At 67.8% G+C, this 56,365-nt stretch carries 54 protein-coding genes and 3 tRNA genes (1 of these 57 cut by a window edge); 26 read left to right on the top strand and 31 right to left on the bottom strand.

Going from position 1 to position 56,365, the window contains the following annotated elements; genetic code table 11:
• The 3 genes from ncot_RS00280 to ncot_RS00270 form a co-directional block, all read right to left on the bottom strand.
• Positions 1-333, bottom strand: the 5' end (the start) of a protein-coding gene (locus ncot_RS00280) for an ATP-binding cassette domain-containing protein (RefSeq protein ID WP_168615796.1). Its footprint begins 699 nt before the window's first position; only the first 333 of its 1,032 coding nucleotides appear in the window; it begins with the start codon at positions 331-333; its stop codon lies off the left edge, out of view.
• A 221-nt stretch (positions 334-554) separates the two neighbouring features.
• Positions 555-1,088: an N-acetyltransferase gene (locus tag ncot_RS00275; RefSeq protein ID WP_168615795.1), complete on the bottom strand. Its 534-nt coding sequence runs from the start codon at positions 1,086-1,088 to the stop codon at positions 555-557.
• A 2-nt stretch (positions 1,089-1,090) separates the two neighbouring features.
• Positions 1,091-1,834 (bottom strand): maleylpyruvate isomerase N-terminal domain-containing protein, encoded by a 744-nt coding sequence (locus ncot_RS00270; protein ID WP_168615794.1) that lies wholly within the window; start codon positions 1,832-1,834, stop codon positions 1,091-1,093.
• A 133-nt stretch (positions 1,835-1,967) separates the two neighbouring features.
• Here ncot_RS00270 and ncot_RS00265 point away from each other — a divergent pair, with 133 nt between their 5' ends.
• Complete coding sequence (locus ncot_RS00265; RefSeq protein WP_168615793.1) at positions 1,968-4,019, top strand: MMPL family transporter; 2,052 nt, start codon at positions 1,968-1,970, stop codon at positions 4,017-4,019.
• On the opposite strand, the gene ncot_RS00260 is transcribed toward ncot_RS00265, so the two are convergent.
• Both ncot_RS00260 and ncot_RS00255 read right to left on the bottom strand, forming a co-directional pair.
• Positions 4,005-4,649: a PadR family transcriptional regulator gene (locus tag ncot_RS00260; protein WP_240937995.1), complete on the bottom strand. Its 645-nt coding sequence runs from the start codon at positions 4,647-4,649 to the stop codon at positions 4,005-4,007. The two genes, ncot_RS00265 and ncot_RS00260, sit on opposite strands and share 15 nt — an antisense overlap.
• 20 nt (positions 4,650-4,669) lie before the next feature.
• Positions 4,670-6,052, bottom strand: a complete 1,383-nt coding sequence (locus ncot_RS00255; RefSeq protein ID WP_168615792.1) for an NAD-dependent malic enzyme — start codon at positions 6,050-6,052, stop codon at positions 4,670-4,672.
• 322 nt (positions 6,053-6,374) lie between these two features.
• On the opposite strand from ncot_RS00255, the gene ncot_RS00250 reads away from it, so the two are divergent.
• The 4 genes from ncot_RS00250 to ncot_RS00235 all read left to right on the top strand — a co-directional run bounded on the left by ncot_RS00250 (position 6,375) and on the right by ncot_RS00235 (position 11,396).
• Positions 6,375-6,971 carry a TetR family transcriptional regulator gene (locus ncot_RS00250; protein ID WP_168615791.1) on the top strand — a complete coding sequence of 199 codons (597 nt, stop codon included), beginning with the start codon at positions 6,375-6,377 and terminating at the stop codon, positions 6,969-6,971.
• 43 nt (positions 6,972-7,014) lie between these two features.
• On the top strand, positions 7,015-9,471 hold the full coding sequence (locus ncot_RS00245) for an MMPL family transporter (protein WP_168615790.1): 2,457 nt from the start codon (positions 7,015-7,017) through the stop codon (positions 9,469-9,471).
• Positions 9,472-9,681: 210 nt separating this feature from the next.
• Positions 9,682-11,271, top strand: a complete 1,590-nt coding sequence (locus tag ncot_RS00240; RefSeq protein WP_206065058.1) for a sodium-dependent transporter — start codon at positions 9,682-9,684, stop codon at positions 11,269-11,271.
• A complete protein-coding gene (locus ncot_RS00235; RefSeq protein ID WP_168615789.1) occupies positions 11,268-11,396 on the top strand; it encodes a methionine/alanine import family NSS transporter small subunit in 129 nt (42 codons plus the stop codon). The genes ncot_RS00240 and ncot_RS00235 overlap by 4 nt, the downstream gene beginning before the upstream one ends.
• Positions 11,397-11,434: 38 nt before the next feature.
• Here ncot_RS00235 and ncot_RS00230 read toward each other — a convergent pair whose 3' ends face one another.
• Positions 11,435-12,094, bottom strand: coding sequence for a hypothetical protein (locus ncot_RS00230; protein WP_168615788.1), 660 nt, complete (start codon positions 12,092-12,094; stop codon positions 11,435-11,437).
• Between the two features lie 79 nt (positions 12,095-12,173).
• On the opposite strand from ncot_RS00230, the gene ncot_RS00225 reads away from it, so the two are divergent.
• Together ncot_RS00225 and ncot_RS00220 are read left to right on the top strand one after the other, a co-directional pair.
• Positions 12,174-12,542 carry a hypothetical protein gene (locus ncot_RS00225; RefSeq protein ID WP_168615787.1) on the top strand — a complete coding sequence of 123 codons (369 nt, stop codon included), beginning with the start codon at positions 12,174-12,176 and terminating at the stop codon, positions 12,540-12,542.
• Complete coding sequence (locus ncot_RS00220) at positions 12,536-12,949, top strand: hypothetical protein (protein ID WP_168615786.1); 414 nt, start codon at positions 12,536-12,538, stop codon at positions 12,947-12,949. The genes ncot_RS00225 and ncot_RS00220 overlap by 7 nt, the downstream gene beginning before the upstream one ends.
• A 130-nt stretch (positions 12,950-13,079) precedes the next feature.
• Here ncot_RS00220 and ncot_RS00215 read toward each other — a convergent pair whose 3' ends face one another.
• Entirely contained in the window at positions 13,080-13,328 is a 249-nt protein-coding gene (locus tag ncot_RS00215; protein ID WP_168615785.1) for an SHOCT domain-containing protein, read from the bottom strand.
• A gap of 1,080 nt (positions 13,329-14,408) precedes the next feature.
• Here ncot_RS00215 and ncot_RS00210 point away from each other — a divergent pair.
• The 8 genes from ncot_RS00210 (at position 14,409) to ncot_RS00175 (ending at position 23,779) form a co-directional block, all read left to right on the top strand.
• Complete coding sequence (locus ncot_RS00210) at positions 14,409-15,302, top strand: Abi family protein (RefSeq protein WP_168615784.1); 894 nt, start codon at positions 14,409-14,411, stop codon at positions 15,300-15,302.
• A 115-nt stretch (positions 15,303-15,417) separates the two neighbouring features.
• Positions 15,418-16,515, top strand: coding sequence for an adenine-specific methyltransferase EcoRI family protein (locus ncot_RS00205; RefSeq protein WP_168615783.1), 1,098 nt, complete (start codon positions 15,418-15,420; stop codon positions 16,513-16,515).
• On the top strand, positions 16,512-17,681 hold the full coding sequence (locus tag ncot_RS00200) for a DUF262 domain-containing protein (RefSeq protein ID WP_206065057.1): 1,170 nt from the start codon (positions 16,512-16,514) through the stop codon (positions 17,679-17,681). Before ncot_RS00205 ends, ncot_RS00200 begins: the two co-directional genes overlap by 4 nt.
• A 45-nt stretch (positions 17,682-17,726) precedes the next feature.
• Complete coding sequence (locus ncot_RS00195) at positions 17,727-18,038, top strand: helix-turn-helix transcriptional regulator (RefSeq protein WP_168615782.1); 312 nt, start codon at positions 17,727-17,729, stop codon at positions 18,036-18,038.
• A 213-nt stretch (positions 18,039-18,251) separates the two neighbouring features.
• A complete protein-coding gene (mobF, locus tag ncot_RS00190) occupies positions 18,252-20,915 on the top strand; it encodes a MobF family relaxase (protein WP_168615781.1) in 2,664 nt (887 codons plus the stop codon).
• Between the two features lie 365 nt (positions 20,916-21,280).
• Positions 21,281-21,418 (top strand): hypothetical protein, encoded by a 138-nt coding sequence (locus tag ncot_RS00185; protein ID WP_206065056.1) that lies wholly within the window; start codon positions 21,281-21,283, stop codon positions 21,416-21,418.
• Positions 21,419-22,261: 843 nt separating this feature from the next.
• A complete protein-coding gene (locus tag ncot_RS00180) occupies positions 22,262-22,585 on the top strand; it encodes a hypothetical protein (RefSeq protein WP_168615779.1) in 324 nt (107 codons plus the stop codon).
• 201 nt (positions 22,586-22,786) lie between these two features.
• Positions 22,787-23,779, top strand: a complete 993-nt coding sequence (locus ncot_RS00175) for an Abi family protein (RefSeq protein WP_168615778.1) — start codon at positions 22,787-22,789, stop codon at positions 23,777-23,779.
• A gap of 22 nt (positions 23,780-23,801) precedes the next feature.
• Here the strand turns inward: ncot_RS00175 and ncot_RS00170 are convergent, their stop codons facing one another.
• The 3 genes from ncot_RS00170 to ncot_RS00160 all read right to left on the bottom strand — a co-directional run bounded on the left by ncot_RS00170 (position 23,802) and on the right by ncot_RS00160 (position 25,635).
• The gene (locus tag ncot_RS00170) at positions 23,802-24,767 is read right to left on the bottom strand and encodes a hypothetical protein (RefSeq protein ID WP_168615777.1); all 966 of its coding nucleotides are present in this window, start codon (positions 24,765-24,767) and stop codon (positions 23,802-23,804) included.
• Positions 24,764-25,360, bottom strand: coding sequence for a hypothetical protein (locus ncot_RS00165; protein WP_168615776.1), 597 nt, complete (start codon positions 25,358-25,360; stop codon positions 24,764-24,766). The genes ncot_RS00170 and ncot_RS00165 overlap by 4 nt, the downstream gene beginning before the upstream one ends.
• Before the next feature lie 113 nt (positions 25,361-25,473).
• Positions 25,474-25,635 (bottom strand): hypothetical protein, encoded by a 162-nt coding sequence (locus ncot_RS00160; protein WP_168615775.1) that lies wholly within the window; start codon positions 25,633-25,635, stop codon positions 25,474-25,476.
• Between the two features lie 336 nt (positions 25,636-25,971).
• On the opposite strand from ncot_RS00160, the gene ncot_RS00155 reads away from it, so the two are divergent.
• Both ncot_RS00155 and ncot_RS00150 read left to right on the top strand, forming a co-directional pair.
• Complete coding sequence (locus tag ncot_RS00155) at positions 25,972-26,187, top strand: helix-turn-helix domain-containing protein (protein WP_168615774.1); 216 nt, start codon at positions 25,972-25,974, stop codon at positions 26,185-26,187.
• The gene (locus ncot_RS00150) at positions 26,184-26,480 is read left to right on the top strand and encodes a helix-turn-helix domain-containing protein (RefSeq protein WP_168615773.1); all 297 of its coding nucleotides are present in this window, start codon (positions 26,184-26,186) and stop codon (positions 26,478-26,480) included. Before ncot_RS00155 ends, ncot_RS00150 begins: the two co-directional genes overlap by 4 nt.
• 25 nt (positions 26,481-26,505) lie before the next feature.
• Here ncot_RS00150 and ncot_RS00145 read toward each other — a convergent pair whose 3' ends face one another.
• From ncot_RS00145 to ncot_RS00130, 4 genes are all read right to left on the bottom strand, one after another.
• The gene (locus ncot_RS00145; RefSeq protein WP_168615772.1) at positions 26,506-26,817 is read right to left on the bottom strand and encodes a hypothetical protein; all 312 of its coding nucleotides are present in this window, start codon (positions 26,815-26,817) and stop codon (positions 26,506-26,508) included.
• A gap of 2 nt (positions 26,818-26,819) precedes the next feature.
• Entirely contained in the window at positions 26,820-27,050 is a 231-nt protein-coding gene (locus ncot_RS00140; protein WP_168615771.1) for a hypothetical protein, read from the bottom strand.
• Positions 27,051-27,095: 45 nt separating this feature from the next.
• Positions 27,096-28,427, bottom strand: coding sequence for a site-specific integrase (locus ncot_RS00135; protein WP_168615770.1), 1,332 nt, complete (start codon positions 28,425-28,427; stop codon positions 27,096-27,098).
• 106 nt (positions 28,428-28,533) lie between these two features.
• Positions 28,534-28,617, bottom strand: a tRNA-Leu gene (locus ncot_RS00130).
• A 166-nt stretch (positions 28,618-28,783) separates the two neighbouring features.
• Between ncot_RS00130 and ncot_RS00125 the strand changes: the two genes are divergently transcribed.
• From ncot_RS00125 to pknB, 6 genes are read left to right on the top strand one after another with little or no spacing between them, the layout of a single operon-like run.
• Positions 28,784-29,512: a DUF3662 and FHA domain-containing protein gene (locus ncot_RS00125; protein ID WP_168615769.1), complete on the top strand. Its 729-nt coding sequence runs from the start codon at positions 28,784-28,786 to the stop codon at positions 29,510-29,512.
• Complete coding sequence (locus tag ncot_RS00120) at positions 29,505-29,975, top strand: FHA domain-containing protein (RefSeq protein WP_168615768.1); 471 nt, start codon at positions 29,505-29,507, stop codon at positions 29,973-29,975. Before ncot_RS00125 ends, ncot_RS00120 begins: the two co-directional genes overlap by 8 nt.
• 4 nt (positions 29,976-29,979) lie before the next feature.
• The gene (locus tag ncot_RS00115) at positions 29,980-31,473 is read left to right on the top strand and encodes a protein phosphatase 2C domain-containing protein (protein WP_168615767.1); all 1,494 of its coding nucleotides are present in this window, start codon (positions 29,980-29,982) and stop codon (positions 31,471-31,473) included.
• A gap of 10 nt (positions 31,474-31,483) precedes the next feature.
• A complete protein-coding gene (locus ncot_RS00110; protein ID WP_168615766.1) occupies positions 31,484-32,881 on the top strand; it encodes an FtsW/RodA/SpoVE family cell cycle protein in 1,398 nt (465 codons plus the stop codon).
• Complete coding sequence (locus ncot_RS00105; RefSeq protein WP_168615765.1) at positions 32,878-34,344, top strand: penicillin-binding protein 2; 1,467 nt, start codon at positions 32,878-32,880, stop codon at positions 34,342-34,344. Before ncot_RS00110 ends, ncot_RS00105 begins: the two co-directional genes overlap by 4 nt.
• On the top strand, positions 34,337-36,133 hold the full coding sequence (gene pknB, locus ncot_RS00100; RefSeq protein ID WP_240937994.1) for a Stk1 family PASTA domain-containing Ser/Thr kinase: 1,797 nt from the start codon (positions 34,337-34,339) through the stop codon (positions 36,131-36,133). The genes ncot_RS00105 and pknB overlap by 8 nt, the downstream gene beginning before the upstream one ends.
• A 99-nt stretch (positions 36,134-36,232) precedes the next feature.
• On the opposite strand, the gene ncot_RS00095 is transcribed toward pknB, so the two are convergent.
• Positions 36,233-36,979, bottom strand: coding sequence for a DUF881 domain-containing protein (locus ncot_RS00095; protein WP_168615764.1), 747 nt, complete (start codon positions 36,977-36,979; stop codon positions 36,233-36,235).
• 63 nt (positions 36,980-37,042) lie between these two features.
• Between ncot_RS00095 and ncot_RS00090 the strand changes: the two genes are divergently transcribed.
• Complete coding sequence (locus ncot_RS00090) at positions 37,043-37,525, top strand: cell division protein CrgA (protein ID WP_240937993.1); 483 nt, start codon at positions 37,043-37,045, stop codon at positions 37,523-37,525.
• Between the two features lie 339 nt (positions 37,526-37,864).
• On the opposite strand, the gene ncot_RS00085 is transcribed toward ncot_RS00090, so the two are convergent.
• Both ncot_RS00085 and ncot_RS00080 read right to left on the bottom strand, forming a co-directional pair.
• The gene (locus tag ncot_RS00085; protein ID WP_240937992.1) at positions 37,865-38,662 is read right to left on the bottom strand and encodes a rhomboid family intramembrane serine protease; all 798 of its coding nucleotides are present in this window, start codon (positions 38,660-38,662) and stop codon (positions 37,865-37,867) included.
• Positions 38,663-38,802: 140 nt separating this feature from the next.
• A complete protein-coding gene (locus ncot_RS00080; protein WP_168615761.1) occupies positions 38,803-39,318 on the bottom strand; it encodes a peptidylprolyl isomerase in 516 nt (171 codons plus the stop codon).
• Positions 39,319-39,466: 148 nt separating this feature from the next.
• Between ncot_RS00080 and ncot_RS00075 the strand changes: the two genes are divergently transcribed.
• Positions 39,467-40,450 carry a hypothetical protein gene (locus ncot_RS00075; RefSeq protein ID WP_168615760.1) on the top strand — a complete coding sequence of 328 codons (984 nt, stop codon included), beginning with the start codon at positions 39,467-39,469 and terminating at the stop codon, positions 40,448-40,450.
• A gap of 32 nt (positions 40,451-40,482) precedes the next feature.
• Here the strand turns inward: ncot_RS00075 and ncot_RS00070 are convergent, their stop codons facing one another.
• From ncot_RS00070 to ncot_RS00060, 3 genes are read right to left on the bottom strand one after another with little or no spacing between them, the layout of a single operon-like run.
• Positions 40,483-40,845 carry a DUF3817 domain-containing protein gene (locus ncot_RS00070; protein ID WP_240937991.1) on the bottom strand — a complete coding sequence of 121 codons (363 nt, stop codon included), beginning with the start codon at positions 40,843-40,845 and terminating at the stop codon, positions 40,483-40,485.
• 19 nt (positions 40,846-40,864) lie between these two features.
• A complete protein-coding gene (locus tag ncot_RS00065) occupies positions 40,865-41,656 on the bottom strand; it encodes an SURF1 family protein (RefSeq protein WP_168615759.1) in 792 nt (263 codons plus the stop codon).
• A gap of 30 nt (positions 41,657-41,686) precedes the next feature.
• Positions 41,687-42,709: a hypothetical protein gene (locus ncot_RS00060; RefSeq protein WP_168615758.1), complete on the bottom strand. Its 1,023-nt coding sequence runs from the start codon at positions 42,707-42,709 to the stop codon at positions 41,687-41,689.
• Between the two features lie 110 nt (positions 42,710-42,819).
• Between ncot_RS00060 and ncot_RS00055 the strand changes: the two genes are divergently transcribed.
• Complete coding sequence (locus ncot_RS00055) at positions 42,820-43,584, top strand: SurA N-terminal domain-containing protein (protein ID WP_168615757.1); 765 nt, start codon at positions 42,820-42,822, stop codon at positions 43,582-43,584.
• A gap of 222 nt (positions 43,585-43,806) precedes the next feature.
• On the opposite strand, the gene ncot_RS00050 is transcribed toward ncot_RS00055, so the two are convergent.
• From ncot_RS00050 to dnaA, 11 genes are all read right to left on the bottom strand, one after another.
• Positions 43,807-43,879: transfer RNA gene (locus ncot_RS00050), tRNA-Ala, on the bottom strand.
• 101 nt (positions 43,880-43,980) lie between these two features.
• Entirely contained in the window at positions 43,981-44,106 is a 126-nt protein-coding gene (locus ncot_RS19550) for a DLW-39 family protein (RefSeq protein ID WP_240937990.1), read from the bottom strand.
• 34 nt (positions 44,107-44,140) lie between these two features.
• Positions 44,141-44,217 (bottom strand) — tRNA-Ile (locus ncot_RS00045).
• 255 nt (positions 44,218-44,472) lie between these two features.
• The gene (locus ncot_RS00040) at positions 44,473-44,988 is read right to left on the bottom strand and encodes a DUF3566 domain-containing protein (RefSeq protein ID WP_168615756.1); all 516 of its coding nucleotides are present in this window, start codon (positions 44,986-44,988) and stop codon (positions 44,473-44,475) included.
• The gene (gene gyrA / locus ncot_RS00035; protein WP_168615755.1) at positions 44,988-47,813 is read right to left on the bottom strand and encodes a DNA gyrase subunit A; all 2,826 of its coding nucleotides are present in this window, start codon (positions 47,811-47,813) and stop codon (positions 44,988-44,990) included. Before gyrA ends, ncot_RS00040 begins: the two co-directional genes overlap by 1 nt.
• A gap of 94 nt (positions 47,814-47,907) precedes the next feature.
• Positions 47,908-49,992: a DNA topoisomerase (ATP-hydrolyzing) subunit B gene (gyrB, locus tag ncot_RS00030; RefSeq protein ID WP_168619082.1), complete on the bottom strand. Its 2,085-nt coding sequence runs from the start codon at positions 49,990-49,992 to the stop codon at positions 47,908-47,910.
• A 333-nt stretch (positions 49,993-50,325) separates the two neighbouring features.
• A complete protein-coding gene (locus ncot_RS00025; RefSeq protein WP_240937989.1) occupies positions 50,326-51,015 on the bottom strand; it encodes a DciA family protein in 690 nt (229 codons plus the stop codon).
• Positions 51,012-52,175, bottom strand: coding sequence for a DNA replication/repair protein RecF (gene recF, locus ncot_RS00020; RefSeq protein WP_168615754.1), 1,164 nt, complete (start codon positions 52,173-52,175; stop codon positions 51,012-51,014). The genes ncot_RS00025 and recF overlap by 4 nt, the downstream gene beginning before the upstream one ends.
• A gap of 7 nt (positions 52,176-52,182) precedes the next feature.
• A complete protein-coding gene (gnd, locus tag ncot_RS00015; protein WP_168615753.1) occupies positions 52,183-53,157 on the bottom strand; it encodes a phosphogluconate dehydrogenase (NAD(+)-dependent, decarboxylating) in 975 nt (324 codons plus the stop codon).
• Between the two features lie 79 nt (positions 53,158-53,236).
• Complete coding sequence (gene dnaN, locus ncot_RS00010) at positions 53,237-54,382, bottom strand: DNA polymerase III subunit beta (RefSeq protein ID WP_168615752.1); 1,146 nt, start codon at positions 54,380-54,382, stop codon at positions 53,237-53,239.
• Positions 54,383-54,819: 437 nt separating this feature from the next.
• Positions 54,820-56,358: a chromosomal replication initiator protein DnaA gene (gene dnaA, locus ncot_RS00005; RefSeq protein ID WP_168619080.1), complete on the bottom strand. Its 1,539-nt coding sequence runs from the start codon at positions 56,356-56,358 to the stop codon at positions 54,820-54,822.
• Positions 56,359-56,365: the final 7 nt, after the last annotated feature.

Genomic DNA, 56,365 nt, shown 5'->3' with positions numbered 1-56,365 from the left:
GCCGTAGAGCATGCCGTGGTCCATCACCTCGTCACCGGCGATGGCGCTGGAGAACGTGGACCCGGCCTGGGAGACGTAGCCGATGCTGCGACGCACGTCCTGCGACTGGGTGGCCACGTCGAAGCCGGCCACCGTCGCGGTGCCGGCGGTGGGCTTGAGCAAGGTGGTCAGCATCCGCAACGTGGTGGTCTTCCCGGCGCCGTTGGGCCCGAGGAAGCCGACCACCTCGCCCTCGGCCACGTCGATGTCGACGCCGTCGACGGCATGGACGGGCGTCTTGTTCTTGCCCTGGCCTGTCATGAAGGTCTGCACGAGACCTCGTGCACGGATCATCGGTGAACCCCTCGTCGGTAGCGCATGGTCAAACGTGACTGGTCAAACGTGAATGGATGGAGTGTTCAACATTGAACACCCCGGCGACAAACGAATTCTCGCACTCGCGGCAGCAGCACTCATCGGTGCATCGTCGACGCCACGTCGTGAGCGCTCCGAAACGGCCCACTTTCTCGTTGAGAATGGTCCGTTTCGGAGCGCTCACGAGGGGATTCCCCGGCTCAGTCCGCGACCGCCGCCACCGCCGGCGGGTAGACCACGTCCCCGCGCAGGCTGGGATCCTCCGGGTCGTACGCCGACAGCAGCGCCACCTGGGCCGCCTCGGGCGGCGCCCACCCGGGCAGCGTGATGTGGATGCCGTGGGCCACCGACGAGGTGAACCCACGGGCGCCGTAGTAGGCCGGGCTCCCCTCGAGGACGACCAACGGTTCCCCTCGGTCGTCGGCCGCGCCGAGGGCCGCGGCGATGAGGAGCGTGCCGATCCCCTGGCGCTGCGTGTCGGGCCGCACGGCGAGCGGGGTGAGCATCGCGATCGTCCGCTCGCCCGCCTCGCCGCGCAGCGTCGTCCCGCTGACCATCACGTGCCCGACCACCTCACCATCAGCGACTGCGACCAGGTCCAGGTCGGGCCGGAAGAACTCCGAGGTCCTGATGCCCCTGACCATCGTCGAGACGGCCGTGTCCTCGAAGGCGGCGTCGACCACCCGGCGTACGGCGTCGTGGTCGGTGGGCACAGCAGGGCGGATCGTCGTCATGCTCAGCTCCAGGTGATGGCAGCGTCCTGCCACAGCTCGGGGGCACCGATCTCGTCGGAGCGGTTCCACAGCGTCAGGTAGAGCGCCACCGGCGAGCCAGCCAGCTCGACGTCGCCGCGCGGTTCCGGCGTACGACGGGCGACGGGCGGGGCCGGGCTGACCTCGACCTCCCACCCGGCCGCGGCACCGTCGGGGCGCACGGCGATCGTCATCGGTTCCTCGGACCGCAGCCGCGAGCGCTCGCGCGGGAGGAACCCGGTGACCAGCTCGTCGATGCCGTCCAGCGCCACGGCGTCGGTGATCCAGGTGTCCGCTGACTTGGGGTGGCGGCCCAGGGCCGCGGACAACGCGTCGACCGCATGGATGGTGGTCTCGTGGCACTGACGGCGCGCCCAGAACAGCTTGGCCGGCGGCGCGTCCGCGAGGAAGACCAGGGCCTCCAGGTCGTCGGGCGCGGCGTGGATCGCCTGGGCGAGGTCGATCGCGCCGTCGCGCAGCCACTCGAGCGGATCCGGTGCCACCTGCCCCTCCTGCTGGAAGCGGTCGGGCTCACCGCGCTCGCCACGCAGGATTGCCGTCGCCCAACGGTGCACCATGCCCTGGTGCGCGACGAGCCGACGGACGGTCCAGTCGGGGGTGGTCGGGACGGAGGCGCGCAGGCCGGCGCGGTCGGCGTACCTCGTGAAGGCGATGAGTGCCGAGCGGAGTCCCTCGAGGTGCTCGGCAAGGGGGAGGTCGGTGGCCATGTGCCCCAGCGTCTCAGGTCGCCAGCCCCCGGCGCGCGCGATTATTCGCGACGCGAGCAGTCAACCGGACCACGACTGGGGGCGTCAGGCACACTGACCGGACCCGACGACCGATCCACGAGAGGCATCCCGCATGGCCCGCACCCCTTGGCTCGCCAGCTCCCGACGTGCCTGGGCAGTCGTGCTGCTCGGCTTCATCGTGGCCGGCCTCCTGCTCGGCCTGGTCGGCGAGGGGGGACGCAGCCAGAGGCCCACCGACGACCTGCCCCGGGGCATGGACAGCACGCAGGCCACCGAGCTCCGCGACGCCCTCCCCGACGACGACTCGTCCGTGGCCATCGTGCTGTTCACCGCCGAGAGGGGTGAGCTGGACCGAGAGGCCCTGGACTCGCTGAACGACCTGGCCACCACGATCGGCAGCGGTGAGCGAGGGCCCGGCGTGCAGCCGTCCGAGGACGGCACCGCCGCGCTCCTGGTCGTGCCGGTCACCGGAGCCTCGGCGACCGACACCGAGGCCTTCGTCTCCGACCTGCGCGACGAGCTCGACCGGTCGGTGCCGGCCGGAGTGGCGGCACAGGTCACCGGGCCCGCGGCCGTGGAGGCCGACTTGGCCCAGGTCTTCCAGGGCGCCAACACCAAGCTGTTGCTGGTCACCGCCTCCGTGGTCGCGCTGCTCCTGGTGATCACCTACCGCAGCCCGGTGCTGTGGCTGGTGCCGTTGCTCGTGGTCGGCCTCGCGGACCGCCTTGCCGCCGTGCTCGCCACCCGGGTGATGGCAGCCTTCGACGTCGCCTGGAACGAGTCGACGGTGGGCATCCTGTCGGTGCTGGTCTTCGGCGCCGGCACCAACTACGCCCTCCTGCTGATCTCCCGCTACCGCGACGAGCTCAAGGTGCACGACGACCGGTCCGAGGCGATGTCGCTCGCCCTGCGACGGACGGCCGAGGCCGTGCTCACCAGTGCCGGGACCGTCGTGGCCGGGCTGCTGACCCTGCTGCTGTCGCTGACGCCCACGACCCGCGGACTCGGCCTGGCCTGTGCCGTCGGCATCGTCGTGGCCGCCGCCTACGTGCTGGTCGTCCTGCCCGCGCTCCTCATGCTGTTCGGCCGCTGGATCTTCTGGCCGTTGGTGCCCCACCGGGGCGACGAGGTCCTGGTCGAGACGCACTCCTGGTGGCGCCGGGTCGGTGACACCGTCGCAGCGCGGCCGGGCACCTTCATCGTCGGCACGCTGCTGCTGCTCGCGGTCCTCGCCGCCGGCCTGTTCCGCATCGACACCGGCCTCAAGCAGTCGGACCAGTTCCTCGACAAGCCCGAGGCGATCTCCGCCTCCGAGCGCCTGGCCGAGTCCTTCCCGGCGGGCACGTCCGACCCCACGCAGGTGTTGACCCGGGCCGACGCGGACCAGGTGCTGCGCACCGTCGAGGAGACCACGGGAGTCTCCTCCGCCCGGGTGAGCATCTCGGCGGCCGGGATCAGCCAGATCGACGTGGTTCTCGACGCAGCTCCCTCCAGCCCGGCGGCTGCCGCTGCGATCGAGGCGCTGCGCGACCGGTTGACGACGTACGACGACACCCACGTCGCCGGCAGTGCGGCCACCGCGATCGACTCCGAAGCCGGCGCGCAACGCGACCAGCGCCTGCTCCTGCCGTTGATCCTGCTGCTCGTGCTCGGCGTCCTGCTGGTGCTGCTGCGATCGGTCGTCGCCCCGCTCCTGCTGGTGACCACCGTCCTGGCCACGTTCGCCGCGGCACTGGGCAGCTCGTGGTGGTTGTTCACCGGGCTGCTCGGCTTCGACGCCCTCGACGTGGACGTGGTGCTGTTCGGCTTCCTGTTCCTGGTCGCCCTCGGCGTCGACTACAACATCTTCCTGGTCACCCGGGCCCGCGAGGAGTCCCGCGCCCACGGCACCCGCGAGGGGATGCTCCGTGCGCTGGCCGCCACCGGTGGCGTGATCACCAGCGCCGGCATCCTGCTGGCCGCGGTGTTCGCGGTGCTCGGTGTGCTGCCCCTGGTGGTGCTCGCCCAGCTCGGCGTGGTGATCTGCGTCGGAGTCCTGCTCGACACGCTGCTGGTGCGCACGGTGCTGGTGCCGGCGCTCGGCGTACGCCTCGGCGACCGGTTCTGGTGGCCGCGCCGGTTCACGGAGGCGGCTGCGGCACCCTCGCCCTCAGCGGCCGAGTAGCGCGCGGTACTTCTCCCGGTCCGCGTTCATCTGCCAGCCCGGGTCGTCGTCAGGAGGCGTCCAGCCCCAGTCCTCGCCCTGGGCGAACTTCAGGTCACCGGAGCGCACGTCGCGCAGCGTCTGGTTCAACCAGGCCAGCTCGGTGGCCACCGAGTCGCGCCACAGCATCAGGCCGCGTACGGCGTGCGGGGGCCCGTACGACGGATCCGCGTCGCGCGGCGACGGGAAGGAGTCGAGGGTCCTCTCGAGTGCCCGCTTGCGCGCCTCCAGGCTGGTCTGCACCTGGTGCTGGTCGAGCAACGGCAGCATGCCGAAGGCGACGTGGAAGGCGACCCGGTCGTAGGGGTCGACCTCCTCCAGGGCGCGGATCATCAGCTGGGTCAGCTCGGCACGCCCGCGCGCGGTGGCCTCGTAGACCGCGACCTCACGCGCGCCGTCGACCAGGTCGTGGCGCTTGAGGAAGCCCTGCTCGGTCAGCCGGGCCAGCCCGTTGTAGATCGATCCGGGATTCACGTGGGCCCACTTGTCGATCTCCCACGACACCAGCTCGCGGCGGATCTGGTAGCCGTTGATGGGCTCGAGCATCGCGACAGCGCCGAGCAGCAGCATGCGTGTCTCCGAGCCGGCCATGGCCCGAGTCTAGGCCCGGGTCAGTCGCGCGGCTTGCCCGAGATGGCGGCGGCGACGGCCTTGGGCACGTCGGGGTGGAAGACGCTCGGGATGATGAAGCTCGGGTGCAGCTCGTCGTCGGTCACCACGTGCGCGATCGCCTCGGCAGCACGCAGCAGCATCTCGGTGGTCACCTCGTCGGCCCGTGCGTCGAGCAGGCCCCGGAAGACGCCGGGGAAGGCCAGCACGTTGTTGATCTGGTTGGGGTAGTCGGAGCGACCGGACGCCACGATGGTGGCGTGCTTGGCGGCCTCGGCCGGGTCGACCTCCGGGTCGGGGTTGGCCAGCGCGAACACGATCGAGCCCTCGGCCATGCTCTTGATCCACTCGGGGTCGAGCACGCCGGGCCCGGAGACGCCGATGAACACGTCGGCCCCGTCGAGGCCCTCCTTCAGGCCGCCGCGCCGGCTGTTGGGGTTGGTGCGTCGCGCGAGGTCCAGCTTGGCCGGCGAGAGGTCCTCGCTGTCGCCGCAGAGCAGGCCCTCGCGGTCCCAGACCACGACGTCCTCGGCGCCGCCGGCGAGCAGCAGCGAGACGATCGCGGAACCGGCCGCGCCGCCGCCGGCGACGACGATCCGGATGTCGGCGATGTTCTTCTCGACGACGCGCAGGGCGTTGGTGAGGGCGGCCAGCACCACGATCGCGGTGCCGTGCTGGTCGTCGTGGAAGACCGGGATGTCGAGGGAGTCGCGCAGGCGGGCCTCGATCTCGAAGCAGCGCGGAGCGGCGATGTCCTCGAGGTTGATGCCACCGAAGCCGGGGGCGATCATCTCGACCGCCTTGACGATCTCGTCGGTGTCCTGGGTGGCCAGGCAGATCGGCCAGGCGTCGATGTTGGCGAACTTCTTGAACAGGGCCGCCTTGCCCTCCATCACCGGCAGCGCCGCGCCGGGGCCGATGTTGCCCAGGCCGAGCACCGCGGAACCGTCGGTCACCACGGCCACGGAGTTCCCCTTGACGGTCAGCCGGGTGACGTCCTCGGGGTTCTCGTGGATCGCCATCGAGACCCGACCGACGCCGGGCGTGTAGGCCATCGAGAGGTCGTCACGGGTCTTGAGCGGGACCTTGGAGGTGACCTCGATCTTGCCGCCGAGGTGGAGCAGGAAGGTGCGGTCGGAGACCTTGTGCACCTCGACGCCGGCGATGCCACGCACCACGTCGGCGAGCTGCTTGGAGTGCTCCTCGTCCCCCGCCGAGCAGGTGACGTCGACCACGAGGCGGTCGTGGCTCGACTCCGCGACGTCGATGGCGGTGACGATGCCGCCTGCCTCGGCCAGCTCGGTGGCGACGGTTCCCACCACCCCGTGGTCGGGCGCGGTGTAGAGGCGCATGGTGATCGAGTACGACGAAGCGGTGGCTGCCATGCGACCACAATCCTCCCCGTCGTCGGTTACCGGCAAGTCGGCCGTGGTTTCGAGACGGTTGCTGCGCAACCTCCTCAACCACCGACAGGACCGTGCTGCGCAACCTCCTCAACCACCGACGGGACCGCGCTGCGCAACCTCCTCAACCACCGACGGGACCGCGCTGCGCAACCTCCTCAACCACCGACAGGACCGTGCTGCGCAACCTCCTCAACCACCGACAGGACCGTGCTGCGCAACCTCCTCAACCACCGACGGGGTGGGCAGCATCACAGCAGCTTCGAATTGCACTCGGCTGGTGCAAAGTGCAAAACTGCACTTCATGACCGAAAGTGCAAACTCGTTGACCGTGCGCAAGGTGACCACCGCGCACCGGATCACCGTCTGCGCGCAGCAGCTCACCGACCAGCACGGCTTCGACGGATTCACGATGGACGAGCTCGCCGAGGCCGCCGGGGTGTCCCGCCGGACCGTCTTCAACTACTTCCCCGGCAAGCTCGACGCCGTCCTGGGCAACAAGCCCGAGGTCCGCGACGACCTCCTCACCGAGTTCACCCGGGGCGGGCCCGAGGGCAATCTCATCGACGACCTCTGCTCGATCCTCGTGCACATGGTGAGCACCAAGGAGTTCACCCGCGCCGAGGCGGAGGTGGCCCGACGCATCGTCAAGGCCGATCCCCGCCTGATGGCCGCCGCCCACGAGCGCTTCGAGGGCCTGGCCGAGGAGTTCGCAGCCCTCATCGTGCGGCGCGAGGGCGAGGCGTTCGGAAACCGTCGTGCCCGCCTCCTGATCTCGATGGTGGCGTGTCTCTACGGCGTCGCGCTCAACGACGTCCTCGACGCCGACAACCCCGGCCTCGAGCTCGACGTCGCGTTCGTCGAAGCACTCTCCACCCTGCGCGACCTGCTCTCCCGCTGACCCCCAGACGTCCCGAAGCACCACTCCCGAAGGAGCCACCACCATGGCAACCCTGCTCTACCGACTCGGCAAGACCGCCTACCGGCGGTGGCCGTTCTTCCTCGTCGGCTGGCTGATCGCGATGATCGCGGTCGGCACCGTCGCCGGCACCCTCTCCAAGCCGATGACCGACTCGATGTCCATCCCCGGCATCCCGTCGGAGAAGGCCTCCGACATGCAGAAGGAGCTCTTCCCCAACGCCCAGGACCCGTTCGACGACGCCAGCGTCAACGTCGTGGTCCAGGCACCGAAGGGTCACACCCTCGACGAGCCGACGTACTCCCGCGCTGTCGACGCCCTGGTCACCGACCTCGCCGACGGACCGCAGATCTCCGACGAGACCGTGCCCGTGGTCGTGCAGGACGGCGCCGACCTCAGCGACCAGCAGTACGCCGCCGCACGCGAGGCCACCATCGAGGAGCTCGAGAAGGCCCAGCCCGAGGGCGAGCAGCCCCCGACGATCGGCAACCCGACGATCCTCGGCCCGATCCAGGACCAGCAGCTGGTCGCGGGGGCCAAGGCCGGCGGCGCGGACCCGAAGACCGCCCGGGCCAACGCCGCCGCCATGTCGATCGTCTCCGAGGACGGTCGCACCGGGCTGATCAAGCTCGAGTTCGACGTGGACACCCCGATGGACATCGAGCCGGCCAGCCAGGACGCCGTCAAGGACGCGATGGCCACGGCAGGCGACAACGGCCTGGTCGCCGAGGCCAACGGCTCCGGCATGTCCAGCATGGCACCGCCCGGTGGCGCCTCCGAGCTGATCGGCATCGGCCTGGCGCTGCTCGTCCTGATCCTCACCTTCGGCTCGCTCGTCGGTGCCGGGCTCCCGATCGTCACCGCGCTGATCGGCGTCGGCCTGGGCATCACCGGGATCACCGCCGCCACCGCGTTCATGGACATCGGCTCGACCACGCCCATGCTCGCCACGATGATCGGGCTCGCCGTCGGCATCGACTACGCGCTGTTCATCCTGGCCCGCTACCGCAACGAGCTGCACCACACCGACGACCGCGAGGAGGCGGTCGGCATCTCGGTCGGCACCGCCGGCTCGGCCGTGGTCTTCGCCGGCCTGACCGTGCTGATCGCGCTCGCCGCGCTCTCGGTGGTCGGGATCCCGTTCCTCACCTCGATGGGTATGGCGGCCGCCGGCACCGTGCTCATCGCGGTGCTCGTCGCCCTGACCCTGCTGCCGGCGCTGCTCGGCATGCTGAAGTCGAAGGCGTTCGGTGGCCGGGTCCGCAAGCACGACCCGAAGCGCGACGACGAGGGCATGATCCTCAACAACGGTGTGCGCTGGGCCCGCCTGGTCGGGCGCGCGCCCGTTGCCGTCGTCCTCATCGTGGTGGTGGCGCTCGGCGCCCTCGCCATCCCGCTGAAGAACCTGCACCTCGCCTTCCCGACCGACAGCACCTCCTCGACGGACACCACCCAGCGCCAGGCCTCCGACCTGGTCAGCGACGCCTTCGGCCCCGGCCGGGAAGCGCCGATGCAGGTCGTCGTCGACGTCCGCGACGTCACCGAGGGCGACCGCAACGCGGCCATCGGTGAGGTCGTCGGCTGGGCGGCGTCGCACGACGGCGTGGCGAACGCCCAGGTCGTCGGCACCAACGCCGACCCGAGCGACCCGGAGGCGGTGCCCACCGGTGCCGTCGTCATGCTCACCCCCGAGACCGGGCCCGACGAGGCGGCCACCGAGGACCTGCTGGCCGACCTGCGCGACACCCAGTCCGACATCGAGGCCGAGACCGGCGCCGACACCGGCGTCACCGGCCTGACCCCGATCACGGTCGACATCTCCGAGCGTCTGGCCGACGCCCTGCCGATCTATCTCGCGGTCGTCATCGGGCTCGCGTTCATCCTGCTGATGCTGGTCTTCCGCTCCATCCTGGTCCCGCTGACCGCCACCCTGGGCTTCCTGCTCTCGGTGCTGGCCACGCTGGGCGCCACGGTCGCGGTCTTCCAGGAGGGCGCCTTCGGGATCATGGAGGGCCAGCCGATCGTCAGCTTCATGCCGATCTTCCTGATCGGTGTCGTCTTCGGGCTGGCGATGGACTACCAGGTGTTCCTGGTGACCCGGATCCGCGAGGCCCACGTGCACGGCGCCAGCCCGCGGGAGGCCGTCATCGACGGGTTCCGCAACAGCGCCCGCGTGGTCGCCGCAGCCGCGGTGATCATGACCGCGGTCTTCGCCGCCTTCATGCTGCAGGACGAGCCGATCATCAAGTCGATGGGCTTCGCGCTCGCCGTCGCGGTCATCTTCGACGCGTTCATCGTCCGCATGACGTTGATCCCGGCCGTGATGTATCTGCTCGGCGACAAGGCCTGGTACCTGCCGAAGTGGCTCGACCGGGTCCTGCCGAACGTCGACGTCGAGGGTGAGAACCTGCACCGCCCGCACCTCGCGCAGTCGGTCTCCGACGACGATGACGACAAGGACCGCGAGCTGGTCGACGCCTGATCGTCGTACGACGAACCGGCCTGCACCGGCCCCGCGGCACCGAGCAGTCCGCAGCTTCTGGCGCCTGGAAGCCTGCGGACTGCTCGGGGCTGCGGGTTGAGGCGCCCTCCTACACGAACCCGCGGGTACGGCGCAAAGTGGCGCCGATCACAGTGGCGGGCCAGACTGGATCCGATCTCGAGCCACCCATTCGAGTCCGGAAGGATCACAGTGAGCACCCAGTCGCCAGCCAGCCCGCCCCCGTCAGGCGCCACCCAGGCTGACATCGAGAAGAAGCGCGGAGGCTTCTCCTCCCGCAACGTCTTCATCTTCGCCGCGATCGGCTCCGCCGTGGGCCTCGGCAACATCTGGCGCTTCCCCAAGGAAGCCTTCGACAACGGCGGCGGGGCCTTCATGGTCCCCTACATCATCGCCCTGCTCACCGCGGGCATCCCGTTCCTGCTGCTCGACTACGTGATGGGCCACCGCACCCGCGGCTCGGCGCCCCTCGCCTTCGCCCGCACCCACCGCAGGACCGAGTGGCTCGGCTGGTGGCAGGTCGGCATCTGCTTCGTCATCGCGGTCTACTACGCCGCGATCCTGGCCTGGTCCCTGCGCTACACGATCTTCTCGTTCGGCAAGGATTGGGGCGACGACCCGGGCACCTTCTTCGGCGGCGACTTCCTCAAGGCCAGCGACCCCGCCAACGGTGTCACCACCGACTTCGTGGCCGGGCTGCTGATCCCGCTCCTCATCGTGTGGATCGCCGTGCTGGTGATCATGGCCCTCGGCGTGCAGAAGGGCGTCGGCGCCACCTCGGTCATCTTCATCCCGATCCTGGTGCTGGCCTTCCTGGTCCTCGTGGTGCGGGCGCTGTTCCTGCCCGGTGCCGCCGAGGGCCTCGAGGCCCTGTTCACCCCCGACTGGAGCGCGCTGGGCGACACCAGCGTCTGGGCCGCCGCCTATGCGCAGATCTTCTTCTCGCTCTCCATCGGCTTCGGCATCATGATCACCTACTCGTCGTACGTCGGTCGCAAGGTCGACCTGACCGGCTCCGGCCTGGTGGTCGGCTTCGCCAACTCCAGCTTCGAGCTGCTCTGCGGCATCGGCGTCTTCTCGGCCCTGGGCTTCATGGCCCAGGCCCAGGGGCTCCAGGTCGCGGACGTCGCCGCGGGTGGGCCGGGCCTGGCGTTCGTGGCGTTCCCGACGATCATCAACGAGGCGCCGGCCGGGGTGCTGATCGGCATCCTGTTCTTCGCCTCCTTGATCCTGGCCGGCATCACGTCGCTGGTGAGCATCCTCGAGGTGGTCATCTCCGCGATCCGCGACAAGTTCGAGATGTCGCGCATCGGCGCCACGCTGGCCGTGCTCGTGCCCGCGACCGTGATCAGCGTCTTCTTCTTCTCCACCACCAGCGCCCTGCACGTGCTCGACATCGTTGACAACTTCATCAACAAGTTCGGCATCCTCTTCGTCGCGGTGGTGAGCATGGTGGTCCTGGTGTGGATCGTGCGCGCCCTCCCCGACTTCGTCGGTCACCTGGAGAACAGCGGCTCCATCCCGATCCGCGGTTGGTGGCCCGCCCTGGTGGCCGTGCTCACCCCGCTGGCACTGGCTTTCGTCCTGATCAGTGACTTCCGCGAGACCCTCGACACCAAGTACGGCCTGCCCGACACCGACTATCCCGACTGGATGGTCAACACCTTCGGCTGGGGTGTGGTCGCGGCCGTCATCCTGCTGGGCGTCCTCGCCTCGTTGGTCAAGTGGCGTCCTGACACCAATCTCGCCGTCCCCGCGATCCCCGAGGAGGAGAACCTGTGAGTTCGACAGCGATCATCATGATGCTCGTGGCCATGCTCGTCATCTGGGGAGGCCTCGGCCTCGCCGTGATGAACCTGATGCGCTCGACGCCACCGACCCCCGACGAGATCCGGCGCGACCTCTGACGCACTCGGCCGGCGGTCTCACCGCCCCGGCCGGGCACTCAGCGGCGCGGGACGCGGCGCCCTTGGGCCTGGGCGGGTTGCTGGTGCCCGACCGGGTTGTCGAAGCCGGCGAGGACGACCCGCACCTTCCTGCCACCGCTGAGCATCAGCAGGTGGTCGTCCTCGATCTCCTGGACGTCGCCGCGGACCAGCACCTGACCATCGGGAAGGTCCTCGATCGTGTCGTCGGGCTTGCAGCGCTCGACGTCCTTGGTCGCGACGATCTCGAGGACGTCGTGGCGCCGGGCCCAGAACATCAGGAACAGCATGCCCAGGATGGCGAGGTCGGCGAGCAGGGTCAGGAGGAGCCCGACCCGGCCGGGCGGCCGGTACCCCACGGCCCGGTTCGTCGCCGGCTTCCCGGGCAGGTAGGTGACCTCGATCGTGTCCGTCCGGGTCGCGCGGTCGTACGCCGCCTCGGTGACCTCGGCCGAGTACGTGGTGCGGTCCGGGTCCACCTCGGCCGGCAGCTGGAAGTCGACGTAGTGGCGCGTCCCCAGGGCCTTGGCGTGGCGGACGGTCGCCGTGGCCACCTCTCCGTCCGCGTCCAGCCGGTGGTTGGTCCACCAGAAGTGCCCCATCGGCAGGTTCACCAGGAAGAGCAGCACGACGACCGCGACGAGCGGCCAGAACCGCGAGGGCTTCGACCGTCTGGACACCGGGCCATTCAACTACAGGTCCTGGCGCGCCCCCGGGTCGGCGCGACTCGCCTTCCCGGCCGGCAGATACAGTCAGGCCGTGTACTGGCTGCTCACCTCCGTCGTGCTGACCCTGCTCCTGGTCATCGCCGTCCTCGCCATCGCGGCTGCCGCATCGCCCCAGATGGCGTCGCTCGAGCCGATCGCCCGCCACGGCATGACGGTCGCGCAGGTCGCCACCGGGATCGTCGTCCTCGGTGCCGTCATCGGGCTGCTCAAGGGACATGACCCCGACGCGCTCTGGATCACGGTCGGCTACGCGGTCGCCGCCGTCGGTGTGCCCGTGCTGCTGCTGAACCAGCAGCCCGACGAGTCCGGCCGGGCGGTCGAGCCTCCCAGCCTGTACGTCGTGGCCGTGGCCGCGGTGACCGTGCTGGTGCTGCTCCTGCGCCTGCAGCAGACATGGTGACCTCGACCAGCCGGGGCAGGTCGCACGGGCGGCAGGTGCTGGTCGCGGTGTACGCCGTGTTCGCGATCGCCGCCGGTGCCCGCTCCGCCGTACAGCTCGCCACGAAGTTCGACGAGGCCCCGGTCGCCTACCTGCTCTCGGCGCTGGCGGCGGTGATCTACGTCGTGGCCACGGTGGCCCTGCGGTATCGCGGGGAGCGGGCCTCCCACGTCGCCCTGGGCGCCATCTCCATCGAGCTGGTCGGCGTGCTCGGCGTCGGCTTCCTGAGCGTCCTCGACCCGGAACTGTTCCCCGATGCCACGGTGTGGTCCGACTTCGGCGTCGGCTACGGCTTCGTGCCGCTGGTCCTGCCGGTCATCGGTCTGCTGTGGCTCTGGAAGTACGGCGACCGCACCCGCCGTCGTTGATCGGGTGGCGGCGCGGTCCGTCGTTGATCGAGTGGCGGCGCGGTCCGTCGTTGATCGAGTGGCGAGCGCCAGCGAGCGTATCGAGATCCCCCGCCCACCCGCTGCCGCGACAGGGCGACCCCGACCCGACTCACTTCTCGTTCAACACGGCCAGTCGGGCGCGGTACTCCTCCTCCTCGATCTCGCCGGCGGCGAAGCGCTCGGCGAGCCGGGCCTGCCCGGAGCGGATCCCGCACTCGGCGCGACTGCGGCGACCCCAGCGGATCACCAGGTAGGCGAAGGTGACGATCATCAGGAACCAGACGAGCGGGAAGATCGGCCAGAAGGCCGGGCCGTCGCCGTCCCAGCGGTCGGCGGACAGGACGAGTGCGTTCAACATGGGTGGTGCCTCCTCGGATCGGTGTCCTCCAAGGCTCGTCCGATGCCGGCCGCACGACGTCCGCTGCACCGCGCAACCGGCGTACGCAATCCGGCGTAGCCCGGCAAGCCGCAGGCGCCGAATCAGCTCGGCTTCTCCCGAGCTGGCAGCCGCAGCGGTCCGTTCGACATGCAGTTGTGCGTACGACGACCTCGGGCCACGGTCAGCAGGTCCGGGCGAACGGCACAACTGCATGTCCATCGGACCGACGGCGCCTGGAAAACCGAGGCCCGGAAATGCGAGAAGGCCCCGGGTCATGGACCCGGGGCCTTCTGCTCAACGTGCGCGAGGGGGGAGTTGAACCAGAGGATTTCAACGCTCGATCAGGCCAAAACGCCGTTCTGAGCGTGAAATCGGAGGTCTGTTGCCTCCAGTTGACTCCCGATTTGCCGGGGGTGTGCACCCTGGGGGGCACCAGCCGCTATTTTCGAGTGAGGCCAGCGTTTCTGGCCCGATTGCGCGATTCTAGACCAGATTTCGGACCATCTCGAGTGGCTTGAGACCCGATGCCGGGCGAGGGCGGACTTCATCCGCCTCGAGCCGCATAGACGTGCATCGTCGGAGCCGCATCCTTCGGACCCCTCTTCTTCGACACGACGAGACCCGCACTCCGGCCAAGGCGCTTTGGCTGGCCGTGATCGCCGCCGGCGTCGTCTCCGACGCGTGCAAGCCGTCCAACCAGCATGCTGTAGCAAACTCACATCGGCGTTGTGCGGTGTCCCCGCAGTCCGTTTGCAAGCAGGTGGTTAGGGGTTCGAGTCCCCTAGGCTCCGCCACGAGAAACCGCAGGTCAGCGTGTGGCTTCTTTGGATTTCGGAACTGAACGAGAGTCGGCTTACTGGGCGCTGTGGGGGGCTGGTGGGGGAAGAGGCGTCAGCCTGCCTCAGGTTCCTACCGGGGTCGGCCCACGTGATTTGATCCGAATCTGCCGAACGATGTGCGCGTTCCGGTCCCATCGTCTATGTTGGAGCCAATCGACCCCCTCCCAAGCCTCTCCACGATGCTCAAATGGGAGGGGCCTCTTTCTTTCTGGAGCGCTCCGTGAAGCCGAGCCTGTCCTGGGATCAGCAGGTCGCTCTCCTGGTCGAACGTGGACTCTCCATTAGCGACGAAGCCATGTGCGCCGCCTTCCTCGCGGCCAACAACTACTACCGGTTTTCCGGGTACACGCGGTACTTCCAGATCGCCCCTCACGAGGGCGACGACCGCTACCGTCCGGGCACGACGTTCGACGAGATCCGGGCGGTCTACGAGGCCGACGAGGCCATGCGAGCGGAGCTCGTCAGGCCGTTGGCCTGCGTGGAGTTGCTGCTGCGGACACACACCGCGCACGTGATCGCCCAGACGTATGGACCGAGCGGCCGATACCTCGAGGAAGACTTCTACACCGACGTGTCGGAGAGGGATCCGACGATCGAGGTTTGCCTACGTGACCTGAAGCGCAGCAAAGAGCGTCACATCCTTCGTTACCGGACTGACGTCGACAACTCGTCGAGCTTTGCCGAACTGCCGGTTTGGTCCGCTGTCGAGGCGTGGTCTTTCGGCACCCTGTCGAAGTGTATTGAGCGCGGCGCTCAGGGCGCTTTGGCTGATGCGGTCGCGACCAGTATCGGCGTTGCCAAGGGTGGATTCCCCTATCGCGTGCGAGCTCTCGTCTACCTCCGCAATCGCTGTGCCCACCACAGTCGGATCTGGCACCACTCCGTTATCGACGCCGGTCCGACGCCGAACAACGTCCGAGTAAGGGCGAAGAAGAAGGCCGGACAGTTCGGCCCCCGCTCCATCCTCGACGTCGTGGCCTCGCTCGACGACATGCTTGTCCGCAGCAAGACCGCCGATCCTTTACTCCCTGGTTTGGTGCAGAGACACGATGGCGGGTCCGCCTTCTGGCAGGGTCTATCGCATCCGCAAAACCCAGTCGATCGCAGGCTCTGACTGTCGACTCACGGACGTGTTTGTCAGACGTGATGTCGCACCCCATCGATAGGATGACCGCGAAGACGCACACCGCTCCCGGCGCTGCAGCGGGAGCCGTTGAGGAAGGGTGAGGATGGCGGGCACATCAAGCAAGCAGCGGAGCCTCGGAGACGCCAAGGCTGCCAAGGACGACGAGTTCTATACCCAACTGTCCGATATCGAGAAGGAGCTTCGTCACTACCGGAAGCACTTCAAGGGCAAGGTCGTCTACCTCAACTGCGACGACCCCCGCGAGTCGGAGTTCTTCCACTACTTCAGCTACAACTTCGAGAAGCTCGGACTGAAGAAGCTCATCGCCGCCTGCTACAAGAGCCAGAACATGGACCTGTTCTCAACCGAGGACAGTGAACAGGCGGTCTATCTCGAGTACGACGGGGACAAGGACGGCGATCGGATCCCGGGCCGCGACGAGATCGAGGTGCAGACCTTCGAGGGCGACGGCGACTTCCGCTCCGAGGAGAGCATCGCGCTGCTCAAGCAGGCCGACGTCGTCGTGACCAACCCGCCGTTCAGCCTGTTCCGAGAGTACGTCGCCCAGCTCATCGAGCACGACAAGAAGTTTCTGATCATCGGGAACATGAACGCCGTCGCCTACAAGGAGATCTGGTCACACATCAAGGCGAACAGACTCTGGCTCGGCGTCACCCGCACCGGCACCGGGCAGATGTGGTTCCGTGTCAACGAAGACTTCCCCGTGAAATCAGGACAGAAGGTCGGCAACGATGGACATCGGTACCAGACCATTGGCAACACCGCATGGTTCACGAACCTCGACCACGCGAAACGACACGAAGAGCTCACACTGTTCAAGACGTACAGCCCGGAGGAGTTTCCGCGATTCGACAACTTCGACGCGATCGAGGTCGCGAAGACCGTCAACATCCCCGTAGATTACGACGGCGTCATGGGTGTCCCGGTCACCTTCTTGGGCAAGTACAACCCAGATCAGTTCGAGATCCTCGGCACGGACGAATCCGACTACCCACCAACGAAGACCTACAAGGGCAAGAGCAAGGTTGTCGATGGTGTGCCAGTGCGATCGAACACAGGGTCCGGCGGCGCTTACATCCGTGCTGACTCGTTCGGACCGGGCACTTTCTTCGACGTGGGCTATCCCCTCAGACGAACGTACAAGCGAATCTTCATCCGGCGAAAGGGAGTGGCTTCATGACGATGAAGATCGAGCTCTTGCATGTCCGGGTCCGAGACCTGGTCGAGGACTACGAGGACAACGACGAGCTCGGCGTGCGCGCATACGGCGGCCGCCTGGACGTGCGCCCGCCCTACCAGCGCGAGTTCGTCTATAAGGACAAACAGCGCGATGCCGTCATCGAAACCTTGCGCCGCGACTTCCCCTTGAACGTCATTTACTGGGCTGTGCTCGGCGAGGTGGACGAGGACGGGGTGGAGTTTGAGATCATCGACGGCCAGCAGCGCACCATCTCCATCTGCCAGTACGTCGAGGGCGACTTCTCCATCGAGGTCGACGGCCACCAGTTGGCCTTCCACAACCTGCAGAACGACCAACAGGAGCAGATCCTGGACTACGAGCTGATGGTCTATTTGTGCCAGGGCACCGACTCGGAGAAGCTCGACTGGTTCAAGACCATCAACATCGCCGGTGAGGAGCTCACCGACCAGGAGTTACGCAATGCCGTTTACCACGGTCCGTGGGTGTCCTCGGCTAAGAAGTACTTCTCCAAGAACGGCTGCCCGGCCTACGCGATCGCCTCCGACTACATGACCGGCTCGCCCATCCGCCAGGACTACCTCGAGACTGTCATTGAGTGGATCAACTCTGGCAAGGTCGACGAGTACATGCGGGACCACCAGCACGACGCAGACGCCAAGAATCTGTGGACTTACTTCCAGGGCGTCATCACCTGGGTCGAGACCACCTTCCCGAAGAAGCGCTCCCAGATGAAGACCGTCAAGTGGGGGCAGCTGCACGCCAAGTACAAAGATTCCGACCACGACCCTACGAAGCTCGAGGCGCGTGTGGCGAGCTTGATGGGTGACATCGACGTGAAGAACAAGCGAGGTATCTATGAGTACCTGCTTGCCGGGGAGCAGGACATCAAACTGCTCGACGTCCGGGTCTTTGATGAGAGGACGAAGCTCGCATCGTACGAGCAGCAGACAGCGCAGGCGGAGGAGGACGAGACCTCGAACTGCCCGATGTGCTCCAGCGGTAGCAACGCCAACTCATCTCGCATTTACGAACTCGGTGAGATGGACGCCGACCACGTGACCGCTTGGAGTAAGGGTGGTGCGTCGGACATCGCCAACTGCGAGATGCTCTGTGTGCCCCACAATCGATCCAAGGGCAACAGGTAGCGCCGACGGTGCTCTGAGCGAACCGTCGTCGTCACGATCGCCCGAATGGCCGGCACTCCGAGCGCAGCGCAGGTCGCGGCGTGGCGATCGAATGTCCCGGCTGAAGGTGACCCACAACTGACCGAGGTCATCGTCCATGTCGTCGCGGTTGTGCCCAGTCCAGGGCTTGGCATCGAGATTGCGAACGCCTGGCAACGGGAGGGCTGGAGCACCGACTGGCTCGCGGAGGAATCCGGCATCGGTCGGCGCACGATCATCAACCTCGAGGGCGCTCTCAAGACGCCCCAGATCCACACGCTTTACGCGGCCGCGGTAGCCCTCGACGTACCGCTAGCTGACCTCGTCGCCCTTCTCTGATCCATCAGGCTCCAAGCTCCCCTTCGGCACCAAGATGACGAGGATTAACGGACTCTGACGAGTCCGAAAACCCGCTCCCCACAAGGCGAATCGAAGGCTTCAAACCAAGCGGCACGCATGCTACGAAGGTCCGTAGATCGGTCCGCCCACCTGGGCGGGCCCTGCGTCATTTCAGGGGTCTTTGACGATCAGTGACGGGCGGTGACGAGGCGCATGCACGGTGGCATCAAGTTCTATCGCGGCAACCCAGCCGGCGCACGCTCCTACCTCGAGGCCGACCACTCGCGAGCCGACGACTACTACCTTGCCGAGGGATCCGGCATCGCCGCCCGCTACACAGCAACCGTTGATCGCCGCGGGGTCAGCGTCGAGCAGCGTGCCGACCTCGACGCCCCGACGTACGAGCGATGGGTCAACGGCTACGACGTCGACACCAGTCATGCCAAAGGCAGGATCAGCAACCACGAGAACGCATTGCGATTCGTTGAGGTCGTCGTTAACGGGCCGAAGACCTGGTCCATCGCCGCGTCACTGCACCCCGAGATCAGCGCGGCCTACGACGCTGCGCAAGACCGAGCCGCCGACGAGATCATCGGCTGGCTTGCCGAGCACTCCACAACGCGGGTCGGTCCCAAGGGGCGACAAGTCCAGGTGCCAGTCGAGCGCGGACTCGAGGCCGCAGTCGTGCGGCACTACACGTCGCGGACAGGCGACCCGCACCGTCACCTCCACCTGCAGATCAACGCCAAGGTGTTCGCCGTCGGACAGTGGCGCGCTCTTCACTCCGTGGGCGCCCGCGACAGCATCGAGGCGATCAACGGCATCGGCCATGCCGCAGTCATGTGCGACCCCGGGTTCCGCGCGGCTCTCGCCGCGCACGGTTACACGCTGGACGACGCCGGTGAGGTGCACCAGCTGAAGCCGTACGTCGGTCGCTTCAGCCAGCGCTCCGCACAGATCAGCCGCAACGTCGGCCAGTACGAAGCAGAGTGGAGAAGCGAGCACCCCGGCCAGGATCCGGGACCACAGCTTCGACGCACCTGGGATCGACGAGCCTGGGCGGATGCGCGACCCGATAAAATCGTGCCAACGGACGGCGCCGAGCTCGTGGACCGGTGGCACGAAGAGCTGCACGAGCTCGGCTTCCGAAACCCGACCGCCCCCGAGGCCCTCAGCCGCACGACGATCGGCTCAATCCGCCGTGACGTTGCCGTCGATCTGATCCTCAGTCGGCTCGGCTCCATGCGCTCGGCATGGAACGCGGCCGATATCCGAGGTGAGGCGGAGAAGATCATCACCACCGTCGGAATTGTCGCCGAGCGGGCGGTGCGAGTCGAACTGGCAGAAGACCTGACCGATCGAGCAGTTGCGGCATGCCGGCCGATTCTCAAACGCGTCGACGCACCGGAGCACGTTCGCACCCTCACTTCAGACCGGGTTCTCGCGGTCGAGTCGGATCTCAACGATGGACTCGCCCACCGAGCCGAGCTGCCGGTCGGACCTGACAATCGGGTCCGAGGCCTCGAGCAGCTCGACACCGCGCAACAGGAGGTCGTGCGAGCGCTCGCCGGCCAGGCGGGCCTGCTCGTCATCGAGGGTGCAGCGGGCGCGGGCAAGACCACGACACTCGGCGCCGCACAAGAAGCCCTCGAGGCACGCGACCGACGACTGGTAGTCGTGACCCCGACCCTCAAGGCGGCCCAAGCCGCTCAGCAGCAAGTCGGCACGGACGCCTTCTCGGCCGCATGGCTCATCCACCAGCACGGGTACCGCTGGGACGAGGACGGCCACTGGTCCCAACTCGAGATCGCCCGGCACGAGATCAACCCATCGGCGCGACTGCTGCCCGGCGACGTCCTGCTGATCGACGAAGCCGGGATGCTCGACCAGGACACAGCCCGCGCCCTCTTCGCCGTCGCCGACCGCGCCGGCGCGACCATCGCCCTGCTCGGTGACCGCCATCAGCTCCCTGCGGTCGGGCGCGGCGGCGTGCTCGACCTTGCAGCTCGCTGGGTGCGGCCTGAAGCACACCTCGAGCTCGAGTCGGTGCACCGCTTCACTGATCCGGCGTACGCCGACCTCAGCCTGCTCATGCGCATTGGTGAGCGACCAGGTGACGTCTTTGATGCACTCGTCGACTCCGGCAGGGTCGTCATCCACGCGTCCGAGGTCGAGCGCACCGCGGCTTTGGCGTCCATCGGTGCGGCGGGCGATCAACTTGTCATCGCAGACACACGCGAACAGGTCGCCTCGCTCAACGCCGTCATCCGCGACCGGCGTACCGGCCCTGGTGAGCGAACTGGTGAGCCCGTCACCCGTCGTGGTGAGCGGATCGGCCTCGGAGACCGCATCGCCACTCGCCGCAACGACCGCGACCTCGGGGTCGCCAACCGCGACACCTGGGTTGTCGCTGGGACCGGAGACGACGGGTCGTTGCTGGTCGTCGGCCGCGCCGGTCAGCGCGAGTTGCCCGCTGCCTATGTCGACGAGAGTGTCGAGCTTGCTTTCGCCACGACTGCCTACGGCGCCCAAGGGGACACTGTCGATGAAGCGCACCTGGTCATCGGCGAGACCACCGGTGCCGCGACGGCGTACGTCGGCATGACACGCGGCCGTGACGGCAACACCGCGCACCTCGTCGCCGAGTCCGTCGACGACGCCCGACGTCAGTGGGTCGACGTGTTCAGCCGAGACCGTGCGGACCTCGGCCCGTCACACGCGGCCAAGGTCGCCGAGCAGGACATCGATCGCTACGGCCCACAAGCATCGAGGCTCCCCGCCAGCCGCCAGGCCGCGATGCTCCAGACCGGCGTACGCCGACCGCCCGAACGCTTGCCGGGAACGCCCGCTCCGGCCAACCGAGGGATCGGCCGCTGAAGTTCTCGGGTTCAGGTGATCGCACAGCCGACGGGATCGCCCATAGGTGACCAAGAGGCATCCATGACCCGATCTGGCTCGACCTGTCCGGTCCTGGTGACGGCCCGTTGCTTCTCAGAACATTGGCCGTCGTCCCGACGGTCGAGCTGCCGGAAGGAGCGGGGCCATGACCATCGCCCCATCTACGTCGCCGATGAGTGGGACGACAACGGCATCATCCTGTTCGAGGAGTTCTGCGCGTTCATCCGCACTCCCCAGCGCACTGTGAGGGAGTGGCTTCGAACTTCGCCGTTTCCTGAGGGGAGGCCAGTGAGATGGCCACCGCGACCCGCACCGGGCTGGCGTCGCCTGACGAGAAGCGGCGGATGACTCTCCAGGTAGCAGCGGTCTACATCTCGTCCTCGGTCAACACCGTCCGTCAACGCATCGCGTCCAGAGACTGCCGGCGTACGTGTGCGGCAAGCGTGGGCTTCGAGTCCTTCGTGCCGATCTCGACGGGCTGATGAATGCGAGCTGAACGGTCGGTCGAGATACCGCCCAGCTCCGCACCAACTACCCGCCGGCTAGGCCGACCGTGAAGTGAACCCGATGCCACTCAGAAGTGGCCGAAGTGCCTGGACAAGGGCACGGAGTTCGTCGCCAGCCTGTTCCGCTGACACTCCGAACTCGACCGCGGTCGCTGCGCGGGTGAACGCTACCCGGGCGTCGCTTTCAAGGCGGACCACCTCGTCCGGGGTGAGGACGCCTTCCTCCGCCTTCCGGCCATACGAGGCAACCTCGTGCTGAGCACGCCGAAGAACCTCGCCGTAGGTCGACACGTGTGTCCGTGCGCGCTTGTACTCGCGATCGGCCCCGCGTCGGCAGGTGTCGGAACAGAACTCCTTACGTCGCCCAGGTCCAACCTCTTGAATGACCGGCTGCCTGCACGAGAGGCGACCGCATGGGACCGCGATCTGGTCGATACTGGGCTGGTTGTCGCTCACTGTGTCCGCCTATCCGCGCGTTTCTAAGGGCCCGCTTGGTCTAAGTGTCTGGCAATCAGCCACTTAGATGGCGCAGAAACGCGGAACTACACCGTTGTTTATCCGCGCGATTTGGAGGCGGAAATGGATGCGTGGTGTCGGCGTGGCGGAACGTGCGCGGAACCCAGGTCTGATGAACTACCAGGACGTCGCTCAAATCGGGCGGCGCACAAAACGCGCGAAAACCAAAGCGCCCGGCAAGCAGGCCGGGCGCAGAGGTGCACGGGACATGAGATGTCGTCGTACGGGTGGAACCGCCATGACATCACTCGGTCTCGGCCTCGCGCAACATTGCGCACGAAGTGCGAGATGGGAGGGATCGCCATGTGGCGGTTCATCGTTACAGAAACCCAGTCTGGTAGTCCGAGCTGGTGGCTCTACTCCGGCAACAACGAGGCGGTCGCGTGGGCGGGCGAGACGTTCGCGTCGTCCTACAACGCCAAGCGGGCGGCGGCGGCCTTCAAGGTGGGAGCGAAGAGCGCGAGGTTCGACGTCTACCTGGACTCTGGTGGCTCTTGGCGCTGGCGGGCGTGGCGCTCCTCCGACAAGGTTGCGTCGTCGGGTGAGTCGTTCTCCAGCCGGAACGCCGCCGAGCAGGCAGCGAATCGGGTGCGCGACAACGCAGGCGGTGCCTTCGGCCCTGCCTGAGGATCGAGCGGAGCAACGGCAGCACTGGCTCGGGCCAGTTGCCGCCCCGATCGTGGACCCGGCGTGTGCCGGCTTGCCCACATGTAAGGATTCCTGAATGTTTCGTCACGCCGTGTTAACGTGGCACCACTACATCCCCCTCGCCTCTCACAGAAGCGCACTAGGGGGATTTTTTCTTTCGGCTGTCTTGGAGATCACCCCATGGTGAAGCCTTCCCGTGCCCGCGGCTCCGGCACGTACGGCAAGCCTGCTCTGACGCTGGTCGACCTGGTTGATCGGCTGGCTGATCGCGGTCTCGACATCCCCGATCGCGAACGGGCGACCCGGTACCTGAGGCACCTCGGCTACTTCCGTTTGTCGCCGTACACGATTCCCTTCCAGCTGGCAGGCACCGATCACCAGTTCCGTGCCGACGTGGCATTCGACGACGTGCTCGACCTCTATGTCTTCGACCGCGCTCTTCGGCTGCTGGTTCTCGACGCGCTTGAGCGGATCGAGGTCGCGATCCGCAGCGCGCTGACCGATCACATGTCGCTCACGTATGGCGACACACACTGGTATGTCGATCCCCAGCACTTCCGCGACCAGTGGAAGCGCCGCCGATTCCTCGATGACATCGCGAAGGCATGTGATGACCAGTTGGCCCGGGCGGCAGAGGACCAGGGCGACAATCTGGTCTTCCGCTCCGCCCTCGAGCACTATCTGACCACCTACGGTTCGCCGAGGTTGCCGCCGTCTTGGTTGATGGTGGAGATGTTGACAGTCGGTTCGTTGGATCATCTCGTCCGCAACTTGGGTCTGCGAGCCGACAAGACCGCGATAGCGCGGACCGTCGGCCTCAACGCGGTGCTCTTGGAGTCTTGGCTTCGCACCTACGTTCGGGTGCGAAACATCTGCGCTCACCACGGTCGCTTGTGGAACGTGGGTCTCGGTGTGTATCCGGCACTTCCCACGTCGCGGGCGATTTCCTGGCTCGACGACCCTTCAGTCATCACCGGACGTCGCGCAAAGCAGCTCTACCCCGTGCTCGTGTCGCTGCAGTCGGTGCTCAATACGATCTCGCCCAACAGTTCGTGGGCGCAGCGGCTCAGTGACCTCTTGGCAGCGCACCCTCACCTGCCACTGCGCGGGATCGGGGCGCCCGAGGACTGGCGACAGGATCCGTTCTGGGCTGCCCACATAGAGGCGATCTGACCCAGCCGCAGAACTCGTTTGCTTAAGGACCCGGTCGACTGTCGTCATCTTCGTCTATAGGGAGAGACGAGTCTGTCGCTGAGAATCCAGTCGCGTTCGATACGAAGTAGACATCAGTGGATTGCGCCTGCCCAAGGTGATCGATGCCTTGCTCGACGCGCACAGTGAAGTGCACGCTCTCTCCGATCTCGAGGTGCATCGCCAGCAGATCTTCGGACTCCATCTTGACCTCGTACGACGGCGATTTCCGTCGCGCTCCGGTTTTGACTTTGACGACTCCGGACTCGCGAAGTTCGGTCACGCGACCAAAGATGGTGAGAATCTCGGGCCGCGGGGTTGTCTCCAGCATTCGCTCTACGTACGCCCGTCCGGTTCTGCCGAACCATGCGGACCGGACCTCGCCACTAACACCCCACCAGGCAACGTCGGCTTCAGCTTCGAGCCTCTCGAGTGCGCGGCTGAAGCGACCGAGGGCATCGACGGCTCGCACCCACTCGCCGAGATCGCTCTCGGACTCGGCGGCACGAAGCAACTCAACGAATGCGCGTAGGGCATCTTCGGTAGATGTTGCGTCGATGGGAACACCGCCGACGTCGACGGGCCCGCTTTCAGCCGACCCGTCCCTCGGGCGCACGTGCAGCACGGTGCTGCCCGCCGAGACGCCCACGAGTTCCAAATCCACGCCGTCACCTGCCAGGCTTGCGACCGAGTCTTGAAGGGGACGCAACAGGAGCGCTCCGGCATCGAAGCTCAACGCTCCCTCCTGCATGACCGGCGAGACGAGACGGACGCGCAACTCTTCGCCGAGGCTCGCCTGAGGATCCAGAGCGCGGAGTGCCTCGAGTCGAGCGCGATTCGCCGCGCTGTCGAACTCGTCCCCGTCCAGCGCAGATGCGCCGTCTGAAGCGCGCCACTCAGCAACTGACTCGGCATGGCGCTGGAGGATCTCCGAACGGATGGAGACCTCAGGAGTGTGCGACTCGGTCATATCGTCACCTCCAAGTATCCACGCATCGCTTCAACAGTAGCGAGCGTCGGCCCACCGCTCTGCGCTCCACTATCGCGACAGCGTTGCCACCACTCATCCCATCCGCCGCGGTCCTGCAAGTATTGCTGGTCTTCGGTATCGGTCACCCTAGATCTGAACACCGACACGACTGGTCGGTACCGAAGCTCCAGCGGAGAGACGCCAAACTCCTTTCTACGCTCTTCCCGACTGAAGGCCTGAGAAAGCCACTTCGACCCCGGCTGCCCTTTGAGAGCCAGCCGTGTGGCGTCATTGACGCAAACCGTTACGTCGATATTGCTTGGATCGACTCGGCTACTGACGTAACTCCCCCCGAGCCACAGACACCGCACGAGTTGCTTCCCATCGAGCAAGGCGTTGTACCGGTGCTCCAGGTCGAAGAACCTTGCGAGGTATCTCTCAAGCCCGTCCCAGAGATCTGCACGAGTGTTGGACGTGGTGAAGGCCACCTCGGCGACGAGCAAGTTCCGAGCTTCGGCGAAGGTGACCCTCGTGCGCCCGGGAGTGGGGAACTCGCCTCCAACGGCCGTCAACCACTGGTACGTCACGGGCATGGCGCGAGAACCTTCTGTCCCGTCGGGAGGCCACAGAGGCGATCGCGTTGGTGCACAAACTGACCGTAGGCGAAAGTGCCCGTCGGCGGCTGCGTTTTGGTGAAGAGCCCACGTCAGGCGCTGCCTCGGTGCCAGGCGTCGTACGTCTCGCCGATCTTCTCAGCGAAGGCCCGGACCGTGTTGGTCGCTGCCTCCCGCGCACGACGCTCCTCGGCGACCTTGCGCGGCGCCGCATCGGTGTACGTCGCGATGACCCGGGGCCGGCAGTCCAACACCGCGCACCTCGTCGCTGACGACATCGACGAGGCCCGCGCACGCCCGCAGCCGTGCCCTCGATGACATCGACCGCTACCGCCCCCGCGCCGAGCGGCTGACCACCCGGCGACCCATTTCGGACCGGTTCGACCGCCCTCGGTCGAGCGTGACAGCGCTCTCCGGAGGTGAGGCGTTCAAGCGAGTCCGCAGCCGGGGTGCCGCCGAATCGGACGGTTGGAAGGTGCTGCACACCTACCTGATGCCAACCGTGCCCGACGGGCGCTCGTGGTCGGGAACTGATCGCTCCGACGGCCTCGAGGCCCCTAGGTGAACGTAACCGCACCCCAGGAGAAGTCATGCAGCCACTGCACCCCATCGAGGTCCCGACCGACTGGAACGACCATGCACTCCTCACCTTCGAGGAGTTCTGCATCCTCATCCGCACGCCGCAGCGCACCGTCCGGGACTGGCGCCGCCGTGGCGTCGGCCCCCGCTTTTCCCGACTCAACGGCGCCGGGCGGCTCTATATAACCGTGGCGGAGGTCCGCTGCTGGCTGAGGCTCTCGCGATGAACATGTCACCGGACCCGCAGTCGCCGGGACGCGCCGTCGCCAAGCCTCCGCGGGAGCGATCGCTCCTCACGACCGCCGAAGCAGCCGCCTATCTGAACGTCCCGGACCGGTGGGTCGCGGACGCCGTACGGCAGCGGAAGGTCCGGTGCACCCGGATCGGCAAGCACGTCCGCTTCCGGCCCGAGCACCTCGAGGAACTCATCGAGGCCGGCGAGCAGCCCGTGACCGCCCCCGCACAACCCCTCGTGGTCGCGCCGCAGCCGCGCCGAAACGGCAGCCGATCGAAGCTGTGAACCCCGTGGCGGCCCACCGGGCAGCTCAGGCTCCCCGCGTCAAGATCTGCGAGACCCGATGGGCCTGTTTCTCCAGCCCTCGCGCGAGCGCCCCCAGCTCATCGCGGTCGACGGGTCGCGAGGCGTCGAGAGCGGCGTCGCGGATGTAGGAGGTCACCTTGATCCCTGCCGCGTCCGCCCGGGCCCGCAACTCGGCGATCTCCTCATCGGAGAAGCGCACCGAGATCGTGACCGACCGCTTGACCGTGACGGGCACCGGGTTGCCCTCATCGAAGCCGGACAGGTCTTCGGTCTCGTTGTAGAACTTGGCGAGCTCCACGTCATCCCTCTTGCTCATCCTCATGCCTCCCACCCAGTGATCGGTCGGACTCCGTCGGTCACGAGCTGGACGATGACCACGACCGCCTTCCCCCCGTCGGTCGTGGACCGGATCAGTGCCCGGTCCACTTGCTCCCGGTGGGGGAGCATGTGGTCTGCGTTCCAGATCGCCTGCTCGATCTCTTCGGCAGTGAGCCTCTGGGTCGCGTGGTCCAGGTTGTGCTCGTCCCACTCGATCCAGTCGAAGATCATCGCCGCATCTCCAGTGTGTTGCACTGGTCGCAAGAATGCAACACGTCAGCGCTCGTCGTCCGTTGTGCGCCTCTTGTTCTTGCCGGGCGCCTTCTTGGACTTCTTCTGCTTCTTCTTGCTGCCGCTGCCACCGGGCCGGATGGTGTCGCCGCTCAGCGCGGTGTCGATGATCCCGGAGATCAGTTCGTCGCCGGCCGGGAGCAGATGGCCGTAGGTGTCGATCGTGGTGGTGATCGACTCGTGGCCGAGGCGGGCCTGGATGTGGGGCAGGGGTGCACCTCCGGCGACCAGCCAGGCGACGTGGGTGTGCCGCAGGTCGTGGAAGCGGAACCTGCCGATCCCCTCCGCCTCGAGCGCCTGCATCAGCTTGCGCCACACGTGGGTGCTGAAGTCGCCGTTGTGCAGCGGGTAGCCCGCGTTCGACACGAAGAGGAAGTCGTCGGCCGCCCGGCCCTTGATCCGCTTGCGCAGGACCGCGACCACTGCAGGAGAGATCGTGATCGTCCGGCGCGACTTCGCCGTCTTCGGTACGCCGAGGTGGTGGTCGCGCATCGTGTGCTTCGGCTTCAGCAGTTTGGCCAGCCAGCCGGGGATGTCGGTGCTGTCGTCCTCGCCGTTGCGCTTCCACGCCTTGTTGACCCGGATCGTTCGACGTTCCAGGTCCACGTCCGAGACCCACAGCGCGCCGAGCTCACCGAAGCGCATGCCGGTGCCCACAGTCACGGTCAACAGGTCGCCGTACGCTCCGGCCAGCTCGACGGCCCGCTGCAGCTCCTTCTCGGTGAGGAAGCGCAGCTCCGGGCGGGACTGCCTCACGCGCGACATCCGCGGTGCCGTCCCGATCGCAGGGTTCGCGGCGAGGTAGCCGCGCTTGACGGCGTAGCCGAAGACCCCGTGGATCAGGCCGTGGTAGTTCGCCTTGGTCTTCAGTGACCGGTCCCAGTCGATCAACCACTCCTTCAGATCCGCCTCGGTGATGGCGGTGACCGGCTTGGCGAAGATCAGCGCGCCTCGAATGCGGGTCTCCCCCAACACCCGGATGTGGCCGAGGTACCGCTTCCGCTGGCCGGGCGAGAGATCGACGATCTGGCGGACGTACTCCTCGCCGATGTCGACGAACCGCGGCGGCGCCTTCAGCGGGTCGGCCTCTCCGGGCGGGCGGACGAAGCCCTCGCCCTTCACCCAGCCCCCGGGCCATCGCTGGCCACAAGCATCCACCATCTTCTTGAAGCCGTCAGCCCGCGCCAAGTTCTGGGCATCGGTGCCCGCCGCGAAAGTCTCGACCTGACGGGCGCCGTCCCGAGTGCCCCCGAGGCGCCACAGCACCCTCGCGGACACTCCGCCGTCGCCACGCTTCCGCTTCTCTATCCAAGCCATACCAGTGCCTTCCGAATAAGGCTGGTGCCCCCATGGTGCCCCCTCGGGCCCGTGAGTGGTGCTTGAAATGAGCAAAGCCCCGGGTAAAAACCCGGGGCTACTCACGTGCGCGAGGGGGGAGTTGAACCCCCACGTCCTTTCGGACACACGGACCTGAACCGTGCGCGTCTGCCTATTCCGCCACTCGCGCGTGAAGCGGGCCAAGGTTATCCCAGCAATGAGGAATCGCCCAAACCGCGGTGCCAGACGTGACGGTTGTGACCGCGACACCGATACGATCGCGGCAGCCGTCCGAGTGCGACGGCTGCGACGTGCGTCGAACACGGCGTCGCCCAGGACACGGGAAGGAGGCACCGATGAGCGGGCTGCAACGCTTCGAGAACAAGCTCGAGCAGATGGTCTCCGGTGTCTTCGCGCGTGCCTTCCGCAGCGCCGTACAACCGGTCGAGATCTCCGCTGCCCTGCAGCGCGAGGTCGACAACAACGCGCAGATCCTCAGCCGCGAGCGACGCCTGGTGCCCAACAGCTTCCACGTCGAGCTGAGCGCGAGCGACCTGGAGCGGCTGGCGCCCTACGACTCCACGCTGGCCAGCGAGCTGACCAACTCCCTGCGAGACCACGCCGACGAGCAGAGCTACGTCTTCCCGGGCCCGGTGAAGATCCAGTTCGAGAAGGCCGAGGACCTCACCACCGGTCGCTTCCGGGTGCGCAGCAGCGCCCAGGCCAAGGTCACCACCAACGCCACCGACACCCAGGTCGGTCGCGCCAAGGTGCTGGTCGAGGTCAACGGCGTGCGCCACCCGCTCAACCCCCCGGGCCTCATCGTCGGCCGCGGCACCGAGGCCGGGCTGCGCATCAACGACCCGGGCATCAGCCGGCAGCACATCGAGTTCCGCATCCAGCACGGGCGGTTCCCCCGGGGCCAGGCCCCCGAGCTCACGGTCCGCGACCTCGGCTCGACCAACGGCATGCAGGTCGACGGGCACCGGGTCGAGCAGGCGACGCTCTACGACGGATCGACGGTCCGCATCGGCAACACCACCATGACTCTGCTGGTCGTCGACGAGGAGCAGGGCATTGAGTGAGCTGACCCTGTTCCTGATCCGCTTCGCCTACCTCGCGATCCTGTGGATCTTCGTGCTCTCCGCGATCAGCGTGATCCGCACCGACATGTTCGGTGCCCGGCTGCCCTCGCAGGGGGCCCGCGCGAACGGACGCGCCGGCAAGCAACCCAAGGCTCCCACGAAGCGCCGCGGCTCGCCGACCCACGTCCTGGTCGTCGAGGGCTCCAGCTCCGGTGAACGAGCCGATCTCGCCGAGGCTCCGATCCTGATCGGTCGCGGCTCCGACGCCGCGATCCGGCTCGACGACGACTACGTCTCGACCCGCCACGCACGCATAGCTGCGTCGGGCGACCAGTGGTTCGTCGAGGACCTCGGCTCGACCAACGGCACCTACGTCGGCTCGGCCCGCATCACGCAGCCGACCACCCTGGCCCTCGGCACCCAGGTCCGGATCGGCAAGACCGTCCTCGAGCTGAGGAAGTAGACCCATGGCCGACGACACGACGACCGAGCCGGGCACCGCGGAGATGCGGTTGCAGTACGCCGCCCTCTCCGACGTCGGCCGGGTGCGCAAGGACAACCAGGACTCCGGCTATGCCGGGCCGTGGCTGATCACGGTCTGCGACGGCGTGGGTGGTGCCGCCCGCGGTGACATCGCCTCGTCCACGGCCGTGCAGCAGCTGCGCCGGCTCGACGAACGTCCCGGCGACGACCTGCTCGGCCTGGTCGCGGGGGCCATCCACCGGGCCCACGACCGCATCGGTGAGCTGGTCGAGGAGGATCCCGGCCTCAACGGCACGAGCACCACGGCCACGATCGCGCTCTTCGACGGCCATCGGGTCGCGATCGGGCACGTCGGCGACAGCCGGGCCTACCTCTACCGCGACGGCTCCCTGAGCCAGCTGACCAAGGACCACACGTTCGTCCAGTCCCTCATCGACGAGGGTCGCATCACCGAGGAGGAGTCGCGGGTCCACCCCCACCGCAACCTCATCCTCAAGGCCGTCGACGGCATCCACGAGGTCGAGCCCGACCTCTTCGTGGTCGACCTGGCCGTGGGCGACCGGCTGTTCCTGTGCAGCGACGGTGCCTGCGGCGTGCTCGACGACAGCCACCTCGCCGACATCCTCTCGACCGGCACACCCGACTTCGCCACCGTCGAGCTGGTCCGCGCCAGCCTCGAGGCGGGCAGCAGCGACAACGTGACCTGCCTGGTCGCCGACGTCGTCGAGGCCGACGGTGCGACGCCCGACGACCTGGATCCGCTGCTCGTCGGAGCCGCCGCCGACCTGCCCCGCCGCGGCACCCGCGGTGCCGCCGGGAGCCTGTTCCGCGGCCACCGCTCCGGAGACACCGGCGAGATGGAGCCGATCCGCGCCGAGCTCCCGGCCGAGGCCCCCCACGCGTTCCCCAACGACCCCCTCGATCCCGAGGTGTATCGCTACGCCCCCCAGCCGCCACGCAGGTTCGTCTGGGTCAAGAGGCTGGCGGTGGCCGCCGTCCTGATCGGCCTCGTCTGGGCCGGCCTCGGCGCCGCCTACGCCTGGACCCAGCGCCAGTACTACGTCGCCGAGCACGACGGCCACGTGACGATCTTCCGTGGCATCGACGCGACCCTGCCGGGCATCGAGCTCAACCGTCCCTACGAGGAGTCCGACGTCCAGCTCGACCGGCTGCGCGACATCGACGCCCGTGCGGTGCGCGAGGGCATCGACTCCGACAGCCTCGAAGACGCCCGACGCACCCTCGAGAACCTCTCCGAGGCACAGGTCGAGGAGTCCCCGGTGGCCGAGGACCAGGAGCCCAGGCCGGAGAAGAAGCAAGGGAGGTCCGAGCCCGACGACAGCGAGGACGGTGGTGTCGGTGGAGCCGACGCCACTGAGGGGAGCGGCCTCGACGACGCGATCGGTGCCAGTGTCCGCCTGACCAGCCTGGCCCTCGAGTCCGGGGCTCCGGAGTCCAGCCCCCGGACCAACGGCTGAGGCGGTGCCGATGTCGCAACAGAACAGCTTCCTGGGGTTCGTGCACCGGCGACGCCGGGGTGCCGAGCTCTTCCTGGTGGTCCTCGCGCTGGTCGTCGGCATCGGCGCCTACGCCGCGGTCGGGCTGGGCATCGACGGCGAGGTCCCGGCCGACATCATCGGCTACGGCGGCTGGCTGGCCGCGCTGACCATCGCCTGCCACATCGTGGTCCGCCTGACCGCGCCGTACGCCGACCCCGTGCTGCTGCCGGTCGTGGCCGCGCTCAACGGACTGGGCCTGGCCGTGATCCACCGGCTCGACCTGGCCTACGAGACCCAGGGCAAGGCCCACCAGTACGCACAGCAGCAGTTGGTCTGGATGACCATCGGCGTCGGTCTCTTCATCGCGACCCTGGTCGTCCTGCGCGACCACCGGGTCCTGCAACGCTTCACCTACACCAGCGGCCTCGCTGCGATCGTGCTGCTGCTGATGCCGATGCTGCCGTTCATCGGGCGTGAGGTGAACGGCGCACGGATCTGGATCAACCTCGGCCCGATCGGGCTCCAGCCCGGTGAGATCGCCAAGGTGCTGCTGGTCATCGCGTTCGCCGGCTACCTCGTGCTGCACCGCGACGCGCTGGCCCTGGCCGGCCGTCGCCTGCTGTTCGTCGACCTCCCGCGTGGGCGCGACCTGGGCCCGATCCTGATGATGTGGCTGGTCTCGCTCGGCGTCCTGGTCTTCCAGCGCGACCTCGGCTCGTCGCTGCTGTTCTTCGGCCTCTTCCTGACCATGCTCTACGTCGCCACCGAGCGCCCCGGCTGGTTGGTCGTGGGGGTCGCCCTCTTCTCGGCGGGCGCCTTCTTCGGCTACCAGGCCTTCGGCCACGTCCAGGCCCGGGTGAACGCCTGGAGCGACCCGTTCGCCGCCTGGGAGACCGGTTCCCAGCAGGTCGGGCAGTCGATGTTCGGGATGGCCTGGGGCGGGTTGCTCGGCCGGGGCCTGGGCCAGGGCCGGCCCGACCTGATCTCCTACGCCCAGTCCGACTTCATCATGGGGGCGATCGGTGAGGAGCTCGGGCTCACCGGTGTGATCGCGGTGATCCTGCTCTACGGCCTGATCGTCGAGCGGGGCCTGCGGGCCGCGCTCGTGTGCCGCGACGGGTTCGGCAAGCTGGTGGCCACCGGTCTCGCCTGCGTCCTCGCGCTGCAGGTCTTCGTGGTCATCGGCGGCGTCACCAACCTCATCCCGCTGACCGGCCTCACCACCCCGTTCCTCTCCTACGGAGGCTCCTCCCTCATCGCCAACTGGGTGATCATCGCCCTGCTCCTGCGCATCTCCGACCAGGCCCGGCGCCCGGTCCCGGACCTCTCCCAGGACTCCGACGAGGCCAGTGACGCCGAGACCACCCAGGTGGTGAACCTGCGATGAACAAGCCGATCCGCACGATGTCCCTGTTCTGCCTGGTCCTCTTCCTGGCCCTGATGGGCAATGCGACCTACCTGCAGTACTTCAAGGCCTCCGACCTCAACGAGAGCTCGCTCAACAAGCGGGTGATCGAGAGCGCCTTCTCGCGTGAGCGCGGCGCGATCCTGGTCGGCCGCGACGCGATCGCGGAGTCCAAGCCCTCCGACGACAAGTACAAGTTCCAGCGGGTCTACAACAACCCGTGGATGTATGCCCACGTCACCGGCACCTTCTCCTACTACTCGCAGACCGGCATCGAGCGCACCCAGAACTCCGTGCTCTCCGGTGACGACTCGCGCCTGTTCGTCTCGCGGCTGGTCGACCTGGTCAACAACTCCTCCCCCAAGGGCGGCACGGTCGAGCTCACCCTCGACCCGGACGCCCAGAAGGCGGCCTTCGAGGGACTGGACAAGAACCCGGGGCTGGGTTCCGACGTGCAGGGTGCCGTGGTCGCGATCGAGCCGTCCACCGGCAAGATCCTGGCGATGACGTCGTCTCCGTCGTTCGATCCCAACAAGCTGGCCTCCCACGACCTGGGCCAGGTGGCCGAGCTGAGCCAGGAGCTCAACGCCCGCGACGACCAGCCCCTGCTCAACCGGGCGATCAGCACCACGCTCCCGCCCGGTTCGACGTTCAAGCTGGTCACCGCGGCCGCCGCCCTCGAGACGGGTGACTACGATGCCGACTCCATGGTGCCCGGCGGGCCGTCCTACACGCTGCCGCACACGACCACGTCGATCGGCAACGGCGGCCGGGCCTGTGGCACCGACAAGATCCCGATGACGCAGGCGCTCGAGCAGTCGTGCAACACCACGTTCCTCGCGCTGGCCGACGAGCTGGGCCAGGAGAAGATGCTCGCCCAGGCCGAGGCGTTCGGCTTCAACGACACGTCCCTGGAGGACCTGCCCGGCCAGGCCGAGAGCGTCTACCCGACCGAGGAGCTCGAGGACTCCTACCTCGCCCAGACCGGCATCGGGCAGTACGACGTACGCGCCACGCCGCTGCAGATGGCGATGGTGGTGGGCGGCATCGTCAACGACGGCGTGGTGATGAGGCCCTACCTCGTCGACGAGGTCCGCTCCCCCGACCTCGACGTCCTCGACAAGACCTCCACCGAGGAGCTCTCCCAGGCCGTCGGCTCCGACTCCGCCCACGAGCTGCGCAAGATGATGGTCTCCGTCGTCGAGAACGGCACCGCGGGTGTCGCGCTGATCCCGGGCGCCGAGGTCGGTGCCAAGACCGGGACCGCCGAGAGCTGCGACGAGTGCAACAACTTCGCGTGGTTCGTCTCCTATGCCAAGAAGGGCGACAAGGAGGTGGCCGTGGCGGTGATGCTCCAGAAGGTCGACCTGAGCAACTCCGAGATTGCCGGCGGCGCGCTGGCCGGCCCGATCGCCAAGTCCGTCATGGAAGCGGTGATTGACTGATGAACCCCTCGACAAGGAAGAAGGGCACATGACCAACGAGGAGCCGACGTTGATCGGCGGTCGCTACGAGCTCGGCGAGCTGCTGGGTCGTGGGGGCATGGCAGAGGTGCGCAAGGGCACCGACTCCCGCCTCGGACGGGTGGTGGCGGTCAAGCGACTGCGCACCGACCTGGCCAGTGATGCAACCTTCCAGGCCCGGTTCCGGCGCGAGGCCCAGTCCTCGGCGTCCCTCAACCACCCGGCCATCGTCGCCGTCTACGACACCGGCGAGGAGATGGCGCCCGACGGCGTCGCCCAGCCCTACATCGTGATGGAGTACGTCGCCGGACGGACCCTGCGCGACATCCTCCGCGAAGGGCGCAAGATCCTGCCCGAGCGGGCCCTCGAGATCACCTCCGGCGTCCTCTCCGCCCTCGACTACAGCCACCGTGCCGGGATCATCCACCGCGACATCAAGCCGGCCAACGTCATGCTGACCCCCGGTGGCGACGTCAAGGTGATGGACTTCGGCATCGCCCGGGCCGTCTCCGACGCGTCCTCCACGATGACCCAGACCGCTGCGGTGGTCGGCACCGCCCAGTACCTCTCCCCCGAGCAGGCGCGCGGCGAGACCGTCGACTCGCGTTCCGACGTCTACTCCACCGGCTGCCTGCTCTACGAGCTGCTCACCGGGCGACCGCCCTTCGTCGGTGAGTCCCCCGTGGCCGTGGCCTACCAGCACGTGCGTGAGCCGGCCCAGCCGCCGTCGACCTTCGACACCGAGCTGGACGCCGAGGTCGACGCGATCGTGATGAAGGCCCTGGCCAAGCGGCTCGACGAGCGCTACCAGTCGTCCGCGGCGATGCGCTCCGACATCGAGCGCTACCTGGCCGGGCGTCCCGTGCAGGCGCCGTCCGTCCCCCTGGCTGCAGGTGAGGCCGCGGGGGGCACCACCGTGCTGCCCGCCGCTGCTCCCCGCCCGGCGGCCACCACGACCACCACCCCGCCCGTCCGCGACGACGAGGAGCGCCCCAAGCGCACCGGCCTGTGGATCCTCCTCGCAGCGCTCCTGATCGCCCTGGTCGCGGGGGTGATCTACCTGACCCAGACGGGCGAGGACCCCGCCGAGCAGGTGACCGTCCCGAGCGTCGACGGGATGAACCAGGCCAGGGCGATCGACAAGATCGAGTCCGAGGGGCTGACCACCGACGTCATCGAGGAGGCCCACGACCAGGTCGCCAAGGGCAAGGTGATCCGCACCGATCCCGAGGGTGGCACCGACGTCGACCCCGACACGCAGGTGACGGTGGTCGTCTCCACCGGCAAGCCCGACCTCGAGGTGCCCAGCGTGATCACCTTGAGCAGGGCCGATGCCGAGCAGCGTCTGACGGACCTCGGCTTCAAGGTCGACTTCCAGGAACGTGACACCGATGACCCGAAGGACCAGGTCATCGACCAGAACCCCAGCCCGGACACCTCCGTCTCCTACGGCAGCACCGTCACGGTCTTCGTCTCCGACGGTCCCGAGCTGGTTCCCGACGTGGTCGGCAAGAGCGAGAACCAGGCGACCCAGCTGATCGAGGACGCCGGGTTCCAGGTGAAGGTCGTGCGCTCGACCGCCACGACCGAGAAGAAGGGCACGGTCATCGACCAGAGTCCCGGGGCGGACCAGACCGCCGACCAGGACGACGTGATCACGATCGTGGTCTCCGACTTCGAGGAACCGACCGAGACACCCACGGAGACCGAGTCCCCGACCGAGGAGCCGACCGAGAGCGAGTCCCCCACCGACATCGTGCCGACACCCTGACCGGGCGGCTGGGCGACACCCTGGCCGGGCGGCTGGGCGACACCCTGGCCGGGCGGCTGGGCGGGCGGCTGGGAGGGCCGTTCCGGCGTCGTACAACGATCAGGTGAGCGGCTCGGCGTACTCCAGGCCGCGCAGGCCGTCGTAGGCCGGGATCGTGACACTCGACTCGACGTCGATGTCCCAGCCGATCTGGATGGCCGGGTTCGCGGCGTCGGAGCGATAGAGGCCGATGCCGTAGTCGGAGTCGATCCGCGCCTGCATCGCCGAGGTGTCGCCGACCGCGGTGATCACGTAGGGCTGGGGGTAGGGAATGCCCTGGAGCTCCACGGAGTTCCCCGCGCACTTGATGCCGGTGGTGCTGATCACCCGTTGGCCCTGGATCATCACGCCCTCGGCGCCGGCGTCCCACATCGCGTTGACCACGGCCTGGATGTCCTGCTGGTGCACCACGAGGCGCCTGATGTCATCGGTGCCCTCGCGCAGCTCCTCGGGGGAGTCGGAGAGCGTGACGGTCAGCGCGTTGCCGTGGACCTCGGTGAACCCGGCCGGACCCTGCAGCCGGGTGGCCCGGCCACGCACCTTGCGCACCTGGTCGTCGTCGATCCGCGCAGACAGGGCCTCGACGTCACCGTTCAGGTCGCTGGCCTTCTCCCTGAGGTCTTCGTACTGGCTCTTCTCGCTGCGCACCAGCGAGGGCATGTCATTGACCCGTCCGGGACGCAGGTCGGTGCCTTCGCTGTTGGTGGCGCTCACCACGAAGAGAGCTCCCGCCACGGCGAACGCGGCAGGCGTCGCGAAGCGCCACCTGACGCGTTTGGCACGGTGGCCGTGGGAATGAGCGTGCATGGCGACTACGCTAACCCGGTGCACCCACGAACGGTGCACTGGTGACGAATGAGGAGATGTTCGGTGTCGAAGTCCAAAGAGAAGCACGAGCTGGTTGATCCGGATGCCGTCAAGGCTCCGATCTTCTCCGTGCGCTTCCTGATCTCGCTGCTGCTGGTGGCAGCCGGGATCGCCTACGTCGTGATCTGGACGCTCTATGTCCGTGACGCGCGGGCCTTCGACCTGGGCGACGGGAGCGAGCCCAACGAGCTGATCCCGGGCATGGCCAAGCTGAAGGACTGGAACTGGGCCGTCGGCTTCGGCCTCCTCTTCCTGGGACTCGCCTTCTCGGCGCACCCCACGACCCCGCTCGGCCGTGGCCGCGGCGTCGTCGTCGGCATGCTCGGCTGCTTCCTGATCGGCCTGGTCTGGATCTGCACGTTCTACGTCTTCGCCAACAAGCCCGAGGGCGAGATCTGGCTCCTGGGCGACCTCGGCCAGCTCAACCTCGTGGTGGGCATCGGCTTCATGGCGGTGGGGTTCACCTTCGCCACCAGGTGGGAGTGACGCACCTCTAGACAATCGCAGAAGGGGCCGGTCAGCTGACCGGCCCCTTCTTCCATTTCAGGTCTCTGACCTGCGGAATCACAACTCTGTAAGTTATTCACAGGAGTTATCCACAGTGTGCATAACTCGCCCCGGGCCCGATTCCGCTCCCCGTTGCCACGCGATGTCCTCCTACGCTCGAGCGCCAGAACGCGGCGCGCCCCCGCCTGAGCGCTCCGAAACGGACCACTTTCATCCCAGAAATGGTCCGTTTCGGAGCGCTCAACGACGTCGTACGTCGGCAGGTCGGCAGGTCGGCAGAGCTGGCGACAGGTCGGCAGAACTGACGACGGGTCGGGCTCAGGTGAGCGACAGGGTGCGCAGCACGAACATGAGGACGACGACGCCCATCACGGCACTGACCCCGAGGGCCTGCCAGGTCGCGCGCCGCTGACGTGGGGCGTAGGCCAGCACCCCGGCGAGCAGGACGCCGCCCACGAAGCCACCGGCGTGGCCCTGCCAGGAGATGTTGGCACCCACGAAGGTGATCACCACGTTGATGCCGATCCAGATCAGCAAGGGCGTGACGTCGCCGCCGGCCTTCAGTCCGATGATCAGCAGCGCGCCCATCAACCCGAAGACCGCACCCGAGGCGCCGAGCGTCTGGGTGGTCGGATCGGTGAGCCAGTAGACCGCCGCCGAGCCGGCCAGGCCGGAGCCCAGGTAGACGGCCAGGAAACGAGCCCGGCCGAGGAGCTGCTCGAGCTGCGGCCCGAGGATCCACAGGGCCAGCAGGTTGAACGCGATGTGCACGACGTCGACGTGGAGGAAGATGCTGGTGCCCAGCTGCCACCACGACCCGTCAGCGACCCCGGCGACCCACTCGCTCGGTCGTCCGGCGGCGTCCTGGGCCCGACAGGCCGCGGCCGAGGTGATGTGGCTCCAGTAGCCACCTGTCCCGGTCGCGTCGCACTTGCCCCGCCCCATCAGTGCCAGCCGGTCGTACCACTCACCCCGGTAGCCACCGCTGGCGACGACGAACAACCACACGAGGGCGTTGATCGCGATCAGGACGATCGAGGTGAGTCCGGGATTGGCGGTGCGCAGCCCGCCGTACGGCGTGCGCCCGCTGCGGGTCTGCTTCGCACCCTGCTGCACGCACTCAGGGCACTGGAACCCGACTGCCGCCGACACCATGCAGTCAGGGCAGATCGAGCGCTCGCAGCGCTGGCACTTGATGTAGGCCTCCTTCCCCGGGTGCCGGTAGCACACGGGGAGGGAGGACTCGGGTGGAGTGTTCAGGACCGGACGACCTCGACGCTGTTGATGACGACGTCCTCGACCGGGCGGTCCATGCGACCGGTCGGGGTGGTGCCGATGGCGTCGACCACGTCGCGGGAGGACTGGTCGGCCACCTCACCGAAGATCGTGTGCTTGTTGTTCAGGTGGGGCGTCGCGGTGGTCGTGATGAAGAACTGCGAGCCGTTGGTGCCCGGGCCGGCGTTGGCCATGGCCAGAAGGTAGGGCTTGTTGAACTGCAGCTCGGGGTGGAACTCGTCCTTGAACTTGTAGCCCGGGCCACCGATGCCCTGGCCGAGCGGGCAGCCGCCCTGGATCATGAAGCCGTCGATCACCCGGTGGAAGATCAGGCCGTCGTAGAACTTCTCGCCGGAGCGACCGGCGTCGTCCTTGTACTCCTTGGTGCCCTCGGCGAGGCCGACGAAGTTCTCCACCGTCTCGGGGGCGTGGTTCGGGAACAGGTTGATCGTGATGTCACCCTTGTTCGTCTTCAGGGTTGCCTGCATGTCAGCCATGACTGCCTTTCGTCGATGAGGTGTTCGGGACGATCTTCGCAGGCTCGGACAACACCCGTGACCGGAGGTGGCGGCTACCCAGCGGTTGGCTGGTTACCGGCATTGGTGTTTGATCGGAACAACGAACCGACAACGGAGGGCATCCCAGATGCGTATGCGCAGGAAGAACACGCTGATCGATTCCGCAGCCGAGGTTGCCGAGGGCATCCGACCGGCCCTCGAGTCCGCCAGGGACAAGGCACTCCCCCTCCTCCAGGAGGCGCGTGACAAGGCCGGTCCGATGCTTGCCGACGCCCGGGAGAAGGCCGAGCCCTACCTCGCCGACGCTGCCACCCGGGCCGCGGAGGCCCGTGAGAAGGCTGCTCCCTACATCGCCGAGGCCCGGGACAAGGCCGTCGAGCGCGCCTCCGACGCTCGCGAGAAGGCTGCCCCCTACATCGCCGAGGCCCGGGACAAGGCCGCCGAGCGCGCCACGGAAGCCCGTGAGAAGGTTGCTCCGCTGCTGGCCGAGGGCAAGGCGCTCGCCACCGAGAAGGCCCTGGCCGGTCGCGAGGCGACCGTGGCCAAGGTCAACGAGCTGCGCGGCATCGAGCCGGAGCCGAAGAAGGGCGGCAAGCTGAAGAAGTTCCTCTTCGTCGGTGCGCTCGCCGGCATCGGTGGCCTGGTCTACAAGAAGCTCAACAGCGGACCGACCGGCGACAACTGGCAGTCGACCTACGTGCCGGCACCGGCACCGTCCCACAAGGCCTCCGCTGGTGCCGACTCGGCCGGCGCGAAGGCCGAGCGGGCCGACGACGACAAGGCCGCGGCCACGCCCGGTGAGGCGATCGCGGACTCGGTCGAGACCCCGCACGCCGACACCACTCCCGACAACCCGGCGGAGATCGTCAACCTCCGGCCCGACACCACCACGGCCGGCAGTGCCGAGGCGCCGTACGGCGCGGGCTCGGCCGCTCCGCTCGCCAACGGCGACGCACCCGACGCGTCGTACACCGTGAAGGGCAACGGCAGCTCGATGCTGTTCCACACCGACGAGTCCCCGTCGTTCGCCCAGACCAAGGCCGAGGTGTGGTTCACGGACTCCGCTGCCGCAGAGGCTGCCGGCTTCCGGGCCTGGAACTCCAACAAGTAGTCAGGCACGCGGAGCCGCGACAGGGGCTCGGGTCAGGCGCTGGACGCCTCGGCCCGGGCCCCTTCGTGCTTCGCCCGCTGGGTGGCCCGGTGCTCGGCCCAGAAGCTGAGCACGGGGATGGTGCCACAGACCAGGGTGACGATCGTGAAGCCCAGCTCCCACCGCTCCTGGCGGGCCAGCAGGAAAGCGGTCACCAGGAAGATCATGTAGAGCCATCCGTGGGCGACACCGAGGTAGCTCGTGATCCACTCGCCCAACTGCTGGGCGTCGGTGCCCTCGTCCAGCAGGTACTTCAGCGGCACGCCGACCAGGATGAGCACGACGAGCAGGACACCGACGACGGTGGCCATCACCCGGTAGCGGGTCAGCGTGGGGTTCGAGGGAGCATCATTCACCCGGCCGACCCTAGACGAGTCATCCCAACGGAGCCGTGCCGGGCTCACTCAGCCGCTCGACCTCGTCGCGGGTCCAGCGCCACCAGATGAAGCCGGCGAACAGGCCGAAGACCCACCACTCGATCGCATAGAGCAGGTTGCGGATCGCAGTCGTGCGCCCCACCTCGGGCAGCTGGTCGATGCTGGCCGGTGCCAGGCCGTCGGTGCCGTCGTTGACCGCTGTCTCGCCGTGCGGCCAGTCGCCGTCGGGGATGTCGTCGGTGATCACCGCGTAGGCGCCGTACAGGTCCTGGTCGACGTGCTGGAGGTAGTCGGCCAGCCGCACCTGGGGGAGTACGTCGTCGGCGGGGTCGTCGTCGACCTGTCCGGTGCCCTGCGGTGGCTGCAGCAGGGCGACGAACGCGGTGCTGCCCTCGGGGGTGCCCGGCGCGTCGGCGGGGTCCGCGACCCAGCCACGTACGGCGAGCAGCGCCGGCCCGTCAGGCTCGCCGACCGCCACTGGCGTCACCACCCAGTAGCCGTCACGCCCGTCGTGCTCGCGGCCGCTGATGAACAGCGTGGCGTCCTGGACCCACGTGCCCTCCACGACCACGGGCTGACCGACCTTGCGGCCCGGGAAGGGGTCGTCGGGGCCGATGACGGCGTCGAGCTCCTCAGGGGCGATCTTGGTGAGGTCACGCGCCTCGTCCGTGCGGTGCTGCTGCCACGCCTTGAGCTGCCACATGCCGAGTCCACCGGCGATGGCGACCAGCACCAGGGCCAGGAGATGGAACCCCCAGTACTTCGGGCGGAGCATCGGACTGGCGGGCACGGGCCCACTCTACGGAGCGGTCCTTGCGGCTCAGAGCCCGGTCGGCTCGTCGAGGGGCACCATCTCGTTGCACACCGCGAACGGGAGGTGGTCGGTGAGCACCAGGTTGGCGGCGGCGACCGGGTTGCGCACCCGCCAGCCGATGCGTCCGCTCGACGGGTCCGCGACCGGCATTCCCTCGAAGCCGTCCTGCCAAGTGATCGAGCCGACCTCCGGCCAGACGTCGATGAGGTCCTTGCGGGCCAGCAGGTCGGCCCGGTCGCGGTCGGTGCGCGCGGTGGCCGTGGCGTCGTCGAAGTTGACCGAGAACGCATCGAGCGGCATCAGCCCGCGGACGTCGTACTTGCTGGTCAGCGCGTCCTGGTCCTCGAAATCGGCGTCGGGGCCGAGGGCTTCGTTGACCGGGATGCACCCCCGGTGGACGTACGACGACTCGGCGCCCACCGCGGGCAGGTCCATCAGGGTGGGGTCCGAGGCCCACACCGGATCGCCCTCGTCGGCGATGCCGGAGACCACCAGGTGCTGCTCCGCCAGGACCGTGGCGTCCTCCAACGGTGCGACGTCGTCCTTGACCGCCTTGACCACCTCGCCCATGTCCTGGTCGGGGCGGAAGCCGAGCACGTAGCCGGAGCCGTCGGGGCCGGTGAAACGAGCCTCCCAGTCGACGTCGTCCTGGGTGAAGCCGTAGTCGAGCCACAGCCGGGAGTGCTGGTCACGGAGCAGGCCGTCGGTGAGCATCACGGCGTCCTTGTCCGCGCGCTCCCAGAACGCCGTGCGATCGGTCATCAGGTCGTCGCTGGTGAGGTCGGGGTAGCCGAGCCGTTCGCGGATCTCGTCATAGTCGGTCAGGGTGAGCACTTCGGCGTCCGCCGGAACCAGCGCCAGCACCCGCCGAGGGTCGTGCACGGGGCTGCTCTCGGGGAGCTGCAGGTCCTTCGGGATCGCGGTGGGGGTGGGCTCCGCCCGGTCCTTCTTCGACTCGTCGTTCCCGCCGCAGCCGCTGAGCGCCAGCCCCACCGCGAGCAGTACGGCGACAGCGCGTGTCGGCCTCACCGATCGGATCGTTCCCGGAGTGAGCACATGGCGAGATGGTAGCCAACCTCACGTCCCGACCGGCCCGGTCGTTCAGGTCGGTCTCAGGGTCGTTCCGTAGGGTCGGGCAGATGAGTCACTCGAAGCGAACCAAGCCCTTCCTCGGCGTCGTCCTTGCCGCAACCCTTGCCCTCACGGCTGCCTGCGGGGGGAACTCCGACGATTCCGACGACAAGGGATCCGAGGCGTCGTCTGCGCAGGGTGACCAGTCCCAGGCACCGGGCCTCGAGGACGTCCCCGACGTCGTCGCCGAGGTCAACGGCGAGGAAGTGACCAAGGACGAGTTCACCGCGACCTACGAGATGGCGCTGCAACAGGCCACCCAGCAGTCCCAGATGACCGGTGAGCAGCCCGACGAGGACGCGATCAAGAAGCAGACCGCGGACCAGCTGGTCGACACCGAGCTCCTGGTGCAGGAGGCCGAGAACCGCGAGATCTCCGCGACCGACGAAGACGTCGACAAGCGACTCGAGGGGCTGGCCGAGCAGAACCAGATGGGCTCGGTCGACGAGTTCCTGAAGGCCTTGGAGCAGCAGGGCACCACCGAGGACTACGCCCGCGAGCAGATCAGGATCCAGGTGCTGATCGAGGGCCTGGTCAACGACGAGGCCGGCCCGATCAAGCCCTCGGACGCCGAGCTCCGCAAGATCTACGACCAGGCAGTCAAGCAGCAGAAGGCAGCGGCCCAGAAGGGCGGTCAGGAGCAGAAGATCCCGTCCTTCGCCAAGGCCCGGCCCCAGCTCGTCCAGCAGGCGAAGACCACCGAGCAGGGCAAGACCGCCCGCGACCTGGTCACGTCCCTGCGCAAGGACGCCGAGATCACCGTCAACCTCTGACGATGAGCCTCAGGCCGGCGCCCGCCCTGGGCTCACCAGTGCGTACGACGGCCTGGCCACCCCGTTCATTTGAGCAGGACGTTCGCCCCACCTCGGGCGCAGTCCCGCCTGCTCGCCGGGTCAACTCGGTGAACTTCCTGTCCAAATGAACGCCCAGGACCGAAATGGAAGAAACCGCAGGATGACCTGCGGTGTCTCGACAGGCTCGACAACCGAGCTGAGTGGAGCCTAGGGGACTCGAACCCCTAACCCCCTGCTTGCAAAGCAGGTGCGCTACCAATTGCGCCAAGGCCCCGTGTGGCGGTTTCGAGATGGTCGCTGCGCGACCTTCTCAACCACCGGGTTGTGGTTTCGAGACGGCTCGTTCCTCGCCTCCTCAACCACCGGACGAAGAAATCAGGACTTGTTGACGTTGTCCGTGGCGGAGGCCCAGAGGGCCTGCTCGTTCTTGGACTCGTCCATCTTCTTCTTCGCGAAGACGGCGCCGCCGGCGGCGAGCGCGAGGAGGATGAGCTTCTTCATGGATCGTTCCCCTTCGATGTACGGCGGGTGATGATGGTGGGCCTAACAGGACTTGAACCTGTGACCTCTTCCTTATCAGGGAAGCGCTCTAACCGTCTGAGCTATAGGCCCGTGCTGCTTCGGTCGACCACGGTCAACCGACGAGGAAGATTACCCCAGCGGTGCGCCCGCGGACAAAACGGGGTGGGGGGTGGTTTCGAGACAGTCGCTGGCGCTCCCTCCTCAACCACCGGGGAGCGGCTTGTTCCTCGTCTCCTCAACCACCGGGGTTTGTGCGGGGTGGTGGTTTCGAGACGCTCGCTGGCGCTCGCTCCTCAACCACCGTCAACAGAGCCTCAACCAACCACCGTCAGCCGGGTGGGTCGATCAGCCCTCGTCCTCGGCCAGGGTGACCTCGATGCCGCCCAACAACGCGGCGGCCATGTTGTAGAGGAAGGCACCCAGGGTGGCCATCGCGGTGAGGAGCACGACGTCGATCACCGCCACCAGCATGGTGAAGCCCAGCACCCGTGACATGCCCAGGTAGCTGGTCACGTCGAAGGTGCTCTCGGACTCGCTGGTGCCGACCACGGTCTCGACCATCTGGTTGACCGAGTCCCAGACGCCGGCCATGCCGAGCACGCCCCAGACGATCGTCACGGCCACCACCGTGACGATGCCGAAGGCCACCGACAGCAGGAACGCGGTCTTCATCACCGACCACGGGTCGACGCGAGTCAGTCGCAACCGGGCACGACGCGGTCGACGGCCGCCCGACGTCCTGGCGGCCTGGTCGGCAGCCTTGGAGGAGTCCGGGTTGGCGCTGGCGTGCATCTCGTCCTTGGCAGACGAGATCGCCGTGGAGATGCGCGTCCCCAAGGTCGTCTTGGAGGTCTCAGCCATCAGTCATCCTCCCCAGAGGTGGACTCGGAATCGGGTGCGGACTCGCTCGGATCCTCGATTGTTGCACCCTCGACCGCGTCAGCCGACTCGTCGACGGACTCGGTGGGCTCGACGACGGACTCACCACCCGGCTCGACCGCGGACTCGTCCCCCTGGTCGACCCCCTGCTCGACCTCACCCTCGGCGCCCGGTTCGGCCTCCGGGTCCGCACCCAGCTCGGCCTCCTCCTTCGACTCGACGGAGCGGGCGACGACGGCCACCGTGTCGTTCTTCTTCGGCGTGACGAACCGGACGCCCATCGTGGAGCGACCGGTGGAGCGGAAGTTCTCGTTGATGGGGGAGCGGACCACCTGACCACTGGCCGTGATGCACAGGATCTCGTCGCCCTCCTCCACGATGAAGGCGCCGACCAGGCTGCCGCGGTCGTCGTCGGAGAGCTTCATCGCCTTGATCCCCAGGCCGCCACGGGACTGCAGGCGGTACTCGGTGATGCGGGTGCGCTTGGCGAAGCCGACCTCGGTGATCGTGAAGACGTACTGCGGACGGACCCCGAAGTACTGCCCCGGAGCCGCAGCCATCGCCTCTTCCGCCGCCTCGATCGCCTCGGCGGCCTCAGCACCCTCCTCGTCGATCCCGGCCTCGGCCTCGGCCTCGAGCTGGGCGGCCCGGATCACCGACATCGACAACATCGAGTCGCCGTCGCGGAACTTCATCCCCGACACACCGGAGGTGGCGCGACCCATCGGCCGCAGCTGGCTGTCGTCGGCCGGGAAGCGGATCGCCTGGCCCTTGCGGGAGACCAGCAGGATGTGGTCCTCGCTGTTGACCAGCTCGGCGCCGATCAGCTCATCGTCGTCCTCGCGGAAGTTGATCGCGATGACGCCGGCCTGGCGCGGGCTGTTGTAGTCACCCAGCCGGGTCTTCTTGACCAGGCCGTTGCGGGTGGCCAGGACGAGGTACGGCGCCTGGTCGTAGTCGCGGATCGCCAGCACTTGGGCGATCTTCTCGTCCGGCTGGAACGACAGCAGCCCGGCCACGTGCCCGCCCTTGGCGTCACGGGAGGCCTCCGGGAGGTTGTAGGCCTTGGTGCGGTAGACCCGGCCGGCCGTGGTGAAGAACAGCAACCAGTGGTGGTTGGACGTCGCGATGAAGTGCTCGACCACGTCGTCGCCGCGCAGGGAGGCACCGCGGACGCCCTTGCCGCCGCGCTTCTGGGTGCGGTACTGGTCGGCGCGGGTGCGCTTGGCGTAGCCACCGCGGGTGATCGAGACGACCAGGTCCTCGTCGGGGATCAGGTCTTCCATCGACAGGTCGCCGTCGGCGGCGATGATCTGCGAGCGACGGGCGGTGCCGTACTTCTCGACGATCTCGGCCAGCTCCTCGGCGATGATCCGGCGCTGACGGCCCTCGTCGGCGAGGATGTCCTTGAGGTCGGCGATCTCGCGCTCGAGCTCGGCCAACCGGTCGAGGATCTTCTGGCGCTCGAGGGCGGCCAGGCGACGCAGCTGCATGTCGAGGATGGCCTGGGCCTGGATCTCGTCGATGTCGAGCAGCGCCATCAGGCCGGTGCGGGCCTCGTCGACGTCGGGGGAGCGGCGGATCAACGCGATGACCTCGTCGAGCGCGTCGAGCGCCTTGCCGAGGCCGCGGTAGATGTGCGCGGCCTCCTCGGCCTTGCGCAGGCGGTATTTCGTGCGCCGCTGGATGACCTCGACCTGGTGGGTCACCCAGTTGCTGATGAACGCGTCGATGCTCAGCGTGCGCGGCACGCCGTCGACCAGGGCCAGCATGTTGGCGCTGAAGTTGGTCTGCAGCTCGGTGTGCTTGAGCAGGTTGTTGAGCACCACGCGGGCCACGGCGTCGCGGCGCAGCACGACGACCAGGCTCTGGCCGGTGCGCGAGGACGTGTCGTCGCGGACGTCGGAGATGCCCTGCACCTTGCCCGAGTCGGCCAGCTCGGCGATCTTGAGCGCCAGGTTGTCGGGGTTGACCATGTAGGGCAACTCCTTGATGACCAGGCAGGTGCGACCCTTCGCGTCCTCGTCGATCTCGATCACCGCGCGCTGGGTGATCGAGCCGCGACCGGTGCGGTAGGCCTGCTCGATGCCCTGGCGGCCCACGATCAGCGCGCCGTTGGGGAAGTCGGGGCCCTTGATCCGCTCGAGCAGTGCGTCCTGGAGCTCTTCCTTGCTGGCGTCGGGGTGCTCGAGCGCCCAGGTGGCGCCCTCGGCGACCTCGATGAGGTTGTGCGGCGGGATGTTGGTGGCCATGCCGACCGCGATGCCGGCCGATCCGTTGACCAGCAGGTTGGGGAACCGCGACGGCAGGATCGTCGGCTCGGAGGAGCGGCCGTCGTAGTTGGGCTGGAAGTCGACGGTCTCCTCGTCGATGTCGCGGACCATCTCCATGGCCAGCGGCGCCATCTTGCACTCGGTGTACCGCATGGCGGCCGCGGGGTCGTTGCCCGGCGAGCCGAAGTTGCCCTGGCCGAGGATCAGCGGCGCGCGCATCACCCACGGCTGCGCGAGGCGGACCAGGGTGTCGTAGATCGCCGAGTCGCCGTGGGGGTGGTACTGACCCATGACGTCACCGACGACGCGCGAGCACTTGCTGAACCCGCGGTCGGGCCGGTAGCCCCCGTCGTACATCGCATAGAGCACGCGGCGGTGCACCGGCTTCAGGCCATCGCGTACGTCGGGCAGCGCGCGGCCGACGATGACCGCCATCGCGTAGTCGATGTAGGAGCGCTGCATCGACGTCTGCAGCTCGATCGGCTGGATCCGGCCGCCGTCGTTGCCGCCGCCGTGGATCGGTGTCTCAGTCACGATTGATCTCTCTCGTGCTATCTAGTGTTGGCCTTAGATTCCGTGATACTCGACGATCAATGAGCGTCGCGAGGTGCGTGCATCGCGGCGCTCATCAGATGTCGAGGAATCGGACGTCTTTTGCGTTGCGCTGGATGAAGGATCGTCGCTGCTCGACGTCCTCGCCCATCAGGATCGAGAAGATCTCGTCGGCCTGGGCCGCGTCGTCCAGGGTCACCTGGAGCATCAGCCGCTGGTCGGGGTCCATCGTGGTCTCCCAGAGCTCGTCCGCGTTCATCTCACCGAGACCCTTGTAGCGCTGGACCGGGTTCTCCTTGGGCAGCTTCCTGCCCGCGGCCAGGCCGTCCTTCATCAGGGCGTCACGCTCGGCGTCGGAGTAGACGAACTCGTGCTCGGCCGGCTTGTTCCACCGCAGTCGGTAGAGCGGGGGCTGCGCCATGTAGACGTAGCCGTGCTCGATGAGCGGCTTCATGAACCGGAACAGCAGGGTCAGCAGCAGCGTGTTGATGTGGTGGCCGTCGACGTCGGCGTCGGCCATCAGCACGATCTTGTGGTAGCGCAGCTTCTCGAGGTTGAACTCCTCGTGGATGCCGGTGCCGAGCGCGGAGATGATCGCCTGGACCTCGGTGTTGGCCAACACCTTGTCGATGCGGGCCTTCTCCACGTTGAGGATCTTTCCGCGGATCGGCAGGATCGCCTGGATCCGCGGGTCGCGGCCCTGCTTCGCCGAGCCGCCGGCGGAGTCACCCTCGACGATGAAGACCTCGCACTCGGTGGGGTTGGTCGACTGGCAGTCGGCCAGCTTGCCGGGCAGGCCACCGCCGCCGAGCAGGCCCTTGCGTCCGCGCGCCAGGTCGCGGGCCTTGCGGGCGGCGACCCGCGCCGAGGCCGCGGCCTGGGCCTTGCGGACGATGTCGCGACCCTCGGCCGGGTTCTGCTCGAGCCAGGCGCCGAGCTCCTCGTTGACCGTGCGCTGCACGAACCCCTTGGCCTCGGTGTTGCCGAGCTTGGTCTTGGTCTGGCCCTCGAACTGGGGCTCGCCGAGCTTGATCGAGATGATCGCGGTCAGGCCCTCGCGGATGTCGTCACCCGAGACCCGGTCCTCGCGCTTCTTGATCAGGCCCCACTCCTCGCCCCAGTGGTTGACCAGCGAGGTCAGCGAGGCGCGGAAGCCTTCTTCGTGGGTGCCGCCCTCGTGGGTGTTGATGTTGTTGGCGAAGGTGTGCACCGACTCGGTGTAGGTGGTGTTCCACTGCATCGCCATCTCGAGCGACATGTGCGTCGCGGCGTTGTCGGGGGACTCGGCCTCGAAGGAGATGACGGTCGGGTTGGCCTTGTCCTTGCGACGGTTGAGGTGCTCGACGTAGTCGACCAGGCCACGGTCGTACTTGAAGACCTGCTCGATGCCGCCACCCTCCTTCGGCTTGATCGCGTCGTGGCCGGACTGGTCGACGTCGTTGCTCACCGTGTCGTCGGCGACGGCTTCGGCCACGTCGGCGGCCGAGGGACGCTCGTCGCGCACCACCATCTCCAGGCCCTTGTTGAGGAAGGCCATCTCGCGGATGCGGTTGGTGATCGTCTCGAGGGAGTACTGCGTCGTCTCGAAGATCTCGTCGGAGGCGTAGTAGGTGACCGTGGTGCCGGTCTCCTCGCCGTCCTCGAGCTCGCGGACCTCACGCAGGTCGAAGTCGGGTACGCCGAGCTGGAAGGTCTGCTCCCAGAGCCGGCCGCGGTTCTTGACGTTCAGCACCAGGCGCGACGACAGCGCGTTCACCACGGAGACGCCGACGCCGTGCAGGCCGCCGGAGACCTTGTAGCCGCCGCCACCGAACTTGCCGCCGGCGTGGAGCATGGTCAGCGCCATCGTCGCCGCGGGCAGCTCCTGGCCGGGAGCCGTGTCGGTCGGGATGCCACGGCCGTTGTCGTCGACCCGGATGCCGCCGTCGGCCTGGAGGGTCAGCACGATCCTCGTGCAGTAGCCGGCCAGCGACTCGTCGACCGCGTTGTCCACGATCTCCCAGATCAGGTGGTGCAGTCCGCGCTCGCCGGTGGAGCCGATGTACATGCCGGGACGCTTGCGCACCGCCTCGAGGCCCTCGAGCACGGTGATCGCGGAGGCGTCGTACGTCGAACCCTCGTCGGGCGCGGTGTTGACGATGTCGTGGGAGACGCCCGACACCGGCGCGGTCTCCTCTGACGTGGTGGAGGGCGAAGCCTCGTTGGTCTCGGTGACCTCGTCGTTGTCCGGCACGCGCTACCTCTTCTGTTCGTCTCCGACATGCAGAAGGTCGCTGCTTCTGGAGCGCGCGACCCATCTGCCATGTTACCCGTCGGAAGCCCGGATTCCACGCCCTGCGGCCCGGAAATGGGGGAACTGTGGATTAAATGGCCCATTTCCCGGCTCTGCAGGGCCTCTCCGACGTCCTGCGAGGGGGTCGGACAGGTCCCCATACGTCTGACGGGGTCCCAGATCGGCATTTCGGCGGATCGCCCGGCCACGAGCGGCGCCGTGTCAGCCGTAGGTGTCGCGGGGCCCGCGACCGTCACGCACCCCGAGGCGCCCCTTCTTCCACGAGGGAAGGTTGGGCCCCTCGACCTCGATCACCAGCACCGAGCCGTGGCCGAGCTCCTCGTTGAGCCGTCGGACCAGGTTCGGCGCCAACAGGCGGAGCTGGGTGGCCCACGCGGTCGAGTCGGTGCGCACGGTGAGCCGCCCGTCGGCGTACGACGTGGGGGTGCAGTGCTGGGCGACCTCGTCGCCGACGATGGCCGCCCACCGACCGAAGACCCCGTGCACCTTCAGGTCCAGGGCCCAGCCGTGGTCGGAGACCAGCCGGCCCAGGGTGATGTCGAGCGTCTGCGGGTCCCGCTCGTCGGGGTGGGCGCCGGAGGTCTTGAGCCGTTGGCCGCGCGGCAACCCGGTGCTCGGGTCGCGGCGACGCTTCTTCCGCATCGAGCGCGCGGGGGCCACCGCGGATCCGGCGATCGACCTGGCGATGGAACGGGCCAGGTCGAGGCCGTTGTCGTCGTGCTCGTCCGCGACCCAGAAGTCGGACTCGGGCGTCGGCGCCTCGGGCGCTGCGGCCTCGTCGTCGAGGTGGTCCTCGTCCGCGCTCTCGTCGGGGCTCTCGCCACCGCTGTCGGCCGTCGGTTCGAAGATCCCCGGCAACGGCATCTCGGGCTCGTCGTCGCGTGGTTTCACGGGGAACCATCCTCCTCACGCGTGACCGCACCGTCGCCGACCCGGTAGCGCACCCCGGCCAGCGCCGCCGGCACGTCCTCGGGCACCGCGGCGGTGACCAGCACCTGCTCAGCCCCGCTCACCAGCTCGGCGAGCTGCGCCCGGCGCTGCGTGTCGAGCTCGGCGAAGACGTCGTCGAGGATCAGGATCGGGTCGTCGCCGTCACTGCGCAGCAGGTCGTACGACGCCAGCTTCAGCGCGAGGGCGAAGGACCACGACTCCCCGTGGGACGCATATCCCTTCACCGGCAGCCTGGCTTCGGTCGATCCCAGGCTCAGCACCAGTTCGTCGCGGTGCGGACCGACCAACGAGATGCCCCGGTCGAGCTCGTCCTTGCGACGGCGTTCGATCTCGGCGAGCAGGGCTGCCTCGATCGCGGCGTGCTCGACGATGGCGTCGGAGAGGTCGAACGACGGCTTGTGGGCCAGGTCGGCATCGTCGCGGGAGGCGCCGCGCGCCACCGTCTGGTAGGCCTTGCCGAGGTAGGGCCGCAGTGCGTCGACGAGGCGGATCCGCTCGACCAGCAGCTCGGCGCCGAGGCGGGCGAGGTGCTCGTCCCACACCACCAGCGTGTCCAGGGCCCCCTCCTGCGAGGCGGATCCCCGTCGCGCGTTTCCGGCCGTCTTCAACAAGGTGTTGCGCTGCTTGAGCACTCGGTCGTAGTCGGCCTTCAGCCCGGCCAGCCGGGGAGTGCGCAGCATCATCAGGTCGTCGAGGAACTTGCGCCGGTCGGACGGATCCCCCTTCACCAGGGTCAGGTCCTCGGGGGAGAACACCACGGTGCGGACCAGGCCGACGATCTCCCTGGCCCGGGGGAGCGGTGAGCGGTTGACCCGGGCCTGGTTGGCCTTGCCGGGATTCATCTGCACCTCGAGCACCGCGGTCCGGCCGTCGCGCACCACGCTCGCCCGCACGATCGCGCGCTCGGCACCCGCACGGATCATCGGTGCGTCGCTGGCCACCCGGTGGGACGACAGTCGGGACAGGTAGTCGATCGCCTCGACCAGGTTGGTCTTGCCCTGCCCGTTTCGTCCGACGAAGGCGCACACTCCCGGCTCGAGGGCGACGTCAATGTCGGCGTACGAACGGAAGTTGTGCAGGCTCAGGTGGGCAACGTGCAACTCGGGACTAGCTCTCCGCTGGGCGCGACTGGTCGCCGGATCCGGACTCCTTCGCCGCACCGGACTGTGCCGGGCCGGACTCGCCGGCCGCATCGCCGCCCTTGGGCGCCTCGGTCTTCATCGCGTGGCCACCGAACTGGTTGCGCATCGCGGCGACCGCCTTCATCGCGGGGGAGTCGTCCTGGCGGGAGACGAATCGGGCGAAGAGGGCTGCCGTGATCGCCGGGGTGGCGACCGCGTTCTCGATGCCGGCCTCGACGGTCCAGCGACCCTCGCCGGAGTCCTCCGCGTAGCCCGCGATCCCCTCGAGACCGGGCTCGTCGTCCAGGGCGGCGACCAGGAGGTCGAGCAGCCACGACCGGATCACCGTGCCCTCGCGCCAGGAACGGAACACCTCGGTGACGTTGTCGGTCAGGTCGACCTTCTCGAGCAGCTCCCACCCCTCGGCATACGCCTGCATGATCGCGTACTCGATGCCGTTGTGGACCATCTTGGAGAAGTGGCCGGCACCGACCTTGCCGGCGTGCACGGAGCCGAACTCGCCCTCGGGCTTGAGCGCGTCGAAGGCCGGCTGCACCTTGGCGACGTCGTCCTCGGAGCCGCCGTACATCAGCGCGTAGCCGTTCTCCAGGCCCCACACACCGCCGGAGACGCCGCAGTCGACGTAGCCGACGTCCTTCTTGGCGAGCATCTCCGCGTGGGCCAGGTCGTCGGTCCAGCGGGAGTTGCCGCCGTCGACGACCACGTCGCCCTTGCCGAGGAGGTCGCCGAGCGCTGTGACGGTCTCGCGGGTCGGGTCACCGGAGGGGACCATCACCCACACGACCTTGGGGGAGGGGAGCTTGTCGACGAGCTCCTCGAGGGACGCGACGTCGCTGACCTCGGGGTTGCGGTCATAGCCGACCACGGTGTGGCCGCCGTTGCGCAACCGCTCGCGCATGTTGCCACCCATCTTGCCGAGTCCGATGAGTCCGATGTCCATGTCTTCTCCTCAGTTCGGTCGATGGTGCCTGCGCGACAGCTTCCAGTCTGCTCCGTTCAGTCTGCTCCGGGACCGCGCGTCAGGAAAGCAACCGGCGCGGCATCAGGAGGTAGCGGAAGCCGCTGGCGCCTCCGGCCACGCCGTCGCCCGACGTGCCGCTCATCACCACGGGCTTGGAGGCCTGGGTGAAGGCGAGCTGGACGACCGGCTCCTCGATGGCGGTGAGGCCGTCGAGCAGGAACTGCGGGTTGAAGCCGGTGGTCAGGCCCTCCCCCTCGATGGTGGCCTCGATCGACTCGCTGGCCTGGGCCTCGTCGCCCGACCCGGCGTCGAGGGTGACCACACCGTCGCTGAAGGCGAGCTGCACGGCGGTGTTGCGCTCGGCGACCAGGGCCACGCGCTTGACGGACTCGACCAGGGCCGCCTTGTCGACGGTCGCGGTGGTGAGGTTCTCGTTGGGGAACAGGCTGCGCACCTTGGGGAACTCGCCGTCGAGCAGGCGGGTGGTGGTTCGGCGTACGCCGCCCGGTGCGGCGCCCTCGAAGCCGATGATGCCGTCACCGGAGCCGCTGGCGGCCAGCGCGATGGTGACCTCGCTGCCCGAGGTGAGCGACTTGGCGGTGTCGGCCAGGACCTTCGCGGGAACCAGCGCGGCGACGGTCTCGTCGGGCGTCCGCGGGTCCCACCCGAGCTCGCGGTGCGACAGCCGGAACCGGTCGGTGGCCAGCAGCGAGATGCTGGAGCCGTCGATCTCGATGCGGACGCCGGTGAGCACCGGAAGCATGTCGTCACGGCCGGCCGCAGTGACCGCCTGGGCGACCGCGTGGGCGAAGACGTCGCTCTGCACGGTGCCCGTCGCGGCCGGCATGTCGGGCAGGGCCGGGTAGTCGGCGACCGGCATCGTCTGGAGGCTGAAGCGAGCAGAACCACAGGTCAACGAGACCCGGGCGCCGTCGATGGTCATCTCGACGGGCTTGTTGGGCAGGCTGCGGCAGATGTCGGCCAGCAGGCGACCGCTGACCAGGGCTGTTCCCTCGTCGGCGACGTCGGCCTGGAGCGTGGCGCGCGCCGACGTCTCGTAGTCGAAGGTCGAGAGCACGAGGCCCTCTTGCCCGGCCTCGATCAGGAGGCCGGCGAGGACAGGGACGCTGGGCCGGACCGGGAGGCTGCGAGCAGCCCAGGCCACGGCATCGGCGAGAGCATCGCGCTCGACGCGGAACTTCACGGTTCTTCTGCCTCCGTGTGGAATGACCAGTCTGGTGGTTGCGAGTCTGGTGGGTTCGAGTCTGGTGGGTTCGAGTCTGGTGGTTTCAAGTCTGGACTGAGCATCCTGCCATGACGACGGTCGCCGTGGCAGTGGCACCTTGGGTTCTCCCCAGCCGGAGTGCCCACAGGAAGTTCACGGGCATCGGATCCATCTGTAGGTCTCATCGTTGTCGTAGGTGCGGTGGAAATTGTGGAGAACCGGTGTTGTGGCTGGTCAGGTGCCGATTTCCCGTGCACAGGGGGTGTGGATCGACGCCGGACGAATCCCGAAGCCCTGTGGAGTCGAGGTCTTCTCCACGACGGTGTGCAGGGCTCGTCCACAAACGACTCATTTGTGATTCGCAGGGTCGGGGGCCGGTTGTCCACAGGTGGACGTGTGCTTGGGCCGGGGACCGGTCAGCTCTGCCGGGCCTGCATCTTGATCCGGTTGGTCAGCTCGCTGACCTGGTTGAACACCTGGCGCCGCTCGGCGAGCAGCTGGTTGATCTTCCGGTCGGCGTACATGACGGTGGTGTGGTCGCGTCCGCCGAACTGGGCGCCGATCTTGGGCAGCGAGAGCGAGGTCAGCTCGCGACACAGGTACATCGCGATCTGGCGCCCGGTGACCAGGTGCCGGCTGCGGCTGGGGCCGGTGAGGTCCTCGATGGAGACACCGAAGTAGGCGGCGGTCTGGGCGATGATCGCGGCCGCGGTGATCTCCGGCTCCCCGCCCTCGGGGATGAGGTCCTTGAGCACGATCTCGGCCAGGGTCAGGTCGACCTCCTGCCGGTTGAGGCTGGCGAACGCGGTGACCCGGATCAGCGCGCCCTCGAGCTCGCGGATGTTGGTCTGGATCTTGCTGGCGATGAACTCGAGCACCTCGGGCGGGGCGGTCATCCGCTCGATCGCGGCCTTCTTGCGGAGGATCGCGATGCGGGTCTCGAGGTCGGGCGGCTGCACGTCGGTGATCAGGCCCCACTCGAAGCGGCTGCGCAGGCGGTCCTCGAGGGCCTCGAGCCGCTTGGGTGCGCGGTCGGAGGTCAGCACGATCTGCTTGTTGGCGTTGTGCAGCGCGTTGAAGGTGTGGAAGAACTCCTCCTGGGTCTGGGTCTTGCCCTCGAGGAACTGGATGTCGTCGATCAGGAGTACGTCGACCTCGCGGTAGCGACGCTGGAAGGTCTCGGGCCGCTTGTCCTTGATCGCGTTGATGAACTCGTTGGTGAACTCTTCGCTGGAGACGTAGCGGACCTTGGCCCCGCGGTAGAGCGATCTGACGTAGTGGCCGATGGCGTGCAGCAGGTGGGTCTTGCCGAGTCCGGAGTCGCCGTAGACCAGGAGTGGGTTGTAGGCCTTGCCCGGCGCCTCGGCGACGGCCACCGCCGCCGCGTGCGGGAACCGGTTGGAGGAACCGATGACGAACGTCTCGAAGGTGTACTTCGGGTTGAGGCGGGTCTCGAGCGCACTGGGGGGCGCCTGGCGATTTGTCGACATGTCGCCAAAGACACTTGTCGACATGTACTGCTCGGAGTCCGGCACGGCGCCATCCGGCTCGGGGTGGCTCGGTCGGTCGAGATCGGTCCCTGCGAGCCGCTCACCGGCCCGGTCGCTGCTGTGGTCGCGCACCCGGTCGGACGCGGCGCCGTCGTCCGTCACGGACTCCAGACGACCGTCGTCGAGCTGGGGGTCAACCGTGACGGCGATGCGCACGTGGTGCCCGAGTGCCTCGGTGAGCGAGTCCTCCAGGCGGGTGCGCAGCCGCCCCTCGAGCTGCCCCCGGGTGAAGTCGTTGGGGACCGCGATGATCGCGGTCTGCTCGTGGAGGGTGACCGGTTCACTCGAGCGCAACCAAGCGCGTTGGTTGGGTTGCAGGTCGTTGACCAGGGCCCGCCACACGTCGTGCAGGGTGGGCTGGTCCTGCTGCCCGTCGCCGTTGTCCACCAGTGGTTCCCCGTTCATCACTTGC

The organism is Nocardioides sp. JQ2195 (genome assembly GCF_012272695.1).
In the GTDB taxonomy this organism is placed as follows: Bacteria; Actinomycetota; Actinomycetes; order Propionibacteriales; family Nocardioidaceae; genus Nocardioides.
Note: the sequence above shows the minus strand (reverse complement) of the source record. Positions and strands in the feature narration are given on the sequence as shown.

Excerpts from the sequence above, each read along its gene's own strand:
- ncot_RS00275 (WP_168615795.1), bottom strand. The coding sequence starts at position 1,088 with ATGACGACGATCCGCCCTGCTGTGCCCACCGACCACGACGCCGTACGC.
- ncot_RS00270 (WP_168615794.1), bottom strand. The coding sequence starts at position 1,834 with ATGGCCACCGACCTCCCCCTTGCCGAGCACCTCGAGGGACTCCGCTCG.
- ncot_RS00265 (WP_168615793.1), top strand. The coding sequence starts at position 1,968 with ATGGCCCGCACCCCTTGGCTCGCCAGCTCCCGACGTGCCTGGGCAGTC.
- ncot_RS00260 (WP_240937995.1), bottom strand. The coding sequence starts at position 4,649 with ATGGCCGGCTCGGAGACACGCATGCTGCTGCTCGGCGCTGTCGCGATG.
- ncot_RS00255 (WP_168615792.1), bottom strand. The coding sequence starts at position 6,052 with ATGGCAGCCACCGCTTCGTCGTACTCGATCACCATGCGCCTCTACACC.
- ncot_RS00250 (WP_168615791.1), top strand. The coding sequence starts at position 6,375 with ATGACCGAAAGTGCAAACTCGTTGACCGTGCGCAAGGTGACCACCGCG.
- ncot_RS00245 (WP_168615790.1), top strand. The coding sequence starts at position 7,015 with ATGGCAACCCTGCTCTACCGACTCGGCAAGACCGCCTACCGGCGGTGG.
- ncot_RS00220 (WP_168615786.1), top strand. The coding sequence starts at position 12,536 with ATGGTGACCTCGACCAGCCGGGGCAGGTCGCACGGGCGGCAGGTGCTG.
- ncot_RS00215 (WP_168615785.1), bottom strand. The coding sequence starts at position 13,328 with ATGTTGAACGCACTCGTCCTGTCCGCCGACCGCTGGGACGGCGACGGC.
- ncot_RS00205 (WP_168615783.1), top strand. The coding sequence starts at position 15,418 with ATGGCGGGCACATCAAGCAAGCAGCGGAGCCTCGGAGACGCCAAGGCT.
- ncot_RS00200 (WP_206065057.1), top strand. The coding sequence starts at position 16,512 with ATGACGATGAAGATCGAGCTCTTGCATGTCCGGGTCCGAGACCTGGTC.
- ncot_RS00195 (WP_168615782.1), top strand. The coding sequence starts at position 17,727 with ATGGCCGGCACTCCGAGCGCAGCGCAGGTCGCGGCGTGGCGATCGAAT.
- mobF (WP_168615781.1), top strand. The coding sequence starts at position 18,252 with ATGCACGGTGGCATCAAGTTCTATCGCGGCAACCCAGCCGGCGCACGC.
- ncot_RS00185 (WP_206065056.1), top strand. The coding sequence starts at position 21,281 with ATGACTCTCCAGGTAGCAGCGGTCTACATCTCGTCCTCGGTCAACACC.
- ncot_RS00180 (WP_168615779.1), top strand. The coding sequence starts at position 22,262 with ATGTGGCGGTTCATCGTTACAGAAACCCAGTCTGGTAGTCCGAGCTGG.
- ncot_RS00175 (WP_168615778.1), top strand. The coding sequence starts at position 22,787 with ATGGTGAAGCCTTCCCGTGCCCGCGGCTCCGGCACGTACGGCAAGCCT.
- ncot_RS00170 (WP_168615777.1), bottom strand. The coding sequence starts at position 24,767 with ATGACCGAGTCGCACACTCCTGAGGTCTCCATCCGTTCGGAGATCCTC.
- ncot_RS00165 (WP_168615776.1), bottom strand. The coding sequence starts at position 25,360 with ATGCCCGTGACGTACCAGTGGTTGACGGCCGTTGGAGGCGAGTTCCCC.
- ncot_RS00155 (WP_168615774.1), top strand. The coding sequence starts at position 25,972 with ATGCAGCCACTGCACCCCATCGAGGTCCCGACCGACTGGAACGACCAT.
- ncot_RS00150 (WP_168615773.1), top strand. The coding sequence starts at position 26,184 with ATGAACATGTCACCGGACCCGCAGTCGCCGGGACGCGCCGTCGCCAAG.
- ncot_RS00145 (WP_168615772.1), bottom strand. The coding sequence starts at position 26,817 with ATGAGCAAGAGGGATGACGTGGAGCTCGCCAAGTTCTACAACGAGACC.
- ncot_RS00140 (WP_168615771.1), bottom strand. The coding sequence starts at position 27,050 with ATGATCTTCGACTGGATCGAGTGGGACGAGCACAACCTGGACCACGCG.
- ncot_RS00135 (WP_168615770.1), bottom strand. The coding sequence starts at position 28,427 with ATGGCTTGGATAGAGAAGCGGAAGCGTGGCGACGGCGGAGTGTCCGCG.
- ncot_RS00125 (WP_168615769.1), top strand. The coding sequence starts at position 28,784 with ATGAGCGGGCTGCAACGCTTCGAGAACAAGCTCGAGCAGATGGTCTCC.
- ncot_RS00115 (WP_168615767.1), top strand. The coding sequence starts at position 29,980 with ATGGCCGACGACACGACGACCGAGCCGGGCACCGCGGAGATGCGGTTG.
- ncot_RS00110 (WP_168615766.1), top strand. The coding sequence starts at position 31,484 with ATGTCGCAACAGAACAGCTTCCTGGGGTTCGTGCACCGGCGACGCCGG.
- ncot_RS00105 (WP_168615765.1), top strand. The coding sequence starts at position 32,878 with ATGAACAAGCCGATCCGCACGATGTCCCTGTTCTGCCTGGTCCTCTTC.
- ncot_RS00095 (WP_168615764.1), bottom strand. The coding sequence starts at position 36,979 with ATGCACGCTCATTCCCACGGCCACCGTGCCAAACGCGTCAGGTGGCGC.
- ncot_RS00080 (WP_168615761.1), bottom strand. The coding sequence starts at position 39,318 with ATGGCTGACATGCAGGCAACCCTGAAGACGAACAAGGGTGACATCACG.
- ncot_RS00075 (WP_168615760.1), top strand. The coding sequence starts at position 39,467 with ATGCGTATGCGCAGGAAGAACACGCTGATCGATTCCGCAGCCGAGGTT.
- ncot_RS00055 (WP_168615757.1), top strand. The coding sequence starts at position 42,820 with ATGAGTCACTCGAAGCGAACCAAGCCCTTCCTCGGCGTCGTCCTTGCC.
- ncot_RS19550 (WP_240937990.1), bottom strand. The coding sequence starts at position 44,106 with ATGAAGAAGCTCATCCTCCTCGCGCTCGCCGCCGGCGGCGCCGTCTTC.
- ncot_RS00040 (WP_168615756.1), bottom strand. The coding sequence starts at position 44,988 with ATGGCTGAGACCTCCAAGACGACCTTGGGGACGCGCATCTCCACGGCG.
- gnd (WP_168615753.1), bottom strand. The coding sequence starts at position 53,157 with ATGGACATCGGACTCATCGGACTCGGCAAGATGGGTGGCAACATGCGC.
- dnaA (WP_168619080.1), bottom strand. The coding sequence starts at position 56,358 with ATGAACGGGGAACCACTGGTGGACAACGGCGACGGGCAGCAGGACCAG.